Raw genomic sequence first — 57,671 nt, 5'->3', positions numbered from 1 at the left:
GCCGCGATCCACTCCGCCTGCGCCTCGGCGGGAATATCGTCACGCAACGGTGAGACGGACGCGAAGCGGCAGCCGCGCGCCCGCGCGGCCGCGATCCAGCCCTTCGTATTGTGCCGAGACACCCCGCCCGGCGAGACCGCGGCGTTCTTCGGCGACAACCCGCCGAACGCCACCACCAGCTCCGTGTGTTCGGCCAGCACCGATTTCGAGGTCGCCTGCTGCATCACCCAGCCGAGATCGCCGATCACGTACGGCAGCAGCACCTGCGACACACCCAGGCTGTAGCTGTTGACGTGATACACGTACCCGCCGAGGCAGTTGAGGAACCGGTGCACCTGACTCTGCGCATGATGGAACCGTCCCGCGCTCGCCCACCCGTAGGACCCGCCGTACACCGACTCCGCCCCGTGCTCGCGATACACCCGGCGCAGTTCGCCGGACAACAGCTCGAGCGCGGTCTCCCAGGACACCGGCACGAACGGCTCCGCGCCCCGCCCCGGCGCGCCCGGCCCGTGCTCGAGCCACCCCTGCCGTACATACGGTTGATCGATCCGCGTCGGATGATGTTGTGCGGAAGCCACATTGTCGATCAACGACATCGGCTCCGGATCCTCGCGCCACGGCCGCACCGCCGTCAGCCGCTCGCCGTCGCTGTCCGCCTCGAAGGCTCCCCAGTGCGTCAGATGCGTGGTCACCAACTCACCGTAACCGGGCCCGCCGACAAACGGGGTGCCACCGAATCCACCGTTGCGACGCGAATCAGCGCCGACGCAACAAGAACATCCGGAACTGCCGGCCACCGGACAGCTCGTACTCCATCTCGTACCCGGGCCAGAACTCCACCGCCAGATCCCACGCGGGTTTACGCTCGACGCCGGTGAGCTCGGTGACCGTCACCTCGAACTGCGCGCCGCCGTGCCGGACCGTGGCCGTCGTCGCGGCCCGCAGATTCGCCGACCAGGCCGGATGTTTCGCACTGCCCCAGTTCGAGCCGATGACCAGGAAGTCCTCGCCCCGCGGCACATACAGCAGCGACGTCGTGCGCGGGGTGCCGGTCTTGCGTCCCGCGACGGTGATCTCGATCGACGGCAGCCCGGCCAGATCCAGCACACCCTTGCGTCCGCCGGTCCAGCGCCGAATCGTCCGCTCCACCGGCAGCACGACCGGCGCGCCCCGCATCACCCAGCGTTGGCGGGCCAGCTGTCGAGCGAACGACGGCAACGGATTCGACACCATCCTCGAATCCTGACACGTCTTCGTCCGCCACCGGCCCCGCCAGGCCGGGACGAGGGCGATCTCACATCAGCCCAGGCCGCAAAGTCGTTGACGGACAACACCACACACCGATCGCCGAATCCGGCCCGAATCCCCGGCCCGGAGCGGACGATGGAAACCATGGACGACTCCGCCACCGGTCCCGCCGCGGCGGACAGCGCGCGCCGCCACGACATCCGGCGCGCCGCGACGGCCGAAGCCGGCAAGCACACCGTGCTCATCCGCACCCAGCGCTCGGGCCGCATCCTCAGCGCCCTGATGATGCCGTGGTTCCGGCTGCGCCCGCCGCGGGGCTACGGCGTCCTCACCCCCACCGATTACGGCGAATGCGCCGTGCACCGGCGCGGCCTGCCCTCCCGCGCCAAAATCCAAGAGCTGCACCGATACTGGTTCGACACCGGCAACCCGCTCGTCATCGAACTGCACCCCTGAGCCGCCGGCGCGCAAGCTCATGGTCAGATCAGGGCGATCGCGGCGGTCAGACCGGCCAGAGCGATGGCTTGCAGCGCGACCCGCGCGTGGATGACGCTGTCCCACTTGTCTTGCAGCGCACGCGCATTCGGCGGGGTGATACCGGCTTGCGCCGCCGCGGTCTGCACCGTGTTGACCGGCTTGGCGACGCGCACGTAGATGAGCAACCAGATCACCAAGGCGGCCACCGCGATTCCCGCCGCGACCGCCGCCGCGACCTGGCCGCCGAGCGCCGCCAGCACGACCGTGAGCACCGCGGTGAGCACACCGGTCACACCGAACACCGGCATCCGGCGGTCACCGTAGTAGTGCCCCCATCCCGCCGACTCGGTCAGGGTGCTGTCGTCCAGCCGCGCGTACACCGCACGCGTGACGAGGGCATAACACGCGTCGGTGCCGTAGATGACCGCGTTCGCGAGCACCGCGACGATGGCGGCGACCTGAGCGACTGTGCTGAACATGAGGGACTCCATCCGTAGATCTAGCGTTGCTACTCAATCTAGCATTACTAGATATACAAGGCGCAACCCCGAATCGAAGGCAACAAGGAAAGCCGCAGAGCTATTACCCGGCAACCACTTTCCGGCGAGCAGTCCCGCACCGCCGGTACTTTGGAGAGCGCGCACATCGGGCGCGACCCACCGGAAAGGACCCAGACACTTGACGATCGGTGCCTCGAGGCCGCACACCACCCACCCGTCCGGCCGGCACCGCCGGAGGGGCTGCTGATGTTCGCACGCTGGGGGGACCTCGTCCATCGATTCCGGTTCATCGTCATCGCCGTCGTCGGCGCCGGCATGCTCGCCCTCGGTGGCTACGGCTACGACCTCGGGAATCATCTCGGCGCCAGTGGCTTCGACGACCCGACCTCGGAATCCGCGCACGCCGCCCGCACCGCCGACGCCGCATTCGGCCGCGACCACAGCGCCGACGTCATCGTGCTCTACACCGCGCCACCCGGCGTGCCACTCGACGATCCGGACTTCAGTAGCAAGATCATCGACAACCTCAACCGGCTCCCCCGCGAACATCCGCAGATCGACCGGATCAACGGCGCCTACTGGCAAACCGAGAACGCCCCCGCCCAGCCGAGCTTCTTCGGCAAGCCCGAAAAGAACCGCGCCTTCGCCTCCATCGCCGTCAAAGGCGACAACGACACCGACATCGTCAACAACTTCCGCGCCGTCAAAGACGCCTTCTACATCCCCGGCGTCGACGTCCAGGTCGCCGGACTGCAACCGGTCGCGGGCGCGCTCACCGACACCCTCGCCGACGACCTGCACCGCATGGAACTGCTCGCCCTGCCCGCCGTCGCGATCCTGCTCTTCTTCGTCTTCGGCGGCCTCGTCGCCGCCGCGCTGCCACTGGTCCTGGGCGGCCTCACCATCATCAGCGCCAACGGCATCGTCCGCTTCATCACCGAATTCACCCAGGTCAACTCGTTCGTCTCCAGCGTCGTCACGATGATCGGCCTCGGCCTGGCCATCGACTACGGCCTGTTCATCGTCAGCCGCTTCCGCGAAGAGATCGCCGAAGGCTACGACACCCCCACCGCCGTCCGCCGCACCGTCATGACCGCGGGCCGCACCGTCGTCTTCTCCGCCACCATGATCGTCACCAGCCTCGGCGGCATGCTCTTCTTCCCCCAAGGCTTCCTGCGCTCGCTCGCCTACGGCTCCATCGCGACGGTCTCCCTCGCCGCGCTCTCCGCGATCACCATCCTGCCCGCGATCCTCAGCATCCTCGGCCCGCGCGTCGACCTGCTCGGCGTCAAACGCTTCAGCCGCAGCAAAACCGCCGACGAAGTCGAGAACGGACTCTGGGGCCGCACCACCCGCTGGGTCATGCAGCACCCGACCAAGATCGCCATCCCGATCAGCATCGGCCTGCTCATCCTGATCATCCCGGTCAAGAACATCGCCTTCGGCACCTTCAGCGAAACCTACCTACCGCCCGACCACACCACCCGCATCGCCCAGCACGACTTCGACACCACCTTCCCGCTGCGCAAATCCGACCCCGTACAACTCGTCTTCGTCACCGAGGAGACCGACGAGAACCGTCAAGCACACCGCAACGCCATCGGCGCGGTGATCAAACAGGCGAACCAGGCACCCGGCCTCGCCGAGCAAAAACCAGGTGTGCCAGGCCAATTCGCCACACCGAAAGCCTCGACCAGCCAACCCGGCGTATACCGCAGCGAAGCCACCCTGGCCGACTCCACCGACACCGACGCGGCCAACGCCACCATCGACTACCTGCGCTCGATGGACGTACCCGACGACATCACCGTGCTCGTCGGCGGCCAGCCCGCGATCAAGAAGGACACCATCGACGGCATGCTCGGCCGCATCCCGTTCATGGTCGTCGTGGTGCTGCTGCTCACCACCCTGCTCATGTTCCTGACCTTCGGCTCCCTGGTGCTGCCGATCAAGGCCGCACTCATGAGCGTGCTCGGCCTCGGCTCCACCCTCGGCATCCTCACCCTCATCTTCATCGACGGCCACGGTGCGAGCCTGCTCAATTTCACCCCGCAGCCGATCCAAGCCAACGTGCTCATCCTGATCATCGCGATCATCTACGGGCTCTCCACCGACTACGAGGTATTTTTGTTGTCCCGCATGGTCGAAGCGCGCGCGAAGGGCGCCACGACCACCGAGGCCATCCGGATCGGCACCGCACACACCGGCGGCATCATCACTGCCGCCGCACTCATCCTGCTCGTCGTCACCGGCGCCTTCGCCTTCTCCGACCTGGTGATGATGCAGTACATCGCCTACGGCATGATCGCCGCGCTCTTCATCGACGCCACCATCCTGCGCATGCTCCTCGTGCCCGCGGTCATGAAACTGCTCGGCGACGACTGCTGGTGGGCACCGGCCTGGATGAAACGCCTCCAGCAACGCGTCGGCCTCGGCGAACCCGTCCTCGACGACGAACATCCCACCACCCGCGGCATGGCCGACCTGGTCGAGACCACACCGGTCACCGACCCGGTCACGGTCCGGCTCCCTGTCGTCGAGGCCGACCAGGTCCGCCGCTGACGACCTGAATCTGCTGTCAGCAGACCAACGTTCGGTTCGCGCGCCCGACGAATTAGCGTGGGCACCCTTCGAAATGGGAGGTCGAATATGCCCACACCGATCAAGTTCGCCATGGCTGCCGACGTGATCAGCCTCGGCTCGCTGCCGGACTTCGCCCGCGGCTGCGAAGCCGACGGTTTCGACGCGCTGATGGTCCCCGACCATCCCGGTGCGTTCGCCGCACCGTTCGTCGCACTCGCCGCCGCAGCGACCGCCACCTCGACGATCAAGCTCGGTACCAATGTCGTCAACGCGGGCATGTGGGAACCGTTCCTGCTGGCCGGCGAGCTCGCCACGCTCGACCTCGTCTCCGGTGGGCGCGCGGTGTTCGGGATCGGCGCCGGGCACACCCCGGCGGAATGGACCATGCAAGGCCGCGAACACCCTTCGGCCGCAGCGCGAGTCGCGCGCATGATCGAGGTCGGCGACACGACCCGCCGGTTGCTCGCCGGTGAAACCGTCACCTTCGCCGGGGACCACGTGCGGCTCCAGGACGCGGTGCTCGACCGGCCGCGCCCGATCCAGACGCCGATCCCGGTCCTCGTCGGCGGCAACGGAGACCGCGTCCTGCGCTACGCCGCCGAAATCGCCGATATCGTCGGCTTCTCCGGGCTCGGCCGCACCCTGCCCGACGGACACCGCCACGAAACCCGCTGGAGCCGAGCCGAGATCGACGCCCAGGTCGCGAAGGTGCACGAGACCACAATCACGAACGGGCGCACACCCGCCCTCGAAGCCCTCGTGCAACACGTCGAGATCACCGACGATGCCGAGGCCGCCTGCGCGCGCTTGGCCGCCGAGATACCGACCACGACGGCCGCCGAACTGCTGAGTGCCCCGTACGTGCTCATCGGCACGGTGGACGAGCTGGTCACTGAGCTTCGTGGTCACCAACAGCATTGGGGTTTCGATCGATTCGTGATGCGAGCGCCCGCACGAGCGGCGGGTGCACAGCTGCTGCAGGCGCTCGCCGCGACGGAGGCATAGCAGGCGGCCGCACCTCTCTCCTCAGTGCTGGTGAGTTGTGTGGGAGGTGCGGTGCCGTTGTTGGGTGATGTGTGGTGGTTGGTCCGAACAAGAGCTTTATATAGTTGAATGCGCATATCTACGTAAGTAGATGTTTTTTTGTTCCCATAACCCGATGTGCTCGCTTACCCAAACTGATCTCCGCTACCGACGCGGTCTTCCGCCCAAACGACACTCGCGCTCCTCCAGCCCGCCGACCGGCCCGACCACTGCCCTCGCTCCCCTACTACGGCTTACGACGGCGATCACCCCGAAACGGACATTCGACCAGTTACGCTGTCCCCCAAGGTTCCCAGCGCCCCATCGCGGTGAACAGGAGTTCTGATGCGAGCACAGCGTCGTCACTACTCGGCCGGCCTGATCGTCGCCGCCGTCGCCCTGCTCGTCGCGGGCACGGCCACCGCGGGCGCCCGGCCGGAACCACCCGCATGGATCGCTCCGCTTGGCGCCGAGTTCCTGTGGGGCGTCGCCGCTTCCGGCTACCAGGCGGAAGGCCATGCACCGGACAGCAATTGGTCCCGCTACGTCGCGGAGGGCAAAACCGCTGACCCATACGGTGATTCGATCGACTTCTACACCCGGTATCGGTCGGATATCGCGTTGGCGGCCCAGCTCGGTGTCAAGGTGTATCGGATCGGCCTCGAGTGGGCGCGCGTACAACCGCGGCCCGGCACTTGGGATCCCGCGGGTCTGCGCTTCTACGACGAGGTCGTGGCCGCCATCGTCCAGGCCGGTATGCGGCCGATGCTGACGATCGATCACTGGGTGTATCCGGGGTGGGCGGTCGATCGCGGCGGCTGGCGCAATGCCGGCATCGTCGAGGACTGGCTGACCAACGCGCGCGCCCTGGTCGATCGCTACGCGGCGCGCGACCCGCTGTGGGTCACCTTCAACGAGCCGACCTTCTATATCGTCAACGAGCTACGCAAAGGCGGTTTGCCGCCCCTCGACGTGCCCGCGATGCACGATCGGATCGCGCAGGCGCACAACGGTATCTACGACTACATCCATCAGGTGCAGCCGGGCGCGCTGGTCACCAGCAACGTCGCGTACATCCCCACCGGCGAGGACCTGATCAACAAGCCGCTCATCGACCGCATCGGCGCACGCCTGGACTACATCGGCATCGACTACTACTACGGCCTGTCCCCGGAATCGCTGCTGGCGGGCCCACCTGACTTCGAACGACTGTGGACACAGCCGCTGCAGCCGGAGGGCATCTACTACGCCTTGCAGCACTACGCGCGGCAGTTCCCGGGAAAGCCGCTCTACATCGTCGAGAACGGCATGCCGACCGAGAACGGCGCCCCGCGCGCCGACGGGTACACCCGGGCCGACAATCTCCGCGACACCGCCTACTGGCTGCAACGCGCGAAAGCCGACGGCATGAATCTCCTCGGCTACAACTACTGGAGCCTCACCGACAACTACGAATGGGGCTCCTACACACCGCGATTCGGCCTCTACACGGTCGATGTCCGCACCGACCCCACGCTCACGCGCAAGCCGACCGACGCGGTCGCCGCCTATACCGCCATTACCGAGGAGGGCGGCGTACCACCGGATTACCGGCCCACCCGAGCGCCCGAGCCCTGCTCGTTCGTCGACGCTCTGGCCAGCTGCACCGACCCGGTCACCCTCCCCCGATGACCGAAACCCCGGATCCCACTTCGATGCTGCGCCGCTGGGCAGATTCCGGCGCGATCTGGCGGGTACTCGCGCGCACCACCACACGGGTGACCGTCGGCCTGTTCGAGTGCACCGGTGGCCAAGAAGTCGACCGCATCACCTCCACCGATCCTGCCCTGCTGCGTTTCCTCGGCGATCGTTGGAGCAGCGAGGACTGACCGTGTTCAGCGCCGGTGGCCGAGCATGTCCAGCAGCGCGTCCACCTGCTGGTCGAACAGGTCGGTGCGGTCGGTGAAGGTGTCCGTGCCGTACATGTCGAAGACGTCGGCGCTCACGGCACCGAAGAGGCTCGCCCAGAAGGTGATGCCACGGGCGAACAGCCAATCCGGCAGGGGCAGTTCGAATTCACCGCGGATCCGGTCGAAATCGGCTGCGAGGGTGGCCGATACGGCGGACTCGGGCTGCGGGGTGGTCAGCTGACCGGCCAGGTAGGCGCGGGCGAACAGACCCTGCAAGGTGGTGATCACCCGGGTGCCGGGCGTCATCGTCTGCTCGGCGGGCGCGTCGTAGCCGGGCACGGGCGTGCCGAAGAGCAGCCCGTAGCGGGCGGGTTCGGCCTGCGCCCAGCGGCGCACCGAGTGGCACAGGGTGCGGATCTGTGCGATCGGGTCGTCGGGCGCCGTCGCCAGATCGGCGTCCACGGCGTCGCCGAGCGCGTTGTAGCCGTCGATCACCAGCAGCGTGAGCAGTTCGTCGCGGCTGCGCACGTAGCGGTAGACCGCCGAGGACACCACACCCAGATCACGCGCGACGGCCCGCAATGACAAGGCCGCGGCCCCTTCCGAAGCGAGATGCTCGCGGCCGATGCGGACTATGTCGTTCATGGTCTGCGCTCTGGCGCGCGCACGCGGGGTCGTCGGCATACCCCACCGTGCATTATTCAGAGAGCACTGTCAACAATAGCGAGCGCCGCTCTGTGACATACCGGGCGCGGAAACGAATCGGCCGGAGCCGCCCTGGTTCGGCGCACAAGCTACTCGGTAGTAGTGTTAGCCGAGTCACTGGCGACACTATCGAGGAGTTCACCATGGACCAGCGGACGACGGATTTCGACGTCCTCATCGTCGGCTCCGGCTTCGGTGGCAGCGTCACCGCACTGCGGCTGGTCGAGAAGGGCTACAAGGTCGGCGTACTGGAGGCGGGCCAGCGGTTCGCCGACGACGAACTGCCCAAGACCAGCTGGGAACTGAAGAAGTTCCTCTGGGCGCCCAAGCTCGGCTGCTACGGCATCCAGCGCATCCACCTGCTGCGCGATGTGCTGATCCTCGGCGGTGCGGGCGTCGGCGGCGGCTCGCTGAACTACGCCAACACGCTCTACGTGCCGCCGGCGCCGTTCTTCCAGGACGCGCAGTGGCGCGAGATCACCGACTGGCAGGCCGAGCTCGCGCCGTACTACGAGCAGGCACAGAAGATGCTCGGCGTGGTGCGCAACCCGCACATGACACCGGCCGACGAGGTGTTCAAGCAGGTCGCCGAGGACCTCGGGGTCGGCGATACCTTCGTGCAGACGCCGGTCGGGGTGTTCTTCGGTGAAGCTGGAAAGACCGTCGCCGACCCGTATTTCGGCGGCGTCGGGCCCGAGCGCACCGGCTGCATCGAATGCGGCGACTGCATGGTCGGCTGCAAGTACGGCGCCAAGAACACCCTCGTGAAGAACTACCTCTACCTCGCGGAAAAGGCGGGCGCACAGGTCATTCCGATGACCACGGTGACCGATCTGCGGCCGCATCCGGACGGCACCTGGGATGTCTCCACCGCCCGCACCGGCGCCTGGCTGCGCAAGCAGCCCAAGACCTACACCGCCGCCAACGTGGTGCTCGCCGCGGGCACGCGGGGCACGCAGAAGCTGCTGTTCGAGATGCAGGACAAGGGCGCGCTCACCGAGCTGTCGCCGCGCCTCGGCCAGCTCACCCGCACCAACTCCGAATCCATCGTCGGTGCCGCGACCAAAAAGGTCACGCCCGGTGTCGATTTCACCAAGGGCGTGGCGATCACCTCGTCCATCCATCCCACGCCGGACACCCATATCGAGCCGGTCCGCTACGGCAAGGGCTCCAACGCCATGGGCCTGTTGCAGACGCTGATGGTCGATGGCGGCGGCCGGATTCCGCGCTGGCTGCGCTTCCTGGGCCTGGTGCTGCGGCATCCGATGAACCTGCTGAGCTTCCTGAGCACCAAGAACTGGAGCGAGCGGACCATCATCTCGCTCGTCATGCAGCACCTGGACAATTCGATCACGACCTACACCAAGCGCGGGTTGTTCGGCCGCAAGATGACCAGCAAGCAGGGCCATGGCGAACCGAATCCGACGTGGATTCCGATGGGCAACAACGTGACCCGGCGGGTGGCCGAGAAGATCGGCGGCATCGCGGGCGGCAGCTGGGGCGAGATCTTCAATATCCCGCTCACCGCACACTTCCTGGGCGGCGCGGTGATCGGCGCCGACGCCGAGCACGGCGTGATCGACGGCTACCACCGCGTCTACGGCTACCCGACCCTGAGCGTCGTCGACGGCGCGGCGGTATCGGCGAACCTCGGCGTCAACCCGTCGCTCACCATCACCGCCCAGGCCGAACGCGCCGCCGCCTACTGGCCGAACAAGGGCGAGCTCGACACCAGGCCGCCGCTCGGCGCCGGCTACCAGCAGATCCCGCCGGTCGCCCCCGCCAAGCCGGTCGTGCCCGCGAACGCCCCTGCCGCACTGGTACTTCCGATCGTGCAGATCAGGGAGACACCGGCCGCGGGCTGAGGTTCCCCCGGACGCGCCGTCCGGATGCCTGATTCCACCGTGGATCTCGGCATCCGGACAGCGTGGCCCGTCAGCGCTAGTGCGCGAGCCGAGGCGCGATCACTTCCCGCCGTCCATGTCGTCCATCTTGGTCGCGGCGTCGCGCATGCCCTTGCTGAACTTCTTCGCGGAGTCGGCCATGTTGTCGCCGCCGGTCAGCAGGTTCTTCGAGGATGTGCCGTAACCCTTGTCGCCCTTGACGAATTTGTCGCCGTAGTCGTCGCTGCCCCACGGTTCGCCTTGGGCGTTCAGATTGTTCCGCAGGGTGGCGATGATGTCGCCGGTCTTGCCGCCGACCCCGTCCATTTTGGTTGCGGCCTGCCGTAACAGCGCGGTGTCCACGCGGATTCTGCGATTCTCGGTCATGATGCTCTCCTGCCCTACTGCTCCGAACTCAGTATCGGTCCTCGGGACGTCCTGTTTCCCAATGTGATTCGACACGTTCCATCAGGTTGTCGATGTCCTGCTGGATCCGCCACGCCAGTAGCCGTCGGCTGATGGCGCGCGCGACCGGGTTCTCGTCCAGCGACATCACGTACCGCCCGTCGCCGGCCACGTCGCGCCACATCAACGTCGTCTCTTGAATTCCGCGCGGACCGTACTTCGAACGGCCCTGCGCCACTGTGATCACACCGGTCAGGTCGGCCCGCTGTTCGAAGAATTGCTGGGTGCGGTACACCGGCCGATCCTCGATATCGTCCTGCACGAAGCTGCGCCCCCAGCTCGGTGCGATGTGCTCCTGCGGGTCGGTGATGATCGGAATGTCCGGCAGGCGACCGGCTTCCACGTTCGGCAGGGAACGCACCACCGCGACCCCCAACGATTGCGGATCACACTCGGTGACCACGACCATCGGCGAGTCGTAGGTGAGATCACCCAACGCCTGTTCGAACACGAACCCGTGCAGACCTGCCCGTCCGGCATGCACGCGCAACGCCTTGCTCGTGTCGTTGGCGTCGTGCTCGTCCCAACTACGCGCCAGCACATACAGTTCGGGCGCGCTCAGCACCTGGACCACACCGTTGAACGAGCCGTCCAAACGACGCTGCAGCTCTTGCCACACCACGCGTTTACGGCGCTCCAACTCGTCGGTCATCATCGTCTCGTCGCTCTGGAAAAGCAGCGGCCGCGGCATCGACCCACCGCGATACTGGTCGCACAGCACCAGGAATTCGAGCGCGGTGAACTTCCACTGCTGCGTCACGGCTCGATCACCGGCTTCGACCGTGCGATGTCCGGCCCGAGGGCGTCATCCATGTTGTTCACCGAATCGAGGAACTTGCCCCGCTTGTACTCCCCGCCCGCGCCCTGACCGCCGGGCCCAGGCCCAGGGCCCATGGGCATGCCCGCAGAGGAGGCACCGGGTCCGGGCGCGGATTGCGCCATGTTCACGCTGGGGTTGATCGCCGCCCGCGGGAACAACTTCGACGAATCGGCCGGGTTGGCTTGGGTGTGCGCGTTGAGCGGCGTATTGATGTCGCCACCGGGGCCGGGCCCCGGGCCGCCACCGCCGGCGAGTCCGGCACCGTTCTTCAGCAAGGTCGACAGATCGCTCGGGACCGCGTCGCTGTAGGACGCCATACTCATCGGCTGCAGTTCGCCGAGACCCGGGATGCCGAGCATGCCGTTGGACGCCAGTCCGGCGATCATCTCGGTGCCGGTCTTCACAACATCGCCGATCGTCTTCGTGATCCCGCTCAATCCGTCGGCCAGCGCCTTGATCAGGTCCGCGCCGCCCGGCGTCTGCGGCAGCACCCGGCCGAGATCGCGCAACGTTTCCGGGCTCAGGTTCCGCAAGGTCTCCGGATCCAGGTTCTTCAAGGTTTCCGGGTTCAGGTGCTTCAAGCCCTCGGGGCTGAGACCGTTCATGATGTCGGCCCCGAACCGCTTGAGGTCCTCCGGACTCATCCCCTTCAGCAGATCGGAACCCAGCTTCTGCAAGCCCTCCGGCGTCATCTGCTTGAGCAGTTCCGGGCTCAGGCCACCGAGCAGCCCCGCGCCGATCTTCTGCAACGCCTCCGGACTCAGATCCTTCAGCGGATTCTCGCCCCGGAGCAGCTTGTTCAGCAGGTCCTCGGGCGAGCCCTTGGGCGGCTGGCCACCGTTCGGCTGCTTCGTCGGCGGATAGTCGGGCTTTCGTTGTTCCGGGACCTTCTGCTGCGGCTCCGGGATATTCGGGATGTTGTGGTTCGTGGGTCCGGGTCCGCTGCTGCCGCTCTGGCCCGAATTGCCGCTGCCACCGGAATTGTTGCCCGAGCTGTCCTTGCTGCCATCGCCGCCACCGTAACCGGAGGGGTTGACCTTCTTGTTCTCCGGACCCGGCCCGCTCGACCCGCCGCTGTTCTGGCCCGCGCTGTCGCCTAGCCCCTGCTTGTGACCGTCTTCGTAGCCGCCCTTGTAGTTGGGGCTGTTCTTGTCGATGTTGCCGGGGCCACCGCTACCACCGCTGTTGCCGCTACCCCCGCTGTTTCCACTGCCGCCGCTGTTGCCACTGCCACTGCCGTTGCCGTTCCCATTGGCCTTGGCTTTGGCATCCTCCAGCCCCTGCTTGTAACCGTCCTGGTAGCCGGCCTTGTACTCGGGGCTGTTCTTGTCGATATTTCCGTTGTTGTTTCCGCCGCCGTTGTTGTTGCCGCTGCCGTTGTTGTTGCCGCTGCCGTTATTGTTGCCGTTCCCGTTGTTGTTGCCGTTGTTGTTCCCGTTACCGCCACCGTCGTTCTTCTTCTCATCCGGCTTCTTCTCCTCCGGCGGCGGCTCCTTGACCTTGCCGACCCCGACCACCGGCGGCATCGCCTTCACCGCACCTTCGATGCCCGGCCGGTAGACGGCGGCGTACGTTGCGCGATAGCCGTCGAGCCAGCCCTCGCGCTTGCATTCCGGGTTGGTGTACTCCCACTTCTGACCGGGAGTGTCGTTGTACATGGCGTAGATCCACTTCGAGCAATACACCAGATTCGTGCTCAGATTCGTCATCGTGTCGACCAGAGCCTTGGAACCTTCGGTGAAACGCGTCACCGCCTTCATAGCGAGGTCGGCACCGTCACCGGTCCACATCTCAGCCTTGACCTGCTTCAGATAGCCGTTCAGCTCCTCCAGGTCACCGCCTAGTTTCTCCGCCAGCCAGCTATACCGGAAACCGGCGTTGTATGCCGTATGGTCACTGCCTTCCAGCGCTTGCCGAAAATCGTAGAAGCGATTCCAACTCCAGCCTTCACCCGCTTCGATCGCAATCGGAGTGCCGCTGTCCGCGCTCGGCGGTGGCGGTGGCGCAGTGGGATGCTCGCCGCGTCCGGGAGGGCTCAGATTGCTCGGCGGGTCCGCCTTCGGCGCGATCTTATCGACCTTCTGCAGGTCACCGATCTTGTCGAACCCGGCCTTGTTGGTGTCCTCGGTCGACAAGTAGAACTTGCACGAACGGATGAACGTGTCACCCATGTCCTCCATGGTCCATTTCATGAGATCCATGGCTTCGATGACATCGGTGGCCTTCTGTTCGAAACGTCGCGTCAGCGACTTACCACCGGTTTCATCGGAAAAGTCCCGCATCTTGTCCATGTACGAGTCATGGATGTACTGCTTGTACCAGTCGAGCTTGCCGATCATGTCGTGGCAGGCCTGCGCGCACAGGGCGAAGACTTTGGGATCGAGCCCCACCGTGTTGGCCTTCAACCCGCCCGCGTCCGCCTTCGCGCGCAAGTCCTTCCAGTCCTGACGACTCGTCTTGCTGTTGTCGTCGATCGTCGAGCCCTTTTTCTCGTCAGCCATCTGTGGTGCTCCTTGTGGTCTTCGTCGTCGTTCGCGTGTCGATCACCGGTTCGGTTACCGCGGCCGAAGCCCCCAAAGTGAAGGGGACATCGGCGGTTTCGTCGGGTCCGGCACGCTGCTCGGGTGCCTCGAATGGCGAGGGCAGCAGAAACGGTTTCGGTGCTTTGCGCTGTTTGTCCTTCTTGCGCGGCCGGCGGGACTGTTTCGGCGGCGATCCGGCGGCATTGCCGGAAGATGCCGAGCCGGGCGACGTCGCCCCCGGTGGCGTCATGCCGGGCGACGCCATGCCCGGAGACGCCGGAGTCCCGGTGGGCGAAGACGATCCCGACTGCGCATGACCGTCTTGCAGCGGGGACGCGGGCGGGCGCAGCGGTGTCGTCCCGTGCGTTCCGTCCCGCTCCGATGCGGACTCTCCGTGCTGCTCCGGAATTTTCGAATGCTCGGGTCCAGACGTTTGATCCGAGTTCCGCGCCTCGCCCGCATCGGTTCCGTGCGCGCCCGATCGCTCACCGGAGCCCGGTGCGTTCGACTGATCGCCGCTACCGGTGTGCCCGGACGAGTCCGCGCCATCCTTCGTGGTGGTGCGATTGTCGGCCCCGGAGGCGTCCGCGTTGTCGCCGACACCGGGGTGCTTGCCGGGCGCATTCGAATTGCTCTCGCCACCAGTGTTTCTCGAATCACCGGGCTGTTGCCGATCCGAACCATGCTGCGCACCGGTGCGATCCGAGGTCTTGCCGCCGTCGGTCGTGCCCGATCGCTCCGACGCACCCGTTCGGTCGGCACCGGTCGAATCGTGCTGTTGGCCTGAGTTGTTTCCCGTGCCGGGGCGGCTCGAATAGCCGGACTGGTCCGAGCCTCGCTGCTGACCTGTCCCGCCGGTACCCGTGCCGCCCGTACCCGTCACGCCGGCACCCGCGCCGCGGAGTCGGTCGAGGGCATCCCGCAGCGCGGACACGTCAGGCCGGTTCGTGCCGCCTGCGGATGACGAGCCCGAATTGCCTTGGGGGCCACCGAATGGCGACTGCATACCGGTCCCGGAGCCCAACCGCCAGAAGTCCGGCGACGGCCCGTCCGGGTCCGTCGCCTCGCCCGATCCGGTCTGCTCCGACGGCCCGAGCGAGCCCTCCCCGCCCGGCGGCAGCATCCCGTCCGCGCCGTGCAGGTTCTGCAGCATCCGCGACAACATCTCCGGGTCCAGTTGCGGAGGTTGCTGCTCCTCCGGCGGCGTCTGGTCGCTGCCCGACGAGTCGCGATCGGCACCGGCGGCGCCATCGTCGCCGGATACCTCGCCGTCACCGGAATCGCGCGGGCCGTCGGCGCTGGAACCGCCTCCATCGCCCGACCCGCCGGAACCACCGCCATCCCCCGACTGCCGACGGTCGTCGTTCCGGCCCGGTCCAGAACTCCGAACGTGCTCCTCCGGACCAGGATTCACCGCTCCGTCGGCACCCGACGGCCCCTGCACCTCCGTGTTCGGCGGCCCCGACTGATCCCGATCCTGCGGCCCCCAGTAGTACTCGTCCGACGGACCCCAATAGTCCTGATCCGGCGAACCCCAGTAGAACTGCTGCGCCGGATCCCAAGGCAGGTCGTCCGGCGGCACCTGCATGCCCTTGTACTTCAGCTCGTCCTTGTATTCCTGCGGAATCCAGTCTTCGGTGTCCGGCGCGGTCGGCGCGTTATAGGGATCGGGCATCGGATCGTTCTCGGTGATGCGAGGCGGTCGTGGTTTGGCAGTGAGGTCCTGGCCCTGGACGTAACCGCTCTGCGGATCGGCCGGTGGCGCGACGGCGCCGTCCGGGTCGGCGACGTGCACCTTGTTCTTGTCGTCGACCGTCCAGGTGGTCCCATCCGGCCTGCTGCCCCACGCGGTCTGATCTTCGGCGGTGACCCGAACAGCCCCGTCGCCGCGGATCTCGCGCATCTCGGTGCCGTCGACGAAAGCCGTTCCGTCCCTGAGAATCCCACGCACGGTGCCGTCGCCATCGGTAACACTGACGCCACGCGGCCCGATCTCGGAGACCGACCCGTCTTCGTGCACGACCCGCAGACCCTGCGGCGTGCGTTCCAACTGCGCGCCGTTGGACAGTTCGATCGGCTTGTTCAACTGTCGCGACTCGGTCTGCCCGTTCGGCGCGGTTACGCGCACCGAGCCGCGCGGTCCACGCTCGTACACGGTGCCGTCGCTGTCGAACACCTTGGTGCCCCTGGGTGAAGACTCGAAGCCGGTGCCGTCGGGCCGATCCATCTGGATGGTGCCCTGCTTGCGTGGACCGTCCTGATCGAACCCGCCGAGCCGATCACGCAGCCCGATGTTCAGGGTGTCGTTGTGGTCGTAGTGGAGCACGGTCCCGTCGGGATGCTCGGTGCGCCCGCCGCCCTCCACGTCCCTACCGTCGAACACCACATGTTTGGTGTTGTCGGGCAGTTCGACCGTGACGGCGCCATTGGGTTCGACGGTCTGCTTGGTCCCGTCCGGGCCGGTGATCACGGTGGGCCTGCCGGGCCCGGACTCGACCACGGTGCCGTCCACCTTGTGCACGGTCTTCGCACCGGTGGGCGAGAGGAATTCCGTTGTACCGTCCGGCTTCACGGTTGTGGTCCAGCCGTCCGGCGTCTTCGTCCGCACCGAGCCGTCCTCGAACACGGTGTGCGAGACCTGATCCGGCCGGGTGAAGGTCGGCGACTGGATGCCGCCGCGCTCCCCTGCCTTGCCGCCGGTGCGGTCCGCCGGGCCGGTGCCGTCCGGGCCGACGAACACGATCCCGTACTCGGCACCGATCTTCATCAGCTGCGGATCGTCGGGGCGCCCCACCAGGATCGACCCGTCCTCGCCGATGACATGCCGGGTGCCGTCCGGCGACGTGACGACGACGTTGCCGTCCCCGTCGCGTTCCCGACCGGCCTGGTCGTTCGGCACGACGTACACCGTGTCGTCTGGCTTGGTGACCACGGTCGGGCCGTCCGGGCGGGTCTGCACGCTGGTGCCGTCCGGATCGATCCGGGTCCGGTCGTCCCACGGCGAACGGAACTCCGCGCTCCCGTCGCGGTTGACGGTCGTCGTCGACCCGTCCGGTGCGGTCGTGCGCACCGAGCCGTCGGGCAGCACCGTGTGCTGGGTGCCGTCGCCGCGGCCGAAACCGAACTCGCTGCGGGACGGCCCCTTCGGCGCATCGGATCGCGGACCAGGTTCTGCCACAGTGTGATTGCCGTTGTTGGGCACGAACTCGACCGAGTTGTCCGGCCCGATCTTGACCAGGGTCGGGTCGTCGGGGCGCCCGATGACGATGTTCCCCTGTGCGTCGACCCGATGTTCGGTGCCGTCGGGCGAGGTGATCCGCACCTCGTCCCCTTCGCGCACCCAATTGGGGTGTTCCCCATCGCCTTCGAAGACCCGGTCGCCGCGGCCATCCGGGACATCGGTGTCGTGCCCGCGCGGTCCACCCGGGTCCGAAAGCTGGTCCGGTCGAACGGAGGGCCGCGGTGCGGGCCGATCGCCCTCGGGTGCCGGAGTCGGGCGCTCGCTCGGCCGCTGCGCCGAACCGCTCGCCGACGAATCGGCATCATGCGATCGAGGCGGCACACCCGCGCTCACGTTCGGCTCCGGACGCCGCACGGCGGGCGACTGATCGCCGTGGCCGGGCTGTGGCATGCCGGGACGCGGCTGTTTCGGAACGTTCGCATTCGGCTCCGCGGGCGGACGATGCTGCTGGCCCTCGGCGTTCACGCCGACAGTGCGCCGCTGCGGCTGGTCCGAGCCGCTCGAATTCTCCGACCCAGCGGACGTCCGTGGCGACTGACCCTGAGCACTCGAACCCGATTCCGCGGCAACGGGTGAACGTGGCGGCGCGTGGGTCGAACCCGCTTCCGCAGCGACAGACGACCGCGGCGGCTGACCCGACCCGCCCGAACTCGCATCCGATCCAGCAGACGAGCGCGGCGACTGTCCGGTGCCGCTCGAACCGACCTCCGTCCCAGCGGACGTCCGCGGTGACTGGCCTGAACCGCTCGAACCCGCCTCAGACGCCGACGCCGGCGGACGAAGTGGTTGTCCCGATCCGCTCGAACTCACATCCGACGCGCGCGGCGACTGTCCCGAGCCGACCGAACTCACGTCCGACACCGCGGACGACCGCGGCGACTGACCCGAACCCACCGAACTCACGTCCGACACCGAAGCGGGCGGACGCGGCGGTTGTCCCGAAACACTGCCCGTTTGCGAGGACGCCCCCGACGACGGGTGGCTGCCGTCCGTCGACGGCAGACGTTGCCACTGCGCCGAACCATCGCCACCGAGCACCGGACGTGCACCGAATTGGCCACCGCCACTGTTTCCGGAACTGCCCACCGACCGTTCGCTCGGCGGGCCGATCACCGACGAATTGCGGCTGTCGCCGGACAACGAGCCCGACGAGGACGAACCCGAGGGCGACGAGCCGTTCGAGACGGATGAATTACCGTTGTGCAACAACGGAGTCGAGGATGCGGGGAACGCACCGCGGCCGTCGCCGGAGCCGAACGACCGGTTCGTCGACGAACCCGACGACTGCGTGTCACCGTTGCGGCCGCCCTGGGATCCGTTGCCGGAGGACGTCGAGCCGTTCCGACCGGAATCGCCGAAACCACCCGGCTGGCTGCCGTTGTGGGTGTTCGCCGGGTATCCCTGCCCGTTGGTCGAGTTGCCGTTCGAGTCCCTGCGCTGGCCACCGTCGGGAGACGGATCCAGCGATCCCCCGGCCCGGTTGTCGGTCGACCCCGCGGGGAAGGTCGCGGGCGGCTCGTCGTAGCGCGATCCGTTCCCGCCGGGCGGCGGCTGGGACGAGGTACCGTCGCCGCCGAAACCATCACGGACACCGTTGTTTTCGAACCTGCCGTGGTCGAACGAGGAACCGTCTCGCCCGGGTACGTGATTCGTCCCGCCCGGGGACTTCCAGTCGATCTCGAAGCTCCGGTTGTCGAGCCGGTTGATGCCGACGAAACCCTTGAAGCCGCCCGTGATCCCGCCGCGGGCGGCGCCGCCGACCCAGCCGGCCGGGTTGCCGAGCGTCCCGGCCCAATCACCGGTGACCACCGCGGCACCGATACTGCCGAAACCGTATTCCACGGTGCCGGAACCGATTCCCACGACCGCGCCGTTCAAGCCCCGCACCCACGGGTTACCGATCTTGTCCCCCGCGAACTTGATCGTGTATTTGTTGATGCCGTTGGCTGCGATCCGGCCGAACGGCGCACCGGCGCCGCCGGAGACCACGGCCGCGCCGAACTGCTCCCAGCCGAAATGCTTGCGATGCCCGGCGGCCATCTGACCGAGTTGCACGGCGGCGTCCATCCCGCCGGAGATCAGCATGGCCTCGAGGATCTTCAGGATCCAGTTCTTGCTGAGACCGGCGAACTTCTCGCCGAAGACCGACAGCACCTTCGCCAGAATTCGATTCTGCAACTGCGTCCGCATGCGGCGCAGGGCGGTTTGGGTGGCCACTTGCGCGGCCGCCTCCTCGATGGGTGCGGTCGGCGGAAACTTCCACGCCCAAGCGATTTCGATGGCCAACGCGATCAACGAGATGATCGTGGTGAGCTTCGCGGCTTCGATCTGCGTGCCGAAATCGAAGGTGGCGTCGGAGATTTGATCCATGAACTTCGCCAGCGACTCCATCGACTGATCACCGACGAGCATCTGGTCGAACATCGCGGCGATCTTCTCCCCGCCCGCGCCTTCGGGGTAGGCGGCGACCGCGGTACGTTTGGCGTCTTCGATATCCGGGATCACCGTCCGCAGCGCGGTGGCGGCGTCCTTGTAGGCGTCCGAGACCGCCCAGACCTTGTCCTCGTCACCCTCGGGCCACGCACCACCGGCGATCCAACCCAACCAACTCAACTCTGGCGGCAGATACAGACTCATCCCGCAACGACCTCAATCGTCGAGATCACTGACCACCGACCGGCGCCCGCGCGGCTGCACGTCACCGAACACCGTGCTCTCGTCGTCGTACCGGCGTTCCGGGGAATTCGGCGGTGCGGTCGACACCACCGGTGGGGTCGGAATCATCGACCTGGTATCCGGGACGCCCTCGATCAGGTCCGACAGGTGCGGCAACCTGGCCTTGCGCTCGCGCAACGGCTCCATCAGCAGTCGGCCCTGCTCGTGCACCTTCTTGGCGGCGGCCTGCACGGCCTCGGTCATCGCCCCGGCGATCTCGCTGTGGGTCAGGTCGCCGATATCGTCGGCGAACTTGGTTTCGATCAGAATGCCATCGGCATTGACGGTCACCGTGATCCGCTTGTCGCACGCGGTCACGGTCGCGGTGAGCCGGGCACGGTCGCGATGCAGCTTCGCCAGACCCTGCATCTGTTCCGACATCGCCTCCATCATCATCGCGGCATCGGCCCGCAACCGCTCATTCGCCACCAGAAGCCTTTCGATCGTTTCGGATCACGTCCGCCTAGCCGCGTTCCATTCGATCGGGCTGCGTCTGCCGCATGAGCGAGACCATTCGTTTGGCTCGCGGCCGCAGGTTGTCGGCCATTTCCTGCTCGTTCTCCTCATACAGTTTCGCCGAATCCCGCAGATTCTTCGCGTTCGCTTCGAAAACCTCGGCGACCTTGGCGATGGATTCGAAAATGCTGTCGCGGTTCTTCTTGTATCCCTTTTCGCCGTCGGCGAATTTTTTACCGCTCTTGTCGTTACCCCACGCCTCGCCCTTGCTGCCGGTGGTCGACTTCAGCGTGTCCAGCAGGTGCTTCGTCTTGTCGGCGACGTCCTCGAATTTCGCAGCGGAAGCGCGCAGCCCGGTTACCTCGATCTTGACGGGTTTGGTCATCATGCTCCTTTGGTTGCGACGTCGTCGTGGGTCTGGCCTTCTGTCAGCTCATGAGAGCCAGGCCCGTCCTCGTCTGCCGCTCCATGAAGCGTTGTTCGAACCCTTCGGAGTAGACCGACGGTGGCATCGAGGAGGACGACTGTTCGATCACTCCGTCGTCGGCGATGTAGAAGAGGGCGCGGCCGATGGCGATCTCGTCCGGTTCGGTGGGCACGAAGACCATCCAGCCGACCTCGAGGCGCTCCGCGGTGAGCTGATCTAGCGGATAGCCGGTGGGATCGACACCGAGGCCGAGGATGTGCGCCCGCACCAGCGAGATCGCCCGGTCCTGCGGCAATCGCTCGATCACCGTCGCGGTGAGGCCGGCCAGCGACAGCTGGTACATGGCGCCGTCGATATTGTCGCCGAACCCATCGAACAGGGCGGTGAGGGTATCCCGGGTCACCACACCGGCTTCGGCGGCCGCGACGAGGGTGATCGCCGCCTGCCGCTGCTGCTCGGTCGGCTCGTCGACCGCCACGCCGCACACGATGTCGGCCACGGTCTGCGTCGTCCACACGCCCGGCACGGCGGCGCTGATCTGCTCGGCATCCGGTGAATCCGCGCGGTGCCAGCTGCCATTGGACCACCAGTAGCAAAACGACAGCATGCCTTGCGCCGCACGGGCATTGAGCACCTGATTGGCCACCCAGTCCGGCGCGCCCGCATACAGGTCGGGCAGTTCCGCGCCGTCGTTGTACGCCGCGTCGAGTTCGGGCGCGTTCCACACCCCGCCGGAGAGCACCGCCCGCCCGCCGGGCAGCACGAACAGGGTGGATCCACTGCGCGCGGCGCCTTCGAAGATGCCGAGCGACGGGCGAATTCGCGGGCCGAGCCCGGAGCCGACGGCGACGAAGGCCGCGGCGATCGTCGCCCAGCGGGCCCACAGCACCGGCAGCGGCGGCAGGTCGTCCCGCGAGAGTACAGCGGCGATGTTCGCGTCCCGGTCGGCGCGGGCCTGCGCGGCGGCCTGCTCGGGCGAACGCCACTGGCGCTCGTCATGGTAGACGTAGGCGGCCAGCCACACCGGGATTCGCTCGCGCGGAAACGCGGCGAGGTCGGCCTGATACGCCTCGGCGGTCAGCAGTTGATCGTCGGGGAACGGGTCGTCGCCATAGTCATAGTCGACCTCGACCTCGCCGGTGGCCTCGAGCTGGACCACCATCCGCCACCAGGGCCCGTCACCGAGCTGCGCGGAGACATCACGATGCAGCAGAACGAGTTCGGTGACCGCGGCAGGCGGCTCGGCGCGGGACACTTGCTCGTCGTCGTCGTAATACAGCACGTAGGCCACGCCACCGGCGACCGTGAGCGCGAAGACCGCTTCCAGCGAGCGCCACCCTTCCGGGCCCGCCACGCCGAGTTCGCGCGCGATGCGGTGCGCCAGTTCGACCGCTTGCTCCTCGACGGCTCGCTCCGCGAGCGCCGCCGATTCGGTGGCCTGCTCTTCTTCGGCCGACCGCGCAGCCGCCGGCTGCGTCGCGTCGCCCGGGTCCGGTTCGGGTACGTCGGAGTCGGCGGGCGGCTCATGCCCGTCGGCCTTTGGTACGACGGGATTATCGGCCGCCCGCGCGCTGGGCGGGACAGCCCCGCCCAGCCGGAAGCCGACGTCGACAGCGTCGCCTTCCCCGGCCTGGTTCTGCTGCTGGGGATCGTTCATGTGCTGAATTCTTTCTCCGCAACGCCGCGTCGAGCATGTGCCACTGTTGGGATTCAACACCATGAAGGTCAGTCCGGAATAATATCCGCGTAACAGCGCACAGCCAGGGCATAACTATTACCTCATAAGGACATAATGGCGGTATTTCCGACAACACGTCGTGATAGGTTCACGCAGTAATCGATGCGTACCCACGTATCGCGGACTCACATTTCTTCGCGGCAGGAGGAACTCGACGTGCACAACGAGCGAATCAAGGGCGACGTCACCGACCTGCTCGATACGGTCAATCAACACATTCGCTCGATCGCCGAGGTGCAGCAGAAGCGCGTCGAACTCACCGCCACCGCCACGGCGGGCAAGGGCCGGGTACGGATCACCGTCAACGCCGACGGCGTCGTCATCGACACCGAGTTCAGCGACGACATCGACGATTTGGACTATGACGAGATCGCCGACGCGGTCACCGAGGCCACCCAGGATGCCGCCGCCGAGGTCGCCCGCAAGGCCGAGGAGCTGATCGCGCCGATCCGCGATACCCGTTCCCGGCTGCCGAGCTTGTCGTCACTGGTGGAAGGCCTGCCCGACGTCCGGACGAAAACGCCGGAGCTGCAACGGGCGTCGTTCGAATCGCTCGCCGCGCGGCAGGAGCGTGCGGCCGAGCCGCAGGCCGGGCCGTGGTCGGTCACCGACCACGACTGAGAGTGGCCGGTTGTCGTCCATGACCGCGCGCACACGCGGCGCCGAAAGCGCTGATCGATGAGCATCGAGATGCCGGCTGAGCTGCAATGGCTCAGCTACCTGGCGGGTGCCGCGTGGCCGGAAGGCGACGAGGACAAGATGTTCGCCCTCAACGACGACTACAAGTCGGCGGCGGACACCCTCGACGCCGCCCTCGACCTCTTGCGCTCCGCGTGCGACACCGCGACCGCCAGTTATTCCGGCGACGGCGCGGACAAGATGAAAAGCCAGTTCGACCAATTCTTCGCCGGAGAACAGTCGATCCCGAAGCTCATCGACATGATGCGCCAGGTCGGCAAGTCGTGCCGCGCGATGGGCGCCGAGATCGAGCACACCAAGTTGCAGGTCATCATCACCCTGGCGATCCTGGCCGCCGAGATCGCGTACGCGCTGACCACCTGGTTCGGTGCGGTGGTGATCCCGGCCCTGCAAGCCGAGACCGCCGGGATCATGGCGGTGATCGGTCGCACGCTGGCCACCCGGCTGGAATTCCTGGTCAACCATGCCGCCAAGATCGCGGCGATGCCGATGTGGAAGCTGGCCGCCATCAGCGGCGGGGTGCAAGGTGTGATCGGCCTGGGCACCGAGTTCGCGGTGGAGGCAATCCAGAAGAGCAAGGGGCACATCGACGACTTCGACCTGAAGCGGATTTTCGTCGCGGGCGCCGTGGGTGCGGTGTCCGGTGCGGTAGCGGCGCCGGTCGCCAGCGTCATCGGTAAAGGGCTGGCCAACTGGGTCGGCAAGGAATCGATGACGTGGTGGAAGTCCGGTGGCATCGCGATCGGCGCCGGCATCCCTGGTGGATTGGTCGGCGCGGGTGCGGGTTTCGTCACCGGTGGCGCGCTCACCGGACAGTGGGAATTCGACCCGGCCATGCTCGCCGGCGCGGTGGGTGGTGGCATCCTCGGTGGTCTGCACGGTTCGATCGGTCATGCGCGGGCCGGGGCGATGGTGAACGTCAAGGCAGTGACCGCCAAATCCGACCTGTCGCTTTCCGACGGTAGCTCCATTTACTCGGCGTCGGAGAAGGACGGCGGGGGCGCAGGCGCGCCGCGCGGTTCCGGCGACCGCACGGACAACGGGCAGCAGACCCGGGCGATGTCACACACGGGCGACACGGGCAACGGCAACGGCCGGTCCACGACCACGGGATCCGTAGGTGCGGAAGGCAATTCGCGTGCCGCATCGGTGCACGGCAACGGAAATGGCAGCGCGAATACCAACGGCAACGGCAACCGCGGCGCCAACGGCAACGCCAACGGATCGACTCGATCGGCTTCTGTGCGCACCGGCAGCATTTCGGCGGCAAGCGTGCTACGGCCGCGCACGGACTCGATCAGTTCGAGTGCCAGCGACGGGTCTGTGTCGCGCGCGTCGTCTGTGTCGGGCGGGTCCTCGCACACCTCGATGACATCGTTCTCGGATGCCAAGAGCGGCGACGCGGCGCCGCGGACTGCCCATACGTTCGACGGCGCGTCGGAATCGGCCTCCGGTCCGGTATCGCGCGCGTCTTCACCGGAACCGCAGGGTATGCACAACCTCCGGACCGATGGGCTGCCGCAGGAGAAGATTTCGGCTGGACCCGAGAGCCTTTCGGGTGCATCCGTTTCCGGGAACTCGAGTCGCGAATCGGCGCAGCTCTCGGCAGGCCCGGACGCGCGGACGGTCTCGGATCAAGCGTCGAGGATCTCGGCGACCGACATCGGTAGCTCGACGAATCTGCGCGACGTCCGTCCCGTGACGGGAGCGTCAGGCGGCGAGAGTCGAAGCGGCAGCGAAACACCGTCGCGGTCGGGCACGCCCGATCCCGAGGCACGCGGCCGCTCGGCGGCGCCGAGTACTTCCTCGTCGGTGGGCGGCGGGTCACAGACCCGTATCTCCGCGGGGCCCAACGAGTCCGGGCCGCCAGGACCGCGCACAGTGACTGGGCGAGAAGATCAGTCGGTGTCGGGCTCGTCGTCACGGGCGGCCTCGCCGGAGCGCCCCCCCACTCCCCCGGCTGCGCGGTCCGAAAACCTGGCAGCGCACGATGGATCCAGCCCGGACGGTCTCGCTCGGTCGAAATCCGGCGACGACAGCGGTCCACATCCGGAAACCACCGGGCCGGAGCGCAAGAACGGCCAGGACGAAACCGGCGACCAGTCGATTCGGCGGCCCCGAGCGCACCTGACCGAAAACCCGGACACTCCAGCGCTTCCGGAACAACCCGGACGACGCGCGGCCGAAGAGCCGACCGACACCCGGGTGACGGAGTTGCGAAACCGCTTGCGGGACAGCGACGAGGTCCAGGACCACCGCGACGTGACCTCGACCAGGGAGCGACTGAAGACCGCCGAGGCGGAGTTCGAGGACACTCGCCGCCTGGTAGAGCACGACCAGTCGCCCAAGGAAGGCGCGTCCGCGCTCGCGCTGCGCGAAATGCATGACGACGCCGCGACACAGCTGGAGCAAGCGCGCACGGCACACGATGCCGCGATCGATCGGGCGGTCGACGAGCGGTACGCGCAGTTGCAGGCCGAGGCCGACCAGGCCATCCTGACCGCGGACCGGGAAGCCGACACCGTACACACCGACACCGCGCGGCGGCTGCAAGAGGCGCAAGACAGCTTCCGGGACGCGCGGCAGCGGTGGGAGAACAGCCGCGACGAATACAACGCCGCGGCGGCCAACCACGAGGCGCGCGCGGACGGCGAACTGGTCAAGAGCATCACGGAGGCGCACAACCGGGTTCGCGAGGCGAATCAGGGGTTGGTGCAGGCCCGGCGGGAATACAACGCCGAAGCCCGCGCGTCCGAACCACGCGCGCAACGCCTGTCCTGGCTGCGAAACGACATCGAAGCGCGCACCCAAGGATTGCGCACCGAGCTGGTCGAGCGGGAAGCGTTGCTGCGTGCCGCCGCGAAGCACAATGCCGCGCTGAACGACGCCCGGGCAGAGCGGTGGGCGTTGGACCCCCACGAAAAGTCGAGCGTGGCAACGAGATTGCTGAACTGGCTGCAGTCGGGGTCGGGCGAGGGTGTCCGGACCGGGAAGGTGATCGGTGATCCGCGCCAGTTCGAGGCCGACGTCAGGACCCGGGCGCGCTCGCTGCAGGACGAGTTCGACAGCAAGGACTCGGCCGCGCGGGCCGATTCGTCCTTGGCGGAACTGAAACAACAGTTGGCGGACAGCACCGCTTCGTATCAAACTGCGCGCGATCACCTTTCGGAGGTCGGTCTGCAGGCCATCGGCGACCGGACGGTGGTGCTGCGCAATGCCGGACTAGCGGACAAGGCGGCGTTCGATGGCGGGCTGGCCGAACGAGGTCCGGCCTTCGAGGCGATCGTGCGCAAGCAGATGGCCGCGGCCCGCGATGTGCTGGATGCGATTTCGGCCTACGACCACCAGCTGTTGTCCAAGGGACGCCCGGACGATCCGGTGACGGTGCCGCTGTCGGGTGAGCAACTGCGCAAGGTGATCGCCGAAGGAACGCCCGAAGAACGGCTGGCGCACCTGCGTGCGTTCGTGAAGATGACGCATCCCGAGGGCTTCGAGCCGCGGGAGAATCAGATGCTGGGGTATCTGCTGCGCGTCGGCAATCTGGGTACCGGTCAGGGCAAAGAGATGCTGATGGCGATGCGGTTGTTCACCGACGCCGTCGAGCAGGGCACCGCCTACGGGACCACGAGTAGCGACAACCTGGTGTCCTCGATGGTGGATCTGGTCAAGGCGTTCACCAACTCTCGGTACGGGGACCTGCCGATCTCGGTGTCGCGGATGACCGATGAGGGGCCGATGCCCACCGGCGGTGTGATCATCGGGACCAAAGAGGACTTCGTATTCGCGGCATTGCGGAAGGCCCAGGCGGTGCTGGATCGGATCGGCGCGGCGGGGGCGCCGGTGAAAGAGGTGAACGAGCTCCGGGATTGGCTCAACAACGAACGCCCGAAGCTCGATGAGATGAAGCAGCGGCTGGACGCGGTGCTGGACAAATACAAGATCGGCGAGAAGTTCGAGCCGTTTCCGAAGGGGCCCTACACCGGCGACGAGTTCGACGCCGCGATGTTCGACGGGCAGGAGGGGGTGCTCACCCCCGGTGGGCAGCACGACGAGTTGCCGGCGGAGGCGCGCAGGATCGAGCAGGAGATGTATCGGGTCCTGGCGGCGGAGAAGCTGCACGGTTTGACGGCCAAGGACTTCGGCAGACCGGAGTTCACCAGGGGGATGTGGCGTGCGGAGCTGAGCGAGACCGCGATCGAGAAACTCAATCGGGTCCCCGGCGAACCGGTGACACCCCAGCAGGCCGAGTCGTATAAGAATGCGGCACTTGCGCATTGGGGTAAGCGACGCAACACCGACTGGCTCAAATCGTTCGACCCCGACAATTCCAGCGATCCAGGCCGCACCGGTCTGCTCGCCTCCGACACCAACGACAAACTGATGGTCGACCGCACCAAAGGCAGCGCCAACGTCCGCGAGAACCGCCTCCAAGGCGTCGGGCAGTACCTCGACGTCCTGGCCGGCGTGCCGGTGCGGGCCAACCACCCTGAGGGCACGCTGTACATGAGTTTCGACCAACTCGTCGGCAGCAGCTACCTGCACTCACCATCCGGGGTCTCCGGGACATTGAAGCAGGTCGAGAACGCACTCTACGACCGCCACGGCATCGGCCCGGTACCCGAGATTCCGAACTTCTACAAAGACAAGATCAAAGATATCCCCGACGCGGAATTCAAGACTCGCGAGGGAAAACTCGAGGCTATGGCGTGGTCGATCTTCGACGACCTGGTCAAGCCCGACGGCAAGATCGAACTCATCGTCAAGGACGGTACGGTCGTCGGTGCGGAACAGCGCGGGCGCCCGCACTGGGTGGTGATGACTGACAACCGCGATATCGCCGGTGATGATGTGCGCATCGTACGCGGCGACGACGGACGCGTCGTCGAGGAAATTCCCCTGAACTCTTGGAAAGACAAGAACCCCGAAGAATACGGAGTCGCCGACTGGATCAACAAGATCACCGAAGAAGAGATCCACGCCGAGGCTGCGGCTGCCGGACTGCCGGTGGCCGAAAAGATAAAACTCGACTACACCATGCGCGACGCGCGGTGGTACGAACTCCACGGCAACGGCGTGAAGGCCGAAGTACTCGCCAACGAGCAAACCAAGCAATGGGGCGCACCCGGCAGTTTGCACATCGGACACAAGGCCGACGGACGCGGCGCAAGCCCGAAACCCACCCCGGAATCGGTCGAAATCGGTGGCACCGCAGTCAAATCCAGCGGCGGTCCGGCCTACGGAGAACGCAACCACATTCAGGTCCGCGGCCGGGCACAGCGCGGCGGCGTCGGCGAAGACCACGAGAACGGCGGCTTCCCCGGCACCTTCCAGCGGTTCTTGTCCGAGGAAGACTATTACGGTGCGGTGGCCGATCACGGTGTGCGCGAACAGGTCGTCCGATTCCACCGAGCGGTCGAGGAACACGAACAGGCGATTGCCGATCATCGGGCCGACGACACCCCCGAGACCCGCGCCCGCCTCGACGAAACCGACCAAGCCGTACAGCAAGCCGTACAGACCCTACGCGAGCAGACGGCTCCCGCTGTCGAACGTGCGGCAGAGCAACAACTGCTCTCGTCCGGGCGGCATGGCGGCTACCGAGCCAACGCGCCCCCGGTGCTCGACACCGGGCACGTCCCGCCGGGCATGGACTTCACCACCCCACCGCCCGCGGTGCAAACGCCCGAGGTGGAAGCCGTCACGCTGCCGCAGGATGCTGCCGACAGCCGCCAGGACACGGATACGCACGATGATCCGGATCGGCAGGACGACAGCACGCCGAAGCGCACTCCGGGGGTACCGTCACTGCCGCCGCGGTTGGACGGCTCGGCGGATACGCTGTCGCCCAACCGCCCCGACGCGTCGGGGCGTACCACGGCGAAGTTCGCGCCGCAGGTCGGCCCGGACAAGATCTTCGATGCGGCTGACTCGTACTCGGCGGCGCCCTCCGAGGGTCGAGCGATCCGTCATTCCGAGGGCAACGATCGCTATCCGGGCTTCGTCGAGACGTTCGAAGACGCCGAGCCGCGGCTCGGCCTCGGCCCCGACGACAACCGGGTCGATCCCAACGCGCTCCTCGAAAACCTCGTGGCCGAGAAGGTTTCGGAGGTGGGACCGGAGGCTCCGGTCGATGTGTTCGATTGGAGCACGTTCCGGGACAAGTTCTCCACGGTCGACTTCCCGGTGGGGACACAATTCGAATTCATCGACGGTGCCGGCGGAGTCGATTACGTGGCGTCGGTAGAACCTTCGGCAGATGGCACGCAGGTGCGGCTGATCGGTGCCGGCGATGTCGAGAATACGGGCGGACATGTGGTGGTCGGCGCCGAAGCCTTCCGCGAAGGCTTGCGTTCCGGATTGCCAGAACTGGGCCGCGGCAGTGTAGTCCGAGTCGTACAGCCCAGCCCGGAGCCAGGCACACACCACGTGTGGGAGACGGCTCGATTCCTGTTCGCACTGGATGAGGGGGACCTCGGTGCGGGTACGCAGGTTTCGTGGCGCGAGCCCTCGGAGAACGGCGAGCAAGTGGCGTCGGCGGTGTTGCGCCCTGACGGCGGATTCGCTGTCCCTGCGAATGGTTCGACCGTGTCGGTGCCGGAATTGTCGGAACGACTGCGGGGTGTGGGGGCAGTAGAAGTGGTGACGACCCAATCCGGGGCGGTGCGGACGAGCACCTCGTCAAGGAATACGGGCTATGTATATTTCGGCCGAGAACCGAACACCGGTAAACCAGCTTTGTTCACTCCGAGCGAGATGGACCTGCTGACCCGGATTTCGCGACTCGGCCCCGGCCAAGGGCCGAAAGACCGCAAGGATATTGCCAAAGAATTGCGCGCAGCCGGTGACTCGCATGCGGATGGAAAGAAGGTGCAACAGCGGATCAACTCGCTGTGTGACAGGTTGTGGACGCTCGACCGTAGCCTGATCGAATTGGCACGAGCAGCTCGCCTATGGGGTTTGACGGCTAGGCAGCCGGAGTTCGGCGACGTGGATTATAAACTTTTCGGCTGGAATCCATCTGGCGAGCCGGTCCAGTTCTCGCTCGCTCAGGTGGATCTTCTGCAGCGATATGCACAGCGCAAACCGAACATGCAGCGAAAACAGGCAACCGATATCATCGCTGAACTCGAATCGATCGGCTACCTACGAGCCAACACAGTTTTGGCGCTCAAAGGGCGCCTCGTGCAACTTTACGATACATTACGGCTCGTCGGCGACGACCGTAACATTGTCGGCGCGGTTCGAGCGGCCCGTGCGTGGGGAATTCTGTCACCCCTGCCTGTGCCAGGTGATCTAGATTTCGAGCATCAAGGATTCGACCCGGTAACGAAGGCCCGTGTGTCTCTCACCGATGATTACATGAGTTTGCTCATCCGGCTTGTACGACCGCGACCGCGCGATGCGCCAACGATAGAAACAGAACTCGGCATATCCCGCCCAACCGTCGACAAGCGCATCACGGCCTTGTTCGCCGAATTTAATGTGGCGGAAAGTGCCGGTGTCGCCGAGTTGCGCCGGGTGGCACGGAAATTCGGGTTGCTGCCCCCGACGACCGACAAGGGTCGACTGAGCCTCGGTCTCGAAAAAACAGACACCTCGGTGGACGACGCCCGGGTCTACCGCCATACCGAGGAATTCTTCGACGCACTCACCCGCCACATCCACGCCCAGCAAACGGGAGCATTCCGCACCTACCTGCCCGGCACCCGCATCGACATCATCGACAGCCACGGACGACTTCGGCTGAACATCAACAACGACAACACATTCGCCCCCCAGTACCGCAGCGACCAAGACCCCGACAACGTCCTCCCGGGGCCACCCGTCAACGGCAACGACATCCTCACATTCCTCCGCCACCACATCGGCTACCACACCGTTACCTCGATCGTCGAACACCGCCCACATCCCGACACCTCCGGCCCTGCTACACACACCACTCCTGAAATTCAACTCCAGCACGCCACCGGATCACAAACCTTCGCCCGCACCGAATTCCGAGGGGCCGCAGCCACGGCAGCGCAGGTTCAGCTCCCGGCCGCCGCCGAGCTGGGCCCGGAGGCACTCCCACGAACCACCTTGACAACCACGCAGAAGGATGTGCTACACCGCGTCATTGCACGCTACAAAAATCAACAAATCGTCACTGATCTCAATCTCACTTACGCGGCGCTCGAACTAGTCTTGATTACCGCCGCCCACGATCTCGGACTCGGCGCGACTACACACCCCTTCGCCCGCCGTACCGACATAGCGAATACAGCCCTGCAGAAAGGCCGACTCGACCAAAACGCCATCAATTCTCTCGCGCCACCCACACTGCCCGAACGCCGTCCAGTCAAACTGGGCGATGATGCGGTTGAAGTAATACATTCCATTGCCGCAGGTTTCTTGACACCCTCTGACATAGCGAAGCATCGACCGAGGCCGGGAAATGATATCCCTAATGGAGGATCCTGGGCAGCGGTTGCTACCCAAAGAATCTACACCAAATTAGGTATCGCCGCCGGAAGGGGTATCAGCGACTTTTCGGCTGTCGTTGCACTCGCGTACGACTTGGATCTGCTCACACCTGACGCTGTCGCCGCGCGCGCAGAGTACGTACCTCGCCCGCAACTCACCCAATCTCAAGTGACCCTCCAGCTCGTTGCGGCTGATATTACGGAGCCTCTTCATATCTGGGTCAATCTCAAGGAAATCTGGCCAAAAGCCTCTCAGAATTGGGTTTCATACCTAGCACGGCAGCTCTTCGAACTCCTTCCCGAGCACACCGCACCCGTTGTCGGCAAGGAAAAATGGCTGGTCGCCGAATTACATGAACAGGCACGGCGAGGTCAACTCGACAAGCACACCTTCCTCGCACTCATCACACCTTTTTCCGCGCCACAAACCCGCCCCACCACCGACGGCAGCACCGCCTACCAGCCACCGCTCAGCCCTCGAGCCGGACCCTCCGGACTCGGCCTCATCCAAGGCGCAACCGCCGCGGACGGAAGCAACGACTGCGTCCGCCTCGCGTGCGTCGAAACCCTCAGCGACGGCGACACCACCGATACCCCCGTCACGATCCCCGACACACCAGCAACTCTGGCCGGACGCAGCGACGCCGAACTCGAACACCACGCCGGAGCACAACTGCAACCCCAACGAAACCACGACGAAATCCGCGACCGACTCCTCCGACTCGGCCACGGACACAAAGCAATCGTCGTCGACAACTATGCAGGCGAGCCCGATGGCCACGGCATCGGCGGACACGTCTACGTCCTGCGAAACGTCCACGGCACCATCCAGGTCGCCGACCGAGCACGACGACGCTACCACCCCTACCCACCCGTACCCCTCCGCGAACTCTCGCACATCCGAGCCATCTACTTCACCCCCGACAACCAACCCATCCCACCCACCACACACACCACGCCCCGCCCCGGCAAACCAAGCAAACAACTCGGCCTCGGCACCCCAGAGGCCGAGGACGCGATGGAGGACGACACCTACGCCCCGAACCACGACGCCGAGAATCAAGGCCGGCTCGTCAACGGTGTGCGCGTATTCGACACCGACGCCGCAGGAGCGAGCTTCGGCTTCCACCAGTTGCGCAATTGGGATGAGCTGTCCGACAGCCAACATCAATCGCTCTTCGCGTACGAGGAATCAGTCATCGTCAACTTCGCGATGCGGTTCTACCCTGATCAAAACGAGCGATCCAGCTGGTTGACGCAGATCGAGCACAATGCCGCACGCGAAAATGCCGTGGCCGAGGCCAATGGCCCTGAAGCAGATATCGCGACACTCACCGATCGCTTCTACAGCGTGCAGGCCAGGGGCATTCAGAACGCGGCGGAGGCCCTGGAAATGCAGGTGCTCAACAACATTCTGAGCAGTGACGATCCGGACGACCTGTGGGAGGAGATCCAATTCGACGGCCGTCACTATCGCTCACTGGAACACCTGGCCGAGGAGTACTTCCACAACCAATTGACCCCACGCCAGGTCCTCGAGCATATGATCGAGGACCTGCGCCGCGCGACCGCGCGACCGCTGCGGCTGACCGAGCCGATCCAAGTCCGCCGTTCGCTCCAAGGCATCGAATTCATGCTCGATCGAGACGGCCACCCGCTCGGCGAGCGCACTGATCTGAGCGTGCTGTCGGACGCTCAGCAAATTGACCTCGGATGCATGTCGACCTCCCTCACCGCCGAGACCGTCGACTTGAACGGCGAAGATCCCTACCTGCTGGTCCTCTCGGTCATGCCCGGCGCCCACGGCGCCTACATCGGCCACGACGCCACGTTCCCCTGGCAGAACGAACTCATCCTGGCCGCAGGCACCGCCTACGTGATCACCAGCTACGACCAGGTCGACGGCATCACTAGACTCTTCGGTCACGTCGTGGTCGCCCCCGAACCGCGACTCGGCCTCGAAGAGGGGACCGACCCGCCCGGCTACCCCACCACCGGCGCCGCCGCCCTCGGCGGTGTCAACATCGGTGCGGGCAGCCAAATCGAGGACGCCCGCGGACCCGCATCCGCACAGCCCGAATCCGCCATGGACACGACCGTGGATGCGCTGTCGTTCGGGGATCCGCATTCATCCGCTCTCCCCGATGAGCAAGTGCGTACTGATGGTCTTGGCGATACGGACGCGATGGATGGTGTGGTGTTCGCGGATTCGAACGTCGCTCAGGTCGTTCGAGTCACGGATGATCTCTCGGGTGGGGGGCTGTCGGCTCGGCAGCCAGAACCTGGCGATGTGGATTCTGGTGTGCAGCTTTTGGACCATGAGGTGGATTTGCTGCGACGGTTCTCTCGGCGCAAGCCCAACATGGAGAGAAAGAGTTACAAAGATATCTTGGCCGAACTGACCTCGGAAGGCACCCAGCTCACGAAAGAAATAGTCGGCCACCGTGTCAATCGCATCACCGACCAGCTACAACTTGTCGGGGATAACCGCAATGTTCTCGGTGCGGTGCGGGCGGCTCGCAGACGGGGGATACTTGCTCCCAACCCCGAGCCAGGTGATCTGGACTTCGAATACCACGGATCCGACCGGGTTTCGGGTGCTAGCGTCTCGTTCTTTGATGATCAGATGAGTGTGCTCGTCCGGCTCAACCGGCAACCGCCACTGGACAGAACTGCGATCGCTATAGAACTTGGCATTAGCCGCAAAGCTGTCAAGAACCGCATCGACACAATGCGTGCCGCGTTGCGATTGCCGGCAAGCGCGAGCATGACCGACCTGGTGGCGGAGGCACGGCGCTGGGAACTGCCGTTTCCGGCGCCCGGTGACCAATCACGCGACATCCACGCTCGCGAAGTACCCACGACTGGGGTTGAAGGTCGCATCCACGCCTTCCACGAGGAAGCAGAGGGGGGCGTTCGGGTTGATCCTGGTGTGCGGCTGAGGACTGTGCTGGATGAGAAGCGTCGAGAGGTCGGTGCGCAGGTTCGGGTCGATGTGTGGGGTCGGGGGGTGTTTCGAGACAAGTTCTCGGCGGTTGATTTCCCAGTGGGAACTCGATTCGAGTTCATCGATGGTGGCGGCGGGGTGAGTTATTCCGCGGTGGTGGAGGTTGCGGTGTTCCGAGAGACTTTGCGCGCGGCGTCACCGCAGTTGAGTGCTGGCGGTTGGGTGCGGGTTGTGCAGCCTGGTCCGGAGCAAGGGGCTTATCAGGTGTGGGATGTGGCTCGGTTCTTGTTCGCCTTGAACGCGGATGCCTTCGGGGCTGGAACACGGGTGTCGTGGCGTGAGCCTACTGACCACGCCTGGCGCGTGGTATCGGCGGGCTCCGATGGCATGTTCATCGATGAGGGTGGCGCGACGTTGTCGAAGTCAGGGCTGCTGGACCTTCTGCGCGATGTAGGCGCAGTAGGGGTCGGAACTGTCGGGCCGCGGTCGGAGATGTCGCAACTGGAACTGTTGCCCGGGAGCGCGGACTATTACGGTCGGCATCCGGGGACCGGTTTGCTGGTGGCGTTCGAGCCCGATGAAATGGATATCCTTTACCGGGCGTCGCGGTACGGGCCCGGCCTGATGCCTAAAAGGCATGGGGATATCGCCGAGGAATTGCGCGCGGCCGGTGACGAGCGCACTGACGCGAATTGGATGACAGCCCGGTTTTGGTCGATGGCCAAAAAGCTGGGGGTAAGGTCTCATCTCGACCTGCTCGGGGTCGTACGAGCGGCTCGGGATTGGGGGTTGTTGGCTCGGCAGCCAGAAGCCGGCGATGTGGATCATGGATATTCCTTCAAGAATCCCGGATCTGATGTGCTTGTGCAGTTTTTGGACTATGAGGTGGATTTGCTGCAACGGCTCTCTCGGCGCAAGCCCACTATGGAGAAAAAGGTTTTCAAGGATATCTTGGCCGAACTGAAATCTGCCAGTGACACCGAAATCACGGAAAGAGCAACCAGCAAGCATGTAAACAACATCTACACGAAGCTACAACTTGTCGGGGATAACCGTAATCCTCTCGATACGGTGCGGGCGGCGCGCCTCTGGGGGATACTTGCTCCCAACACCGAGCGAGGTGATCTGGACTTCGAATACCACGGATCCGATCCGGACTCGGATGCTCGCGTCACATTCTTCGACGATCAGATGAGTGTGCTCTTCCGGCTCAACCAGCAACCGCTACGGAGCCTGAATTCGATCGCTACAGAACTCGGCATTGCCCCCCTAACTGTCACGACCCGCATCAAGGCAATGCGTGCCGCGTTGCGATTGCCGGCAAGCGCGAGCATGACCGACCTGGTGGCGGAGGCGCGGCGCTGGGAACTGCCGCTTCCGGCGCCCGAGGACCAATCACGCGACACCCATGCTCCCGAAGCGACAACGACCACGGTCGAAGACCACACCCACACTTTCCCTAACCCCGGCTTGTCTTCAGCTGCCCACGAGAGTGAGCAAGGTTCTGATCTCGTCGTCGACGATATGGTTGGTCTGGTGTTCGCGGATCCTACGGACGCCGCGGTTGTTTCCGTGGCGGATGATTTCTCGGTGGATGGTGTGCGGTCTGTCGGCAGTTTGGAGCAATTATTCTCTCAGGTCGAAATTGATGTGCTGCTTGTTGAGGCGGGTGAGACGCAGACGCTGCGGGTGGGTAGTGTGGTCCGTATTCATGGCGAGGCGGGAATGCTGGAGCTCATCGTTGCGGGTGACCTCGATTTCACTATATTTTATGTCGAAGGAAGTAATGTTTCTGGGGTGGGGGAACCCGTTACCTTCGGTAGCGCCCGAGGGCGGGTGGAACATTTTTTCGGTGCAATGCCTGATGTTTCGTCGATAAAAGTGTGGCATGGTCCGGGTTCGTTGCAAGGGCGGGGTGAGGATTATCGCCTGGTAGGGGCGTTGGATTCGCAGTTGCCCGGTGCGCGTTCGGTGGGGACGGGTTTGCCTGGATTCCCGGGAGGCACCGAGATTTCTCTGGTCGATAATAACGGTGGGACTCTGCGGCTGCTGGTTACGGATGCAGGCGGTTTGTTTCCGCAGTATTCTGCTGCTGCTTCCAGGGATAGCCTTGACGGGCCCGTGTTCGAGGGCATGCAGGCGCGGAATTTGGTAATCAACCATATCTCGAATTCGGCGCGAATGATTACTGGCGTGTCGGTGGATCGCCCTGTGTCCGGCCGCCCATACGAAAGTCGGGGTGGTGCTGCGGCTCTGGACTCGCGGGGTGCTGGAGCCGGGAATGATCGGTCGCCTTTCGGTCGGCTGAACGAGGATCAGAAGGAGTTGTTCACTTACCTCGCTTCCGGTTTCGGTTGGCATCGCGCACTGGTAGCTCTGGGGAGAACCACCGCAGCTGCAACTAGAATCGTTGAGCGCATGTATAGACGGCTCGGGGTCGGAGGGCTTCCTAGTGGGGAGAGGTTGTCGGCAGCGTTGGCGCTGGTGAGCTCTGCCCCTGAGTTTATGAAGATGATGTTGGAGGTTAAGTATCCGTCGAAAATTTGGACAGATGATGAGAGGCAGACCTTTTGGTTGGCAGTACGAGGCTACTCACCTGCACTGATAGGCGAATACCTGGGTTTCGAAACTATCACGGCTAATACACATCTCGCCTCTATCAGGAAACTATTCGGTATCGAAGTCGACGTCGATGACCGGCGGTTCGGTTCGGTGTTGAAGAAGTATGCTGTGGCGCGCGGGGCATTGACCAATGCTGATTTGGCAGCGGTACAGGAAATCGCGCCATCGCCCCTGTTCACGAAAAAAGAAAGAACTATTCTTCTGACTCTCCGGGCGAATCCCGCCATGACGATGAAAGATGTATCCGAGTTACACGACGGGACTACACGGGATGTAGGATCCCGGCAATTTGTTGGCAGGACGGTGCGGCGGATCGCTCGCCGTTACGGCGTTGAAATAGGCGACGGAGAGCGTATCAGTGAAGAAAAGGTCCGTCTGATTTTGGCTGCTGTCGCAAATGATTTGGCGGCGAGTGAGGCTGAGGCGCAGGCGTGGGGGGATGGTAGTGCTGCGGTCCCCGAGACTCCTCGTGGCGGGTCGGAGCGGACGAGGCCGGTCGTCGCCGAGCCTGGACCGCGCGCCAATGATTGCGCGCAACGGGCGCTGCGGCGCATCGCGGTCGGGACCTTCAACCGCGAGCTCGTCAACTCGGCGCATCGAATCACCCCGCCCGAGGAACCGGTCGGCTTGGCAGGTATGAGCACTCATGCCTTCGAGGAGGCGGCCGGTGGGCGGCTGCAGCAGTTCGATTACTACATCGAGATCGCCCGTTTGCTACGCGCTTACGGTCCCGGATACTTCGCTGGTGTGGTCTACGGTGTTGCAAGCATCGACATCGAGCACAATATCGGCGCGCACACCGTCGTGTTCTATACGAAGCCGGTACGTTCCGAAGACCCATCGGTAGGTCCTAACGATAAGGCTGCCGGAGTGCAGGTCAGGGCTTACAACCCGGCGACCGAGGACGACCTGCCGATCGAAAGCAGCGACCGTGAGCAGTTCCCGACCTACTACCATCCTGCCGACGCCCATTCGCTCACCGCCATATTCTTCGCCCCGCCCACATCCGACGCTCACGGCATCGCATTCACCGCCCCCGGCTACCCCACCACCGGCGCCGCCGCCCTCGGCAATGTCAACATCGGCGCGGGCAGCCAAACCGACGAGAACCGCGGACCCGCATCCGCGCAGCCCGAATCCGCCATGGACACGACCGCGGATGCGCTGTCGTCCAGGGATCCGGCAAGTGTTCCGTTCATTTCCGCAACGGACGATCTCTCGGCGGGTGCGCCCGGAAGGGCCGCACACGTGGCGACCGGGTCGAACACCGAGAGAGCATTCTTCGGCCTCGGCCCTGATGATCCGGCTGGCATAGGCCCGGCTGATCATGAGTGGCGTGGAGGGGACGGTCTACCTGGTACGAACATCTTTACAGACGGCGACAGTTCGGTCGGCCCGGTCAAGGCAATCGATAATCTCGATTTATTGCTTGCCGACCTGGACTTCGACGTGACTTTTGCCGGTGGCGGGGCACTCCCGACATATTTGCCGGGTTCGATTATCAGTATCACTGATGCGACAGGGGGCGCGCTCGGGCTCGTTTACCCTGGTGGCAGCGAATTTGTTGCCTATTACCGCGGTGGCGGCGGTGCTGATTCGCGTGATAGGGATGCCATCGATGTCTCCCGCATCCGTGCCTATGTGGAAAACCATGTCCATGACGGGAATCGTTCTGTAACCGGAATTTTGGTCCGCAAGGGCCTGGGCTGGGCGGAACTGGATCAGCTTGTGGCGGCGGTAGAGTACGCCGGGACCGGGGCGGAGGAAGGGCTGCCCGGCTTCCCTGCTGGTACCGAGATATCTATTGTCGACGGCGATGGCGGAGTGCTGGAGGTGTGGGTCACCGATCGGGGTGGTCTGTTCCCGCAATACCGGTTCCCGCAGTACCGTGCGGAGAGCGCCTCGAACGCCAGCTTCGATGGACCTGTCTTCACGGAGAACGACGCGCGGCGACTCATCGTCGATCATTTGACGAATCCGCAGCGGGCCATCACAGAAGTATTCGTCGAACGTGCCGCTCTCGCCGTCTCGCACACGCCCGCGCGGGAACCGGCCTTGTTCGGCAGCCTGATCTTTGAGATGCAGCGGGCGCTGGTTCACGCCGCTTCGGGCTATAACTCGATACAAGCGAAGCTCGCCACGGACGACAGGTACGACTATTGGCTGAGGACCGCCTATGCGCGGCTCGGTGTCGATTCGCTCGAGCAGGCGCTCGAGAAAGTTGGTTCCGACGACGCTTTCAAGGGCATGAAGCGTAGCGTACGGCACCCGGTCAACTATTTTTCGGATATTCAGAAGAAAATCTTTCGTCACGCGGTCAGAGGCTACTGGCCAGGGTATATCAGCGAAGTCCTGAAAATAGATATGAGACGCAGCGGGCCATTTGTGTTCCGCTTGAGAGATTTGTTCGGCATCGATGTTGACGTAGATGATTGGAATAATTTCAGCCGTGCCCTGAAGAAGCGTGCTGTGGTGTCGGGTGCGCTGAGCAACGAAGACATAGTGGAGATACAGAAGATAGCGCCACCAGAGCTGTTGTCCCCTGAAGAACAAACGATCGTGCAGCACTACGCCGCAGGGTACAGCACCCTGGCCATAGGCCGTCTGATAGGCGTGTCCGGCCCGACCGTTGCGGGGCGTGTCAAAAATATCGCAGCACGCTTGGGCGTCGCGGTGGGCCGGGAGATCACCGCAGCGGTAGCCGACCAAATCGTGGCGGCAGCCGGGCCTGCGTTGGTGCCCGAAGCAATCGAGCGGTTGCGGGCGCAGCGTGTCGCCGCAGGCCGATCGGCACCGGACGTTTCCGGCTACGAGTCACGGCTGGCACCGTCCGAACCATCGGTGCCCGAGGGCGACGCCGGCGCCCCGGTACAGCACCTAGGCGACGATGCCCCCGAAGCCGAGTCCGTAGGCGTCTCCGCGATCGAAATCGAAGCGGCAGAATCACTTTCCCTCAGTGAGCAGGAAGAGGCAGCGGACTACTTCGCCGGTCCCGACCCAGAGGCCGCGGCCATCGCGGCGCAGTCTCGGCGCCTGGCCGCAGCTGAGCTGGCACTCCCACGAACCACCTTGACAACCATGCAGATGGACGTACTGCACCGCGTCAGCGCAGGCTACAACAATCAACAAATCGTCACTGCTCTCGATATCACTTACGCGGCGCTCGAACTAATCTTGATTACCGCCGCCCACGATCTCGGACTCGGCGCGACCGCTCACCCCTTCGCCCGTCGTGCCGAGATTGCGAAAATGGCCCTGCAGAAAGGGCGCCTCGACCAGAACGTCATCGGTTCCCTCGCACCACCACCCGTACTTCCCGAACGCCGTCCATTCGAACTGAGCGACGACGCATTTGAAGTGCTGCATTCCGTTGCCGCAGGCTACTCGACGCCCGCTGAAATAGCGAAGCATCGACCGAGGCCGGGAATGACAAAGGCTACCGGGACGACGTGGGTACAGAGGGCTGTCAGGGAAATCTACGCTGCATTGGATATCGAAGCCGGAAGAAGTGTAGGCAATTTTCCGGCGTTCGTCGCACTTGCGTACGACTTGAATCTGATCGCACCTGATTCTGTCGTCACTCGCGCAGAAGGCGTGCCTCGCCCGCAACTCAGCCAATCGCAAGTGGCCCTCCAGCTCTTTGCGGCGAATATTACGGAGCCCGGTGATATCCTGGTGAAGCTCAGGGAAACCTGGCCAGGTGTCACTGCGGCGAGCGTTTCAGAATTGTCCCGGCGGCTCTTCAAAAACTATCTCGAGCACAGAGTGCCCGTTGTCGGCAAGGAAACATGGCTGGTTGCCGAATCACACGAACTGGCACGGCAAGGACAACTCGACAAGCACACCTTCCTCGCACTCATCACACCTCTTTCCGCACCACAAACCCGCCCCACCGCCGACGGCAGCGCCGCCCATCAGCCGCCGCTCAGCCCTCGAGCCGGACCCTCCGGACTCGGCCTCGCCCAAGGCGAGATCGAGCGGTTGCGGGAACAGCGTGGGGGCGTAGGCCGATCGGCACCGGACGTTTCCGGCTACGGGTCACGGCTGGCACCGTCCGAATCGTCGGCGCCCGAGGGTTACGTCGGCGTCGCTGCACCGCACCTCGGCGATGGTGCCACCGAAACCGTGCCCGAGGCCGAAACCGAAGCGGCGGAATCACTTCCCGGCCCGGCGCACCCAGATGACAACGGCAAGGTCGATTCTGGCGAACAGCCCAAGTTGTCCTCGGTGCCGCCGCCGGATCTGGGTGTGCAGGGTGTGGGTGTGATCGGAAACACCGGGAACACGGTGCTGATCACCCGGAATGGTCGAGATGCCGTGGTGGTCGGGCCGGGCGACAGTATCGAGTTGGACAGAATCAGCCGGGACAACGCGCAGATCAGGGTGAGTTCAGACCCGCAGGTGACATACCGGGTGCATCCCGAACTGCTCGGACGCGACTTCTGGGACTGGACTGAGGATCCCGCGGGCACGTGGGTGGGCACGCCACGGCGCGTGGATAACCAGCAGCGGACGCAGCTGTTGTTCTACCACGAGAATGCAGTCGTCGAGGTGGGTGCAGGCGAGCTATTGGGGATCCAGCCGAAAGCCGACGGTGCGGTATCCGTCAAGAACCTGAGTTGGCGGGTCACGCTGGCGTCGAACGCTGTGCACGCGTTGGGTTTGGACGCCCCCGCCGCGTCGATGGTCGCGCATACCGGCCCGGTGTTCGCGACGCGGAATTCGCAGCCGGTGCCTTCGGATGCTCGGGAGGGGACTCGGGCGGATTATGCGGTGCTGATGAACAACCTGGGCAGGGAGGCCGAGCGGGACCCGCGGGCCTTGGTGGAAATGTTCCATGAGTTCCCCGACCAGACGGTCGCGGTGCGGTTCTTCATCGACGGTCAGCCGGAGTGGGTACGGGTCGATCGGACTCTGCCGCACGAGACGTCGCAGTCGTCCGGAGAGCCGATGTATGCCGGGCATACCGATGGTGAGCCGATGTGGGCGGCTTTGGCGCAGAAGGCATTCGCGTTACTGCGGCCTGATATCAATGGCAGTGCCACGGTATCGATCCGCCCGTTCGGCGCGCCCGCCCATCCGTCGCCGATCGCCCCGATGCCGGGCTCATCGATCACCGCACCGGCGGGCCGGTTGAGCATCGTCGATCAGAATGGTGAGCTGCTCAGTGTCCGGCCTGGTGACGAGCTGCACGGCACGGTCGATCCAGCGAGCCCGGATCTGCTCACGGTGTGGATCGGTGACGAACCGACGGCCGCGCGGCACTCGGTGCACCGGAACCTGCTCGGTGAGCTGACGGTGTTTCCCCCCGCGAGCGACGGCATCTACCACTGGACGACGCCGACTACGCCGGCAGTCGAAGTCACCGGACTGCGCTGGCTGTCGCCGAGCAACGCTGCACGCCATGCGCCGGTCGGCAGGCCGGTGTCGCTGCGGGTCGGCAGCTGGGGTGATCTTCTGCTGGACGGGAACACCCGGGTTTCCCCGCCGGCGCTACAACAGCTCGGGCGCTCGATAGCGCGCGCGTCCGGTCCTGTCTTCGGTAGCGCGGGCCCCGTGCCCGCCGACGCGACCCAAGGCCAGGCCGGGGACTGCTATCTGATCGCGCCGCTGATGGATATCGCCGAGAACAACCCGCAAGCCATCAGGGACATGATCGTCGAATATCCCGACGGCACCGTTGCCGTGCGCTTCTTCACCGCACTCGGCGTACCACAGTGGGTACGGGTCACCAGAGACTTCTACACCGACGCACAGGGCCGGATGATCTACGCGGCCAACGACGCGCGTAACCCGTTGTGGCCCGCCTTGATCGAAAAGGCCTACGCGATCTGGCGCGGCGGGGACTACGCCATGATCAAGGGCGGATTCGCTGCGCACGTGATGGACCAGTTGCTACCGCCCTACGAGCTGAACGCGACCGGAACCGCTCATCAACCCGTCCGCGGCCTCGACCTGGCCACCTTCCTGCACCCGATGCGGTTCGGTGTGGACACGATCTATGACCTGATCATGGAACAGCTCGGTGCGAATGCCGATGCGGATACGGTATTCGCGTTCGCGCAACGACTCGGCCAACTCGAGCCGGTCTGGGACCGAGCCGACGTCGCCAGAAAGCTCGACATCGAACACTTCCGGGATTTCCTGGGCTACCACCTGCAATCGGAGGAGCAGGCGCAATGGCAGCCCGAGATCACCGCCGTGCTCGCCTATCTCCGCCAGATCAACGATCCTGAGCGACCCATGACCAGTTCTGTTGTCCAGCAACACTTCTCCGACCTGGTCCGATTCCTGCGCGGTCGCGGCGATCAGATTCTGCTGAACACTCTCGGCTTCGGCGCGGGCGCGGAGAACATAACCAAGTATCCAGGGCTGGTGGGCACCCACACCTATGACGTGGTGGATGTGCGTTCCGCCGCGACCGGCCACATCGAGATCGTGTTGCGAAACCCGTGGGCCGACAACCCGGCGGTGCCGCAGACGATCGATGGATTGACCTACGGCCCGGACCGCACCGTCATCCTGGATGCCACACATTTGACCAAATTCTCGCGTCTGTCCAGCCGCGGTACTGGCACACGCTTCGCATTCGGAAACACCACCGAACTACCGCCGACCAACGAGCCCGCTCCCGAGGCCAGCGCCGGACCACAGACCACCCCCGATCTCGACACCTCCCAGCATAACGATCTGCCGCTCCGATCATCTCGAGGTCCACGACCTAGCGATTCGGGTTACATATTCGAGCCGGAGAACGGCGATACCTACTTCGGCCATGACCTGGCAGCAGAAATGAAAAAGGGAAGCGACGGCCGCACCGAGATCCGCCGAAAGCAATTCGGCCAGAAGGGACTCGAACATCCCACGCTGCCCGAGAGTCAGCGCCTGATGGACCTCACGCCCCAGGGGGATACGCGACTTCTCACACTTCAGGAGGAAGAGCGACTGTTGCCGGTCCTCGGCGTCAATGCCGAACTCCCACGCCCCACGCTCTGGAACGGCAACGTTCTCACCCTCGTCGCCGACGGCAAGCGGATTTTCCTCCCTCTTGCCGCCACGGTACAAGTGTGGATCCCACCGAACCAGTCCGACCACTACGTCATTACCGAATCGGGCTGGCCCCGCGAACGTATTCCCACTGCCCTGTCGACCGACCTCGACTTCACTTTCGTGCTCCACTCATCCAGTTTCGTTCCCCATCACTCCGGAGGCTACTTCGGCACACTCAGCTGGAAATTTTCGAGCGGTCGAGTACGGTTCCTCGCCTACGACGAGGCCGGAGATCCGCAACCACTGACACTTCCCTATGAATACCGTTTCGCGGCGAAACCTGGGCAAGGTCAGTGGCGGTGGGTCAAAGATACCAATGATCCGAGGTGGTTCCGTGTGGATGCACCCACCACTGTTCTTCCTGAGTTGCCGAAACTCGAAAATCGGTTCCGGGACGAGCTGTACGGGCCGCACGGGCCGCAGGCGCGAGACGCACGCCAGGGCCAGGCTCCGAACTGCTTTCTCATCGCGCCGCTCAAAGACTTGGCCGAACACAATCCGTCGGCAATCAAAGACATGCTGTTCGACAACGGCGATGGCACTGTTTTCGTCCGCTTCTTCGTCGACAAGGCACCGGTATGGGTGCGCGTCGCCAAACGCATCTATGTCAAGCCGGGAACCAATTCCGGGTACTTCGCCAGTCACGAACCCGGCGAACCCCTGTGGCCGGCGATCATCGAGGCTGCTTGGGCGGTCCTGTTCGGTCGCGGTAACGGCTATGTAGGTTTCGAGGGGCCAGGGTTCGCGTACCTTGCGGCCGAACGTCTCGGTAAAGGCTTTTACCGAGCGGTTGGCGCAGTGCTCGTCCCTGATGAAGACGGAAACATCGTTCTCGGGACCGGGGAAGTCGGGCTGCGCCAACCCGTTCGTAGTGTGGGTGGTGCGGGCTTCTTGCACCCGCTCAAATTCGACGTCAACACACTGCACGATCTGGTAGGTGGTGACCTCGAATTCTCGCGCCGAGTCGCCGACACCAGCGATCAACTAAACGACAAAGACGTCTCCCTGTGGAATGCAACGCGTCACCGCCTCGACACCATATATAAAGACGACCCTGGTGCCAGAAAGTCCGTCTGGCAAAAGTTTACCGCTTATCTATGGTCGCCGCGCAGGCTGCGCGCCCACCTGGACGAGGAGTACCCGAACAAATGGGAGCAGGAGAAGGACAAGCTCACAGAGTATTACCGTACAACGGTCGAAGGGAAGGTCGGAGATCGGATATTGTCCGAACCCTACTCGACCATTGTCGGCCGGGCCATCAGTGGTCAGATCGAGTATGCACTGAAACGTAATACCGTAGTGCTTTTCGTGACCCCTGAACTCGATCCAGGTGTCGCGGGTTTGGTTGAAAAGCACACCTACTCGGCCCTCGGCATCGAACGGGACGAAAACGGCACGCGTATTCTGATGTTGAACCCGTGGGACCACCACGGCGACTATTCCGTTCCGCTGGACGACAGCATCGAATACCGCTTCGACCCGCTACCTCGCGGTACCGTCGAATACACTACAGATTCCGATGGAGGCATATACCGCGAAACTCCTGACGGCACCATTTACGGCATCTATAAAAACAAGACAAAATACCGAAAGGATCCGAATCCGGACGGTGCCGGCTACACGGAATATGGCATCGACGCCAGCGGGCGCACCTACTGCAAGACCCTGGATGGCACGCATCATATCAGGCTGCCCAGCGGCCACCGGTACCGGAAAACTTCCGACGGCACCGAATACCGAGCATATCCAGACGGCACAAGACTGCGAAAAGGCCCGAGCGATACGGATTGGTCGAATGACCCCACCCCCGACGTGCCGTGGGACATCAGCATCCCCCGGCAAGGCGGCGTTGTCGCGGTCGATGTCAAGCACTTGCCGAAGTTCACAGACATGACCATGAGCGGCCCCGGTGCACTCGGCGTGCACGGACGCGAGCGCCGCGCCACACCGGCATTCGAACCCCGGTACGACGAAACCACCTACTTCGGTGACGATCTGTTCAAGCAACTGGAAACCGAGCTTCCCAACATCCCGCAACCGCCTTCAGGCCGGCCCGGTCCCACTTACGCCATGCCGTCAGGCCCGAGCCCCGCTGGAAGCCGACCCGCGCTTGTAGGCGGTCCGAATGGTGCGAGCGGACCTTACGATCTTGGTCCCGGGGATGAATTAGCCGCACCGCATACCGGCGCGGGTCCCGGCCACGACAACGGCATATCCGACGAAACGAACAACGAGCCCGCTCCCGAAACCAGCCCACTCGCCACACCCGACCAGCCCGCCGCTCAACCAGCGGACAGTCCGGCCGACCACCAGGCGACGTCGTCCGCCGACGAAACCGCACCCGTACCGCGCCCCGGAAACGAGCAGCCCGAATCCGCCGCACCGCCCGTGGCCGCCCTCGCGCCGCCGGAGATCGACACAAACACCGAAACTGCCCCTGCGGCGCAGAGTTCGACATCCACGGCGCTGATCCAGACCACTTCGGCGAGCACCGGGCAGGTGAATCACATTGTCCGGGATCTGGGTTCGCAGCGCGACGGCCTGAAGGAAATCGTCGAGATCATCCCGGTGCCGGAAACGACCGCCCAGTGGCTGCGCGAGCAGCTGTACCGGCAGGTGGTCGGAATCAACGGCGAGGACAAGAAGTTCCGGGCCGAGCTGGGCCGGGTACTCACCCCCCGTCTGATCAGCAGCGAGTGGTCGCGGCTGCTCACCAAGTCGGGCTTGCCGCTGCGCGTGACCTACCGTGGCCGCCTCTTTCCCGTTTCGATCCGCCTGCGTCTGCGCAACGCGCGGCCGGCCGCGGAGCAGCTCCCGCCGGTCGGCGACCGCGACGCCCCGGGCAACGGTCCGCCGGTCGTGCTGTGGCATTACGCGCGTGGGTGGAGCTCGATCAGCAACAGCGCCAGTGAGCACGATCTGCGATCCCTCTCGGGTTCCTACGGTGCGAAATGGCCGATGTACGAACGGGGCTTGCGCAGTCTCGATGGCACACCGCAAGCTTCGGTCATCCTGAACCAGTACGCCACGCGCATCGAGGCCGGCGCGACGGTCGAGTCGACGGTCAAGAAGTTGAGCAAGGGCCCGACCATTCCGCACACCTACGAACAGGAATGGCAGTTCAGCCTGAACCAGGGTATCGACGATATCCTGCCGACCGATAGCACAGCGAGAGTGTGGCATGATATCGCCGGGGCGGCGCCCGACCTACTGTTGATCTGGATTCCGAAATTCCTGGTCGACAATACCGAACTGCCACGCGTCGATCCTGATAATTTGGAAACGGTTCCGGCGGTCTTCCATTCCGAGCAAACCCAAGAAACAGCGCCATCGTTATCGAAGTTCCCTTTCTACTCGACACTCAGCATGCCGAACCACGACGAACTGCTTATCGACGTATTCCAGGGTTTCCGCGAACGACTCGTAGGCATCTCCGACAATTCCCTCGGCGACCTGATGGATTTCTTCAAGGAAGAGAACATTCTGGGCAATATTCCATTGATGCTGGACGGGTGGCTGCCTTCCCCCTCCTGGCTGGACTCGGAGAACAAATCGCTCGGCTTCTTCTTGATGCAGGTCGATTTCGAAGGCGGCACCGAACTCACCGGACCTACCCATGAGAAATTCGGCCTGGAAGTCTATACTCTCCGCGAGCTGGGCGTTACGGGCAAGTCGACGATCAGCAACGAGTCCGGTACGCACCCGGCATTCACCACGACCCTCGGTGCGGGGCCTTCCTTCCCTGAGACCAAATACCCCAGGCGCGGCGGCCAGATCACTTTCCCCCGAGGTGGCGTAGCCGACCACTCCAGTCATTCCCTCAGCTACGGCAGGAAGGCGCACACCTCTCGTTCGCTGCGTCTGCACGACGATATGCTGCACACGACGCCCCACATGCGCGTCCATCTCGTTCTGGTCCGGGACGGCAAGCGTTTCGGGCCCACTGCGGGAACACCACTGGCCAACGGGAAAACGTACCCGACCAACATGCTGGTGCCGTCGAAGGGAGCTCTGGGCACGAAGCCGACCGCGACGCCGCCTCCGCCCTCGAAGGAACCTCCGGCCGAGCAACCGACCGGAACCCGCTCTCCGGAACCAGAGGAAACCCCGGACAAAAAGCCGCCGCCCATTCGGTACCTGTCACCGAAGCTGTTGCATTTGCGTCAACTGAGCCTCGACACCACCCCGTTCAGGGTCACCGGCACCGCTCCCCTGTTCGCCGGTGCCGAAAAGTTCCTGTCCGAGACCGGCTTTTTCTCGAGCGAACACGATGACCCGGGTGTGCTGGACCTGGTCGAACAGAAGGCACTCGCGACCGCCCGCGAAAGCAATATCGCCGCATTCGAGCGGATGAAGGCACAGTCCGACCTGGACGCCGTTTTCCCGGAGATGATCGACGGCGAAGTAGACGAAACGAATCTCACGCTCGACGGCGGTGTCATCCAATGGTTCAAGAAGCCCGGCCGATTCGGCACGGAGAGCATTTCGATCAGGATTGTCACGAAGCGTTACTACGCTTCCCCGGACCGTCCGAACGACGGCGTCAGCCATGACCTGACGCTGCCCAAATTCCAGACACAGAACCGGGCAGGGATCAACCTGCCCGGCAGCACGCAGTCCGACGCCACCTCGCTGCAGGCGAATTGGAACGGCGGCGGAAATGTGGCGATCACCAACCCGTTCGATGTGCCGAGCAATCAAATCCTTGCCAGCGTGACGCCGAGCTATGTCCACGCGTACCACTCCTCCGCGGGTGCGACATATGGCTTCGACACCGGCGCCACGAATATGATCATCAGCCCCGCCGACGACGGCACACAAAACTTCACCGTACCTGTCGTGCATTGGATGGAGATCTCCTACAGCGATGGCGAGGACCCGGACTTGATGCGCAGCGCGGGCGTGGTCCACCTCAATGTGCCCACCTATCGCACGGAGGACCAAGAGCCGGCCGACCCGTCCCCGCCTCCGGTCGCGACCATTCGCAAGATCACGGACGAGGACATCGACCACCTCGCTGCACCGACCCGGGGCCTTCCCGAGCAGGCGGTCGTCCTCGACGCCGGCTCCAGCACGAAAATCCGCCAGGCCGTTTTCGCTCTCATCAACGGAACGAGGCTCGATACCGAGCAGGTCGAGCAGACCGTATCGGGAGCATTCCCAGTCGATCCCGAAGAGGATGCGGTCCTTCCGCGGTGGAATCCGCAACCGGCCGCCGAGCCCGAGCAGACCAACCCTCCGACCTCCGACCTCCCGTCCTCGGAAATCCCCACGGTTGTCGTCACCGATCCATCCGGCGCGCTGCACACCGTTCTCCCGGTACCCGATACCGAGACCGCGCCTCCGCCCACACAGATACCCGGTGCATTCCCCGTCGAGTCACCCGAGCAGACCACGCCTCGCCGGACCGACACGCTGCCATCCGACGTGCCGGCGATCATCGTCACCGATCCCGCGGGCGCGCTGCACGATGCGTCGCGGGCGCTCAGCGACCCCGAATCGGAACCCGACGTACGCCCAGGCTGGGTCGAATGGGGGATCAACAAGATCGCCGTCGGCGGTAACTGGGTCTGGGAACAAACTTTCGGCGGACGCACCGCCAACCCGGAGTCAGCGCCGTACCAAATCATTCACACCGCCTTCTCTCCGCAAGCTCAGCTGGCATCGCTGGTGCAGACCTCACATGGCTCCGACGAGATCGAGGGCATCGGCACCGCGGGCGTCGTCGCGGGCACCGACTACATCGTTCGACTCGAGTCGTACCTCACCGACATTGTGGTGCTGCCGAAGTCGGCGAAGATCAACACCGAGAACTGGTCGCCATCCCAAGACCATGCGGACGAGAAGTCGCAAACTGTGCACAGCGACCAGTTCGGCCTCAGCGAGACACAGCGCTTCGGCGCCGAAGCCGACCACAGCACCATTCCCGGCGGAACCTACCAGCACGCGTTCTCCCGCCCGCGGCATGCCACGGCCGCCGAATCCATCGGCACCAATCGGATAACGACGATCGCCGCCAACGCGGCCGGAACGAACCCGGCGGGACCGCGCGGCGAGGCCTATCGGTTCACCGCGCGGGTCGTGCACGTGGTCACCGTCGAGACCGGTACCCGCAACCTCATCACAGGTACTGGGAAAGATCTCGCCGCCATGGTGCACCGCCGCTCCAAAGTGGCGAGATATCTGACCGACATGGCGCGAATCCTCGTTGGAGCAGCGGAGCCCACGGCCTACGGCGACAACACCCTCGTCGTCGACGACCCCGGCGGGACCGAATTCCTGTTGTACGACAAGGATCTACACCTGCATCCGCACCTCGCCCGCCTGGTCCGGGAGAGCGGCGTGCACAAGATCGTCAAGCAGCAGCGGGCCGATCTGTTCCTGCCGATCGGCTACGTCCTGAGCAACGGCGCCCTCACCTACGGCAACGTCGTCAAAGCGAACATCGAAGGCGGACACGACGACTTCAAAGCGGCTACCAAGAAATTGGTGGAGTCGGTGGCGCCGGGTGTGCTCGATCCCAGCTCGGCCAATCACTTCCGCGGCGTGGTAGCGCAAATCAACAAGCACACCTCGATTTTCGGCACCCGCACCCTCGCCAACGGACCGGGCACCAAGTCGTTCGCGTTCGTCGACCGCAGCTACCCGTTCGTGCCGCGCCTGGTCGAGGTGGCCTTCGAAGCGCGGCCACATCCCAAAGCCGATCTCGACCGGATCCGCGGTCGGCGCCTGCCCAATGGCGTTGCGCTGGAGACCAATTTCCTGCACACGACCGCCAACGGCAACGCGCTGGGCGGCAAGGATACGGCGGTCGGCGCCGGCCGAAGCGGTGACGATCAGTGGAGCCTCAACCCCAGCTTCCAAGTGGAAGGCGGCGTACGCCCCACCTTCAGCTTCGCCGTCAAAGGCACCGGAAGCGCCAGTGGCACCAGGGATTCCAGCCGAGTGCTGAGTACGTGGCTGCGCGGCGACCACACCGCGCGATTCCCGGTGCCCTACGTGTACACGGTCACGGTCAGATGGTGGCTCCTCGAAGGTGCGCATGCGACCTACCTGACGCGCCTCGCCGCGTCGACGGCGGGAATCCTGCTGGGACTGGATACCTCGCAATGGGGCCGACCGAACAGCTCCGTGTCGAAGTCCGTCAATTCCGTCAACCACATCCAGTTCCATGTCGACGACGCGAGAACCGCCGGCGACAGCGACACCGTCCTGCGCCGCGTCAGGCCCGACATCTACAAAGCCGATCCGTTGGTCCCCCGCCCTACCCCGCCCGCGGGAAGTGTGGCGATCGAGATGGAGCGGCCGGCCGGGCTCGGCCCCTTGCTCGCGCAGCCGTGGGTGCCGAGCAGACCGATCCAGGTCTACTGGTTCGACGCGATCGATCAGCTCGACCGAGCGCTGCGTGCCGTTGCCCCCTCGGTCGAGGCCAACCACCGGACCCGGTCCGTCGAAAGCGCGCTCCAGGTCTTGAACACGCTCGCCTGGACCGGTCTGCCGACCGTGCTCGGCCCCGGGTCCATCGCCGCATTCCTGGACAATGTCGACGCATCGGACCGAATTCTGCCGATCCCGACGGCACACCCCCGTGGTCGGCGGGTCACCGACATCACCGCCGAGGTGACGCTCTACTCGCCAGAGATCGACCGAACCAGCGGGACAATCACGCTCGACGGCATGGAGGTCACGGCGGAGAGTTTCGAGTCCGAGGCAAGCCAGACCAATACCTTCATGCCCACCATCGGTGTGAGCGTCCCCGCCACCGCGGATGCGAGCAACCGCGGCGCCCCCGCGGGCTTGCCCCTGGGTGGCGGCGCCAAAGGCCACGGCATGTCCAGAAAGGTCGGCAACCAACGTCGCACACTCACCCGCATCGGCACCGCGGCACTGAACGCCGACGGGCTCGGCTCGGACAACCATCGCGCATGGACCATCCTGCTGATCAAGCTCATCGGCCCCAAGGGCACCCTGTGGGTCATCGGCAACGCCGTCACCCGCACCACCGGTGCGTTGCGCACACCCTTAGAGCCGGCTCCGGCCCCCGCCATCTCCGAGCAGTCCACCGCCCCGGAAACTGCGAAACAACCGGATCAGAGCATCGAGCCCACCGATTCTGCTGTGCCACTTGATCATTCGGTCGACTCGACGGGTCGGCCGGCAACTCCGGATGCGCCCATCGCCGAGCAGGAAACCACGGAGCCCGATCCCGCACCGAAGCTCGAAGCCAAGTCGGCGCAGTCCACCGACACCCACGAATCTGCGAAGCAGTCCGCGCAGAGCACCGATCCTGCTGTGGCACCGGACTCGACCGAGCCGACGGATCGCCCGGTGGTGCCGGATACTCCCGTCGCCGCGCAGCACACCACGGAGAAAGAACGCGGTGCGGCACCCATCAATGACGTCACGTCCTCCCCCGACGTCCGGTGGCGCGGACCGCGATCGGCCGTGGTGAACGGCATCCGTGCACCTGCCGGGCACGTCTGGGAATCCATGCGCGACGACGGCGATTGCCTGCCGCTGCTGCTCGAGCGGATGGTCTACCCGAACGACCCGCCGTCGACACAGAAGATCATGGACCAGCGGCTCGCTGCGTTGCGCGCGGAGATCGCCACTGAGATCGAGACGAACGCAGACGACTACTTCGAGCAGTTCGTCGCCCTTGTCGACGCGGCCTCAGTAGCCCCACCCGAGGCGCCACTGCTCCGCGCCGAAGAAGTGGCTGCGCTGCAAACCGCACGAGACAACAACCGGCTCCGCGCCGAGTTCGACCGGCAAGTACAGGCGATCAGGACACCGCGGGTCTGGCGAAACGCGGCCAGCCATTTGACTTCTCGGGCCGCGGGCACAATGTTGCAGCGGCGCGGACTCTTCCTGGCGTTGTACAACGATGAATACAGAACTCGCCCTGTGATACTCGGCGTGGAAACCACCGAGGCGGCTTCAGCCACCGCTCTGAACTACCGCAATCACTTCTACCTCGCGGTACCGCGCGCACCCGACTCTTCGCTTCCGTCGCGCACACCCTTGTCGCCTGCTGCGCCACAACAGCGGGCGTCGGACGACAGTGCGAAGACGCCCAGCGACGAGACAGGACTCGAGCGCACCGAGGCGGACCGGTCGGACGTCGAAACCCCTGCGGCAGTACCGATCATCGTCGTTTCGCCGCCACAGGACGAAGCGCAGGTGACCCCGGACCGTCCGAACACGCCACCCACCATCACGATTTCCACTCCCGAAGGCACCACACGGTCCGCCGTCACTGTCGAGGACGTAGCGCCGACCGAGTCCGAAACACCCATTCCCGCAATCGAATCGGTGCCGGAGCCCACGCAGACACTGTCCGCGCCGCCGAGCCCACCGGTGCAACCGATCGCGCGCCGGTCGGAGTCGGTATTGTCGCGCGCCGCCGCGGAATTCGAGGGCATCTTCGACCGCCCGCGTACGTTGGCGGAGTTGTACCGCACGCTGCTGCCCGAGTGGCCGGATCTGTCGTTCGAGGACCTGGCAGAGCTGCGAACACACAGCTACGCCCACAACGGACAGCAAGCCCCCACCGTGTCGCGGGAAAATCTGGACGAGTTCCTGCATGCCATCTGGGATGAGCGTGAGTCGATCGCGACCGCGAATCACATCTACAACGCGTATCTGAGTCGGGGCGCCGGAGATCGACCCGAGAACCCCCGCGCGTTCAGAAACGACATCGCGTGGGTCCTCACCCAGCGCACCCCCGGACCGGCGCAGCAGGGTTTCCTGGCGGAGGCCGGTGTGCTCACGCCGGACAATGCGGACCGCTGGGCGCCCGAAAACATCCCGGTCGTGCACTTCGACCGGCAGAACCGGCCGGACCTGCCCGCCGACGACAACGGCTTCAAGATCTACTTGAATGCCACGGGCGCCGCACGTTCCGACGTGGTGGCGCGTGTGGTGCACAAGGTGCTCGACAACCCCGAGCGCTTCCCCGGGGTCGGCGAGGTAAAGGTCTTCGGCCCGCTGGAGCGCCGAGCGGACGGGATCGTGGTCTACGTCAGCGATTTGGACACGGTGCAGCGGGTCGTCGCGTGGTTGCGGGAGTTCCAGGACGAGCACGCCGAAATGTTCCATTGGGACGTGCCCGCCGGATCTGAACAGGTCTTGGCCGGTGTGGGCTTCGGCGCGGAAATCAAGCCAGGAGGTTTCGGCGCGAACCGCGCCTTCGCGCTGTTCGACGCGCTGAACCTGCACCGCCACAACACGTTCGACGATTTCGCCGCCGAGGTGCGTGCGCAATTCCGCAGCCGCGGCATCGATCCCGAACAGGTACACCTCAACCTGCCCGCGCTCCGAACAGACGACCAGCAGGCAGACCCCGCACCGGCTACCGAACAACAAATCCTGGAAGAGCCGGAACCGGCCGAGCAATCCCGGCTGCACGACGAGCAGCCCGTCGACCAGACGGCCCCATGGCAGCAGGAGATGCTCGACGCGCTCGTACGCGACCAACTCAGCGCGACAGCGCAGACGGACACCGGAGACCGAGGGGACTCGACCGAGGCGCCGCGGGGTCCGCCGTCGGAGATCACCCGCCCCTCTTCGCCCACCGGCTCTGTCGAATCCACCGGCTCTGTCGAATCCACCGGCACCGTTCGGTTCGCACCGCTGCTCGACCAGGAGCCGCCGCACCACATCGACGCCGACGAGACGGACTCCGATACGGCGTCCCGGCCCGGCTCACCGGCCGACAATGCGTCGATCTACAGCACCGACGCCGATCACCCTGCACGGTCCCAGGACTCCCCTGCCCACCAGCCGATCACAGACGAGCAGACGAGCCCGGTGATGCCGATCAGCTCGGCGAACATCCGCCCCGCATTGCGCTGGGACGACGACGAATCCGTGCACAGCACCGACGAGCCGGACCGTGCGCCCGTTGCGTCCGAAACCATCGGCCAGAACAGGCTTCCCCGCACGTTCACGGTCGACCTTCCGGGCAGGCGTGTCTCCGAGCCGCGGGAACAGCAGGACGAGCCCGCCGGGCGGAAGCGGTTGTCGTCCGGATCGCGAGTGCGGACCGCAATGCCCGACACCTTCGACCTGTCCGGTGCTGGATGGGACGCGCACACCCTGGGCCGCTCGAAGAGCGACCCCGGCATCCGCACGCACGACCAGGGCGGCGAAACATCGAGGCCGACTCCGCAATTGGGTCCGGACAAGATGACACGCCCCGTCGAGATGACACACATGACCCGACCGCCGGGGCAGTTCGAGGACGTCGCCGATCTCGTCCACGACGCGCCCGAGCTCGAACCGGCGGCACGCACCGACCAGGTTGTCGCCACCCCGCACACCGGTGACGCTGCCCAGTCACAAGACAGCACAACAACGTCCGCCTCCGAGCGGCGAAACTCATACGCTGGAACCGACGGCAGCACATCCGCCCATCCCCAGGCCGAGCGAGCTTCTCGCAGGTCCCAAGCGCTGCAACGGATGCGGGGCTTCGTCTCGCGCCTCCGTGAGCACGGCGATCCGCGCGACGCTACGACAGCGCCGCGCACAACGTCGACCGAAGGCAGCACAGCCCGTCAGCTCCGCACGGTCTTCCACCGGCTCGTGCGCCGATCGGCCAGCAGTGCAACGACTTCGGCCAGCCGTGCTACCGGGAGCGCTATCGCCGGCGACGGCACGGCTGCCCACACGGTTGCTTCCGACGCACCAGCCATCGCCGCCCACAGTTCCGAGCCTGACTTCGACTGCCTCACCACCGCACTCACCGACATCCAGCACGACAACAACAGTCGCGCGATCCGGCCGGATTACCGGTCGACCGCACTGCCTTTCCGCTCGAAGCGACGCTTGCCAGGCCGCTCCCGGCGCGAAGCCGAGAAGGCCGCGGGCGGCAAACTGCGCGGCTACGCCGACGAACACCGGATCGCCAAGCAACTGCAAATTCTCGGCCCCGGCGCCCAAGCCCTGGTCGTCGGCGTGCATCCGGCCGTCAACGCGAACGGCATAGGCGCACACGCCTATCGGATGGTCAACGACCGCGGCGTCATCGTCGTCCGTGACGCCGCCGATCCGGCGCACCGCCTCCCTGGACAGGGCAGCGCCGCCCGCGTCTTCGCCGTCCTCTACTCCCCCACCAGCAACCAGATCCGGCCCCTTCGGCTGCGTGGCGAAGCGATCCCTGAATTCCCCCGGGACATCCGCATCGGCGCACCCTACGAGGCGACCGGCACCCGGCGACCCGGCAGCCCAATGGCCGGTCCCAGCCGCGCCGCCGACACGACACCGCACCCGGCCGGGCTCGGCACCCCGAACACCGACGGCAGCACATCCGCCCACACCGGCGACGCGTCGCGCGCGCAACCCGCGCGTGGATCACACCCGCCAGGCCGTCTGCGACGCTTCGTCTCTCGCCTCCGCGGTCGCGACGCACCCGATGGTGGGACCGCATCGATCGCGACGCAACAGGCCCCGGAGCCGCAGCGCACGACATTCCGCCGTATCCGCACACTCTTCCGGCCGCCCTTGCCCACACCCAGCGGTGCGCGCACAGTGCACGCGCCCACGGTGCATGCTCCGCGCGGGTCTGCTGGCGACGCCGTTGCGGATCCGCTGGGGAAATGGAACGAACTGCCGGCTGAGTCGCAAGGGGCCGTGCTGGCCATGGCTGCCAATCCGGCAGCCGTCGACCAGTTCCTCAGCGATCCCGAGTCGATGGCCGAGATCATGGCGGAGATGCATCGGAACTACGCCGCGGTGAACACGTTGCGCGCTGCCGACGGGGAGGTGCCTGACATCAGGATGCTGTCCCGACTACTCGAAGAGCTGCGGATCGCGGAGTCCAAAGGTGCGCTGGCGCAGCGGCAGGCCGAGCAGTTCGAGATTCTCGACGAAATGTTCTCGCACCCCGTTGTGGCGCCGGCTGAGCAGTGGGCGGTCGCAGTGGGCCACCACACGGCGATCAACGAGATGAGCGCTCATTTCCCGCATCTGGACGGACCGTTCGACGGCGACGCGCTGCGCGAGCAGGTCGAGACACTGAACGAGCTGGCCGACCAGCCGCTGTCGCTCACCGAGCCGATGCGTGTCGTGCAAGATCTCGATGACATCGACTTCCTGGACTTGCCTTGGAATCCAGCTAACCACGCCGATGTGATCGGCACCACGGTCACACCGGACGTCTTTCTCGTCACGACAGCGAAACGCGCAGCGCCACA

General features: G+C 65.0%; 19 protein-coding genes (2 of these 19 only partly in view). 8 read left to right on the top strand and 11 right to left on the bottom strand.

All coding sequences use genetic code 11. From position 1 onward, the window contains the following. Together NVU01S_RS01520 and NVU01S_RS01515 are read right to left on the bottom strand one after the other, a co-directional pair. Positions 1-695 carry the start of a molybdopterin guanine dinucleotide-containing S/N-oxide reductase gene (locus tag NVU01S_RS01520; protein ID WP_052281357.1) on the bottom strand. 1,585 nt of this gene lie to the left of the window's left edge, so 695 of the gene's 2,280 nt are visible here — the first part of the coding sequence; the start codon lies at positions 693-695; the stop codon falls past the left edge of the window. A 64-nt stretch (positions 696-759) separates the two neighbouring features. Next, positions 760-1,236, bottom strand: a complete 477-nt coding sequence (locus NVU01S_RS01515) for a nitroreductase family deazaflavin-dependent oxidoreductase (protein WP_043681276.1) — start codon at positions 1,234-1,236, stop codon at positions 760-762. Positions 1,237-1,395: 159 nt separating this feature from the next. Between NVU01S_RS01515 and NVU01S_RS01510 the strand changes: the two genes are divergently transcribed. Next, entirely contained in the window at positions 1,396-1,707 is a 312-nt protein-coding gene (locus NVU01S_RS01510) for a hypothetical protein (protein ID WP_043681319.1), read from the top strand. Positions 1,708-1,730: 23 nt separating this feature from the next. Here NVU01S_RS01510 and NVU01S_RS01505 read toward each other — a convergent pair whose 3' ends face one another. Beyond that, a complete protein-coding gene (locus NVU01S_RS01505) occupies positions 1,731-2,207 on the bottom strand; it encodes a DUF1772 domain-containing protein (RefSeq protein WP_082032433.1) in 477 nt (158 codons plus the stop codon). 267 nt (positions 2,208-2,474) lie between these two features. On the opposite strand from NVU01S_RS01505, the gene NVU01S_RS01500 reads away from it, so the two are divergent. The 4 genes from NVU01S_RS01500 (at position 2,475) to NVU01S_RS01485 (ending at position 7,702) form a co-directional block, all read left to right on the top strand. After that, the gene (locus tag NVU01S_RS01500; RefSeq protein ID WP_043681272.1) at positions 2,475-4,790 is read left to right on the top strand and encodes an MMPL family transporter; all 2,316 of its coding nucleotides are present in this window, start codon (positions 2,475-2,477) and stop codon (positions 4,788-4,790) included. 87 nt (positions 4,791-4,877) lie between these two features. After that, the gene (locus NVU01S_RS01495) at positions 4,878-5,816 is read left to right on the top strand and encodes a TIGR03621 family F420-dependent LLM class oxidoreductase (protein ID WP_082032429.1); all 939 of its coding nucleotides are present in this window, start codon (positions 4,878-4,880) and stop codon (positions 5,814-5,816) included. Between the two features lie 363 nt (positions 5,817-6,179). Beyond that, positions 6,180-7,505, top strand: coding sequence for a family 1 glycosylhydrolase (locus tag NVU01S_RS01490; protein ID WP_043681271.1), 1,326 nt, complete (start codon positions 6,180-6,182; stop codon positions 7,503-7,505). Then, positions 7,502-7,702, top strand: coding sequence for a hypothetical protein (locus NVU01S_RS01485; RefSeq protein WP_043681270.1), 201 nt, complete (start codon positions 7,502-7,504; stop codon positions 7,700-7,702). The genes NVU01S_RS01490 and NVU01S_RS01485 overlap by 4 nt, the downstream gene beginning before the upstream one ends. Positions 7,703-7,708: 6 nt before the next feature. Here the strand turns inward: NVU01S_RS01485 and NVU01S_RS01480 are convergent, their stop codons facing one another. Then, positions 7,709-8,407 (bottom strand): TetR/AcrR family transcriptional regulator, encoded by a 699-nt coding sequence (locus tag NVU01S_RS01480; protein ID WP_043681269.1) that lies wholly within the window; start codon positions 8,405-8,407, stop codon positions 7,709-7,711. 164 nt (positions 8,408-8,571) lie between these two features. On the opposite strand from NVU01S_RS01480, the gene NVU01S_RS01475 reads away from it, so the two are divergent. Further along, a complete protein-coding gene (locus tag NVU01S_RS01475; RefSeq protein WP_043681267.1) occupies positions 8,572-10,293 on the top strand; it encodes an FAD-dependent oxidoreductase in 1,722 nt (573 codons plus the stop codon). A 99-nt stretch (positions 10,294-10,392) separates the two neighbouring features. On the opposite strand, the gene NVU01S_RS01470 is transcribed toward NVU01S_RS01475, so the two are convergent. Genes NVU01S_RS01470 through NVU01S_RS01440 form a run of 7 tightly spaced genes read right to left on the bottom strand, consistent with a single transcriptional unit; the run spans position 10,393 to position 22,614 of the window. Beyond that, complete coding sequence (locus NVU01S_RS01470; RefSeq protein WP_014984873.1) at positions 10,393-10,698, bottom strand: WXG100 family type VII secretion target; 306 nt, start codon at positions 10,696-10,698, stop codon at positions 10,393-10,395. Positions 10,699-10,726: 28 nt separating this feature from the next. Further along, positions 10,727-11,536, bottom strand: coding sequence for an ESX secretion-associated protein EspG (locus tag NVU01S_RS01465; RefSeq protein WP_043681264.1), 810 nt, complete (start codon positions 11,534-11,536; stop codon positions 10,727-10,729). Continuing rightward, the gene (locus NVU01S_RS01460; RefSeq protein WP_052281353.1) at positions 11,533-14,097 is read right to left on the bottom strand and encodes a hypothetical protein; all 2,565 of its coding nucleotides are present in this window, start codon (positions 14,095-14,097) and stop codon (positions 11,533-11,535) included. Before NVU01S_RS01460 ends, NVU01S_RS01465 begins: the two co-directional genes overlap by 4 nt. Continuing rightward, positions 14,090-19,996: a WXG100-like domain-containing protein gene (locus tag NVU01S_RS44710; protein WP_063048034.1), complete on the bottom strand. Its 5,907-nt coding sequence runs from the start codon at positions 19,994-19,996 to the stop codon at positions 14,090-14,092. Before NVU01S_RS44710 ends, NVU01S_RS01460 begins: the two co-directional genes overlap by 8 nt. Positions 19,997-20,008: 12 nt before the next feature. Continuing rightward, complete coding sequence (locus NVU01S_RS01450; protein ID WP_052280713.1) at positions 20,009-20,503, bottom strand: YbaB/EbfC family nucleoid-associated protein; 495 nt, start codon at positions 20,501-20,503, stop codon at positions 20,009-20,011. Between the two features lie 34 nt (positions 20,504-20,537). Next, the gene (locus NVU01S_RS01445; protein ID WP_167829396.1) at positions 20,538-20,915 is read right to left on the bottom strand and encodes a WXG100 family type VII secretion target; all 378 of its coding nucleotides are present in this window, start codon (positions 20,913-20,915) and stop codon (positions 20,538-20,540) included. 43 nt (positions 20,916-20,958) lie between these two features. After that, positions 20,959-22,614, bottom strand: coding sequence for a hypothetical protein (locus NVU01S_RS01440; RefSeq protein ID WP_043672302.1), 1,656 nt, complete (start codon positions 22,612-22,614; stop codon positions 20,959-20,961). A 237-nt stretch (positions 22,615-22,851) separates the two neighbouring features. Here NVU01S_RS01440 and NVU01S_RS01435 point away from each other — a divergent pair, with 237 nt between their 5' ends. Next, positions 22,852-23,316, top strand: coding sequence for a YbaB/EbfC family nucleoid-associated protein (locus NVU01S_RS01435; RefSeq protein WP_014984866.1), 465 nt, complete (start codon positions 22,852-22,854; stop codon positions 23,314-23,316). A 57-nt stretch (positions 23,317-23,373) separates the two neighbouring features. Continuing rightward, positions 23,374-57,671: the 5' portion of an IQM protein middle domain-containing protein gene (locus NVU01S_RS01430; RefSeq protein ID WP_063048033.1), read on the top strand. The gene runs 12,766 nt beyond the window's last position; the window shows 34,298 of its 47,064 coding nt (coding positions 1-34,298); it begins with the start codon at positions 23,374-23,376; the stop codon falls past the right edge of the window.

Origin of the sequence: Nocardia vulneris, from assembly GCF_001613425.1 — a bacterium.
Classification (GTDB): Bacteria; Actinomycetota; Actinomycetes; order Mycobacteriales; family Mycobacteriaceae; genus Nocardia; species Nocardia vulneris.
The sequence above is the reverse complement of the archived record's forward strand: the minus strand, read 5'-3'. Positions and strand labels throughout refer to the sequence as shown.

Coding starts and splice junctions, on each gene's coding strand:
- NVU01S_RS01515 (WP_043681276.1), bottom strand. CDS start 1,236: ATGGTGTCGAATCCGTTGCCGTCGTTCGCTCGACAGCTGGCCCGCCAA.
- NVU01S_RS01510 (WP_043681319.1), top strand. CDS start 1,396: ATGGACGACTCCGCCACCGGTCCCGCCGCGGCGGACAGCGCGCGCCGC.
- NVU01S_RS01505 (WP_082032433.1), bottom strand. CDS start 2,207: ATGTTCAGCACAGTCGCTCAGGTCGCCGCCATCGTCGCGGTGCTCGCG.
- NVU01S_RS01500 (WP_043681272.1), top strand. CDS start 2,475: ATGTTCGCACGCTGGGGGGACCTCGTCCATCGATTCCGGTTCATCGTC.
- NVU01S_RS01495 (WP_082032429.1), top strand. CDS start 4,878: ATGCCCACACCGATCAAGTTCGCCATGGCTGCCGACGTGATCAGCCTC.
- NVU01S_RS01490 (WP_043681271.1), top strand. CDS start 6,180: ATGCGAGCACAGCGTCGTCACTACTCGGCCGGCCTGATCGTCGCCGCC.
- NVU01S_RS01485 (WP_043681270.1), top strand. CDS start 7,502: ATGACCGAAACCCCGGATCCCACTTCGATGCTGCGCCGCTGGGCAGAT.
- NVU01S_RS01480 (WP_043681269.1), bottom strand. CDS start 8,407: ATGCCGACGACCCCGCGTGCGCGCGCCAGAGCGCAGACCATGAACGAC.
- NVU01S_RS01475 (WP_043681267.1), top strand. CDS start 8,572: ATGGACCAGCGGACGACGGATTTCGACGTCCTCATCGTCGGCTCCGGC.
- NVU01S_RS01470 (WP_014984873.1), bottom strand. CDS start 10,698: ATGACCGAGAATCGCAGAATCCGCGTGGACACCGCGCTGTTACGGCAG.
- NVU01S_RS01460 (WP_052281353.1), bottom strand. CDS start 14,097: ATGGCTGACGAGAAAAAGGGCTCGACGATCGACGACAACAGCAAGACG.
- NVU01S_RS44710 (WP_063048034.1), bottom strand. CDS start 19,996: ATGAGTCTGTATCTGCCGCCAGAGTTGAGTTGGTTGGGTTGGATCGCC.
- NVU01S_RS01445 (WP_167829396.1), bottom strand. CDS start 20,915: ATGACCAAACCCGTCAAGATCGAGGTAACCGGGCTGCGCGCTTCCGCT.
- NVU01S_RS01440 (WP_043672302.1), bottom strand. CDS start 22,614: ATGAACGATCCCCAGCAGCAGAACCAGGCCGGGGAAGGCGACGCTGTC.